The 56,745-nt window shown below is 65.1% G+C and carries 52 protein-coding genes, 1 pseudogene and 1 riboswitch (1 of these 54 only partly in view); of the genes and pseudogenes, 36 read left to right on the forward strand and 17 right to left on the reverse strand.

The genetic code is table 11. The annotated features are described in order from the left end of the window. Nucleotides 1–136: 136 nt before the first annotated feature. A riboswitch (FMN riboswitch) is annotated at nt 137–303 on the reverse strand. Nucleotides 304–472: 169 nt separating this feature from the next. Together NCR34_RS22410 and NCR34_RS22415 are read left to right on the forward strand one after the other, a co-directional pair. Continuing rightward, entirely contained in the window at nt 473–931 is a 459-nt protein-coding gene (locus tag NCR34_RS22410; protein ID WP_250501064.1) for a MarR family winged helix-turn-helix transcriptional regulator, read from the forward strand. Between the two features lie 33 nt (nt 932–964). Continuing rightward, complete coding sequence (locus NCR34_RS22415) at nt 965–1,897, forward strand: LysR family transcriptional regulator (RefSeq protein ID WP_248323579.1); 933 nt, start codon at nt 965–967, stop codon at nt 1,895–1,897. Between the two features lie 4 nt (nt 1,898–1,901). On the opposite strand, the gene NCR34_RS22420 is transcribed toward NCR34_RS22415, so the two are convergent. Further along, entirely contained in the window at nt 1,902–2,138 is a 237-nt protein-coding gene (locus NCR34_RS22420; RefSeq protein WP_248323578.1) for a tautomerase family protein, read from the reverse strand. 24 nt (nt 2,139–2,162) lie between these two features. Continuing rightward, on the reverse strand, nt 2,163–2,870 hold the full coding sequence (locus NCR34_RS22425) for an SDR family NAD(P)-dependent oxidoreductase (RefSeq protein WP_248323577.1): 708 nt from the start codon (nt 2,868–2,870) through the stop codon (nt 2,163–2,165). A 270-nt stretch (nt 2,871–3,140) separates the two neighbouring features. Here NCR34_RS22425 and NCR34_RS22430 point away from each other — a divergent pair, with 270 nt between their 5' ends. Then, nucleotides 3,141–3,557: an organic hydroperoxide resistance protein gene (locus tag NCR34_RS22430; protein ID WP_248323576.1), complete on the forward strand. Its 417-nt coding sequence runs from the start codon at nt 3,141–3,143 to the stop codon at nt 3,555–3,557. A gap of 22 nt (nt 3,558–3,579) precedes the next feature. Here the strand turns inward: NCR34_RS22430 and NCR34_RS22435 are convergent, their stop codons facing one another. Both NCR34_RS22435 and NCR34_RS22440 read right to left on the reverse strand, forming a co-directional pair. After that, a complete protein-coding gene (locus tag NCR34_RS22435; protein WP_248323575.1) occupies nt 3,580–4,062 on the reverse strand; it encodes a GNAT family N-acetyltransferase in 483 nt (160 codons plus the stop codon). A 65-nt stretch (nt 4,063–4,127) separates the two neighbouring features. Beyond that, nucleotides 4,128–5,033, reverse strand: coding sequence for a LysR family transcriptional regulator (locus NCR34_RS22440; protein ID WP_241270080.1), 906 nt, complete (start codon nt 5,031–5,033; stop codon nt 4,128–4,130). 164 nt (nt 5,034–5,197) lie between these two features. Between NCR34_RS22440 and NCR34_RS22445 the strand changes: the two genes are divergently transcribed. The 5 genes from NCR34_RS22445 to NCR34_RS22465 all read left to right on the forward strand — a co-directional run bounded on the left by NCR34_RS22445 (nt 5,198) and on the right by NCR34_RS22465 (nt 11,338). Continuing rightward, a complete protein-coding gene (locus NCR34_RS22445; RefSeq protein WP_250501065.1) occupies nt 5,198–6,772 on the forward strand; it encodes a UxaA family hydrolase in 1,575 nt (524 codons plus the stop codon). 57 nt (nt 6,773–6,829) lie between these two features. Then, nucleotides 6,830–7,753, forward strand: a complete 924-nt coding sequence (locus NCR34_RS22450; protein ID WP_248323573.1) for a dihydrodipicolinate synthase family protein — start codon at nt 6,830–6,832, stop codon at nt 7,751–7,753. Between the two features lie 67 nt (nt 7,754–7,820). Beyond that, a complete protein-coding gene (locus NCR34_RS22455; protein WP_248323572.1) occupies nt 7,821–9,125 on the forward strand; it encodes an MFS transporter in 1,305 nt (434 codons plus the stop codon). A 24-nt stretch (nt 9,126–9,149) separates the two neighbouring features. Beyond that, on the forward strand, nt 9,150–10,385 hold the full coding sequence (locus tag NCR34_RS22460; protein ID WP_250501066.1) for an alpha-hydroxy acid oxidase: 1,236 nt from the start codon (nt 9,150–9,152) through the stop codon (nt 10,383–10,385). Between the two features lie 26 nt (nt 10,386–10,411). Beyond that, nucleotides 10,412–11,338, forward strand: coding sequence for an NAD(P)-dependent oxidoreductase (locus NCR34_RS22465; RefSeq protein ID WP_250501067.1), 927 nt, complete (start codon nt 10,412–10,414; stop codon nt 11,336–11,338). Between the two features lie 15 nt (nt 11,339–11,353). Here NCR34_RS22465 and NCR34_RS22470 read toward each other — a convergent pair whose 3' ends face one another. Continuing rightward, entirely contained in the window at nt 11,354–12,289 is a 936-nt protein-coding gene (locus NCR34_RS22470) for a GGDEF domain-containing protein (protein ID WP_248323569.1), read from the reverse strand. A 158-nt stretch (nt 12,290–12,447) separates the two neighbouring features. Beyond that, the gene (locus NCR34_RS22475) at nt 12,448–12,828 is read right to left on the reverse strand and encodes a hypothetical protein (protein WP_248323568.1); all 381 of its coding nucleotides are present in this window, start codon (nt 12,826–12,828) and stop codon (nt 12,448–12,450) included. A gap of 299 nt (nt 12,829–13,127) precedes the next feature. Between NCR34_RS22475 and hpnI the strand changes: the two genes are divergently transcribed. From hpnI to NCR34_RS22500, 5 genes are read left to right on the forward strand one after another with little or no spacing between them, the layout of a single operon-like run. Continuing rightward, nucleotides 13,128–14,381: a bacteriohopanetetrol glucosamine biosynthesis glycosyltransferase HpnI gene (gene hpnI / locus NCR34_RS22480; protein ID WP_248323567.1), complete on the forward strand. Its 1,254-nt coding sequence runs from the start codon at nt 13,128–13,130 to the stop codon at nt 14,379–14,381. Nucleotides 14,382–14,400: 19 nt separating this feature from the next. Beyond that, entirely contained in the window at nt 14,401–15,825 is a 1,425-nt protein-coding gene (gene hpnJ, locus NCR34_RS22485) for a hopanoid biosynthesis associated radical SAM protein HpnJ (protein ID WP_248323566.1), read from the forward strand. Between the two features lie 4 nt (nt 15,826–15,829). After that, nucleotides 15,830–16,669, forward strand: coding sequence for a hopanoid biosynthesis-associated protein HpnK (hpnK, locus tag NCR34_RS22490; protein WP_248323565.1), 840 nt, complete (start codon nt 15,830–15,832; stop codon nt 16,667–16,669). Next, the gene (locus NCR34_RS22495) at nt 16,669–17,694 is read left to right on the forward strand and encodes a lysylphosphatidylglycerol synthase domain-containing protein (protein WP_248323564.1); all 1,026 of its coding nucleotides are present in this window, start codon (nt 16,669–16,671) and stop codon (nt 17,692–17,694) included. The genes hpnK and NCR34_RS22495 overlap by 1 nt, the downstream gene beginning before the upstream one ends. 51 nt (nt 17,695–17,745) lie before the next feature. Further along, nucleotides 17,746–18,510, forward strand: a complete 765-nt coding sequence (locus tag NCR34_RS22500; RefSeq protein ID WP_250501068.1) for a COG4705 family protein — start codon at nt 17,746–17,748, stop codon at nt 18,508–18,510. A 4-nt stretch (nt 18,511–18,514) separates the two neighbouring features. On the opposite strand, the gene NCR34_RS22505 is transcribed toward NCR34_RS22500, so the two are convergent. Both NCR34_RS22505 and NCR34_RS22510 read right to left on the reverse strand, forming a co-directional pair. Continuing rightward, entirely contained in the window at nt 18,515–19,954 is a 1,440-nt protein-coding gene (locus NCR34_RS22505; protein WP_248323562.1) for an aldehyde dehydrogenase family protein, read from the reverse strand. Between the two features lie 13 nt (nt 19,955–19,967). Beyond that, nucleotides 19,968–20,891, reverse strand: coding sequence for a LysR family transcriptional regulator (locus NCR34_RS22510; RefSeq protein ID WP_250501069.1), 924 nt, complete (start codon nt 20,889–20,891; stop codon nt 19,968–19,970). A gap of 291 nt (nt 20,892–21,182) precedes the next feature. Here NCR34_RS22510 and NCR34_RS22515 point away from each other — a divergent pair, with 291 nt between their 5' ends. From NCR34_RS22515 to NCR34_RS22560, 10 genes are all read left to right on the forward strand, one after another. Continuing rightward, nucleotides 21,183–22,676 (forward strand): UbiD family decarboxylase, encoded by a 1,494-nt coding sequence (locus NCR34_RS22515; RefSeq protein WP_250501070.1) that lies wholly within the window; start codon nt 21,183–21,185, stop codon nt 22,674–22,676. Then, nucleotides 22,669–23,283 carry a UbiX family flavin prenyltransferase gene (locus tag NCR34_RS22520; protein ID WP_206470480.1) on the forward strand — a complete coding sequence of 205 codons (615 nt, stop codon included), beginning with the start codon at nt 22,669–22,671 and terminating at the stop codon, nt 23,281–23,283. Before NCR34_RS22515 ends, NCR34_RS22520 begins: the two co-directional genes overlap by 8 nt. A 4-nt stretch (nt 23,284–23,287) precedes the next feature. Further along, a complete protein-coding gene (locus tag NCR34_RS22525) occupies nt 23,288–26,320 on the forward strand; it encodes a xanthine dehydrogenase family protein molybdopterin-binding subunit (protein ID WP_248323559.1) in 3,033 nt (1,010 codons plus the stop codon). Then, entirely contained in the window at nt 26,317–27,138 is an 822-nt protein-coding gene (locus tag NCR34_RS22530; RefSeq protein WP_250501071.1) for an FAD binding domain-containing protein, read from the forward strand. The genes NCR34_RS22525 and NCR34_RS22530 overlap by 4 nt, the downstream gene beginning before the upstream one ends. Continuing rightward, nucleotides 27,111–27,671, forward strand: a complete 561-nt coding sequence (locus tag NCR34_RS22535; protein WP_250501072.1) for a (2Fe-2S)-binding protein — start codon at nt 27,111–27,113, stop codon at nt 27,669–27,671. The genes NCR34_RS22530 and NCR34_RS22535 overlap by 28 nt, the downstream gene beginning before the upstream one ends. Continuing rightward, nucleotides 27,664–29,256: an AMP-binding protein gene (locus NCR34_RS22540; protein ID WP_250501073.1), complete on the forward strand. Its 1,593-nt coding sequence runs from the start codon at nt 27,664–27,666 to the stop codon at nt 29,254–29,256. Before NCR34_RS22535 ends, NCR34_RS22540 begins: the two co-directional genes overlap by 8 nt. Before the next feature lie 5 nt (nt 29,257–29,261). Next, on the forward strand, nt 29,262–30,068 hold the full coding sequence (locus tag NCR34_RS22545) for an enoyl-CoA hydratase/isomerase family protein (protein ID WP_175943563.1): 807 nt from the start codon (nt 29,262–29,264) through the stop codon (nt 30,066–30,068). Nucleotides 30,069–30,092: 24 nt separating this feature from the next. Continuing rightward, the gene (locus NCR34_RS22550; protein WP_248323555.1) at nt 30,093–31,832 is read left to right on the forward strand and encodes a GMC family oxidoreductase; all 1,740 of its coding nucleotides are present in this window, start codon (nt 30,093–30,095) and stop codon (nt 31,830–31,832) included. A gap of 97 nt (nt 31,833–31,929) precedes the next feature. After that, nucleotides 31,930–33,306 carry an MFS transporter gene (locus tag NCR34_RS22555; RefSeq protein WP_248323554.1) on the forward strand — a complete coding sequence of 459 codons (1,377 nt, stop codon included), beginning with the start codon at nt 31,930–31,932 and terminating at the stop codon, nt 33,304–33,306. 76 nt (nt 33,307–33,382) lie between these two features. Continuing rightward, nucleotides 33,383–34,081 carry a sterol desaturase family protein gene (locus NCR34_RS22560; RefSeq protein ID WP_250501074.1) on the forward strand — a complete coding sequence of 233 codons (699 nt, stop codon included), beginning with the start codon at nt 33,383–33,385 and terminating at the stop codon, nt 34,079–34,081. 6 nt (nt 34,082–34,087) lie between these two features. Here NCR34_RS22560 and NCR34_RS22565 read toward each other — a convergent pair whose 3' ends face one another. Then, the gene (locus tag NCR34_RS22565) at nt 34,088–35,005 is read right to left on the reverse strand and encodes a LysR family transcriptional regulator (RefSeq protein ID WP_248323552.1); all 918 of its coding nucleotides are present in this window, start codon (nt 35,003–35,005) and stop codon (nt 34,088–34,090) included. A gap of 152 nt (nt 35,006–35,157) precedes the next feature. Between NCR34_RS22565 and NCR34_RS22570 the strand changes: the two genes are divergently transcribed. Together NCR34_RS22570 and NCR34_RS22575 are read left to right on the forward strand one after the other, a co-directional pair. Then, on the forward strand, nt 35,158–36,336 hold the full coding sequence (locus tag NCR34_RS22570; RefSeq protein ID WP_248323551.1) for a GGDEF domain-containing protein: 1,179 nt from the start codon (nt 35,158–35,160) through the stop codon (nt 36,334–36,336). A 79-nt stretch (nt 36,337–36,415) separates the two neighbouring features. Further along, nucleotides 36,416–36,745 carry a GlpM family protein gene (locus tag NCR34_RS22575; protein WP_248323550.1) on the forward strand — a complete coding sequence of 110 codons (330 nt, stop codon included), beginning with the start codon at nt 36,416–36,418 and terminating at the stop codon, nt 36,743–36,745. A 52-nt stretch (nt 36,746–36,797) separates the two neighbouring features. On the opposite strand, the gene NCR34_RS22580 is transcribed toward NCR34_RS22575, so the two are convergent. The 3 genes from NCR34_RS22580 to NCR34_RS22590 all read right to left on the reverse strand — a co-directional run bounded on the left by NCR34_RS22580 (nt 36,798) and on the right by NCR34_RS22590 (nt 40,929). Then, on the reverse strand, nt 36,798–38,372 hold the full coding sequence (locus tag NCR34_RS22580; RefSeq protein WP_248323549.1) for a catalase: 1,575 nt from the start codon (nt 38,370–38,372) through the stop codon (nt 36,798–36,800). A gap of 210 nt (nt 38,373–38,582) precedes the next feature. Beyond that, nucleotides 38,583–39,656 (reverse strand): glycoside hydrolase family protein, encoded by a 1,074-nt coding sequence (locus tag NCR34_RS22585; protein WP_248323548.1) that lies wholly within the window; start codon nt 39,654–39,656, stop codon nt 38,583–38,585. Between the two features lie 361 nt (nt 39,657–40,017). Beyond that, on the reverse strand, nt 40,018–40,929 hold the full coding sequence (locus tag NCR34_RS22590; RefSeq protein WP_248323547.1) for a LysR family transcriptional regulator: 912 nt from the start codon (nt 40,927–40,929) through the stop codon (nt 40,018–40,020). 127 nt (nt 40,930–41,056) lie between these two features. Here NCR34_RS22590 and NCR34_RS22595 point away from each other — a divergent pair, with 127 nt between their 5' ends. From NCR34_RS22595 to NCR34_RS22610, 4 genes and pseudogenes are all read left to right on the forward strand, one after another. Further along, nucleotides 41,057–42,061 (forward strand): aldo/keto reductase, encoded by a 1,005-nt coding sequence (locus NCR34_RS22595; RefSeq protein ID WP_250501075.1) that lies wholly within the window; start codon nt 41,057–41,059, stop codon nt 42,059–42,061. 103 nt (nt 42,062–42,164) lie between these two features. After that, nucleotides 42,165–43,178 (forward strand): zinc-dependent alcohol dehydrogenase family protein, encoded by a 1,014-nt coding sequence (locus NCR34_RS22600; RefSeq protein ID WP_248323545.1) that lies wholly within the window; start codon nt 42,165–42,167, stop codon nt 43,176–43,178. 67 nt (nt 43,179–43,245) lie between these two features. Next, the gene (locus tag NCR34_RS22605) at nt 43,246–43,557 is read left to right on the forward strand and encodes a hypothetical protein (protein WP_250501076.1); all 312 of its coding nucleotides are present in this window, start codon (nt 43,246–43,248) and stop codon (nt 43,555–43,557) included. Nucleotides 43,558–43,938: 381 nt separating this feature from the next. Then, nucleotides 43,939–44,055: pseudogene (locus NCR34_RS22610) on the forward strand (substrate-binding domain-containing protein); the annotation flags it as partial. 199 nt (nt 44,056–44,254) lie between these two features. Here NCR34_RS22610 and NCR34_RS22615 read toward each other — a convergent pair. Further along, nucleotides 44,255–45,361: a sensor domain-containing diguanylate cyclase gene (locus tag NCR34_RS22615; protein ID WP_248323543.1), complete on the reverse strand. Its 1,107-nt coding sequence runs from the start codon at nt 45,359–45,361 to the stop codon at nt 44,255–44,257. Nucleotides 45,362–45,827: 466 nt separating this feature from the next. Here NCR34_RS22615 and NCR34_RS22620 point away from each other — a divergent pair, with 466 nt between their 5' ends. Beyond that, a complete protein-coding gene (locus tag NCR34_RS22620; RefSeq protein ID WP_248323542.1) occupies nt 45,828–47,504 on the forward strand; it encodes a phospholipase C in 1,677 nt (558 codons plus the stop codon). Nucleotides 47,505–47,634: 130 nt separating this feature from the next. After that, nucleotides 47,635–49,047, forward strand: coding sequence for a cytochrome-c peroxidase (locus NCR34_RS22625; RefSeq protein WP_248323541.1), 1,413 nt, complete (start codon nt 47,635–47,637; stop codon nt 49,045–49,047). A gap of 12 nt (nt 49,048–49,059) precedes the next feature. Here NCR34_RS22625 and NCR34_RS22630 read toward each other — a convergent pair whose 3' ends face one another. Next, a complete protein-coding gene (locus NCR34_RS22630) occupies nt 49,060–49,545 on the reverse strand; it encodes an SLATT domain-containing protein (protein WP_250501077.1) in 486 nt (161 codons plus the stop codon). A 233-nt stretch (nt 49,546–49,778) separates the two neighbouring features. Here NCR34_RS22630 and NCR34_RS22635 point away from each other — a divergent pair, with 233 nt between their 5' ends. Then, nucleotides 49,779–50,906: a YbdK family carboxylate-amine ligase gene (locus tag NCR34_RS22635; RefSeq protein ID WP_250501078.1), complete on the forward strand. Its 1,128-nt coding sequence runs from the start codon at nt 49,779–49,781 to the stop codon at nt 50,904–50,906. Between the two features lie 16 nt (nt 50,907–50,922). Here NCR34_RS22635 and NCR34_RS22640 read toward each other — a convergent pair whose 3' ends face one another. The 3 genes from NCR34_RS22640 to NCR34_RS22650 all read right to left on the reverse strand — a co-directional run bounded on the left by NCR34_RS22640 (nt 50,923) and on the right by NCR34_RS22650 (nt 53,146). After that, nucleotides 50,923–51,321 (reverse strand): RidA family protein, encoded by a 399-nt coding sequence (locus NCR34_RS22640; RefSeq protein ID WP_248323538.1) that lies wholly within the window; start codon nt 51,319–51,321, stop codon nt 50,923–50,925. A 17-nt stretch (nt 51,322–51,338) separates the two neighbouring features. Further along, on the reverse strand, nt 51,339–52,163 hold the full coding sequence (locus NCR34_RS22645; protein ID WP_248323537.1) for an isocitrate lyase/PEP mutase family protein: 825 nt from the start codon (nt 52,161–52,163) through the stop codon (nt 51,339–51,341). An 89-nt stretch (nt 52,164–52,252) separates the two neighbouring features. Then, nucleotides 52,253–53,146, reverse strand: coding sequence for a LysR family transcriptional regulator (locus NCR34_RS22650; RefSeq protein WP_250501079.1), 894 nt, complete (start codon nt 53,144–53,146; stop codon nt 52,253–52,255). Nucleotides 53,147–53,238: 92 nt separating this feature from the next. Between NCR34_RS22650 and NCR34_RS22655 the strand changes: the two genes are divergently transcribed. The 4 genes from NCR34_RS22655 to NCR34_RS22670 all read left to right on the forward strand — a co-directional run. Next, a complete protein-coding gene (locus tag NCR34_RS22655; protein ID WP_248323535.1) occupies nt 53,239–54,207 on the forward strand; it encodes an NAD(P)H-binding protein in 969 nt (322 codons plus the stop codon). Between the two features lie 90 nt (nt 54,208–54,297). Beyond that, nucleotides 54,298–54,699, forward strand: coding sequence for a hypothetical protein (locus tag NCR34_RS22660; RefSeq protein ID WP_250501080.1), 402 nt, complete (start codon nt 54,298–54,300; stop codon nt 54,697–54,699). Nucleotides 54,700–54,846: 147 nt separating this feature from the next. After that, complete coding sequence (locus tag NCR34_RS22665) at nt 54,847–55,542, forward strand: H-NS family nucleoid-associated regulatory protein (protein ID WP_250501081.1); 696 nt, start codon at nt 54,847–54,849, stop codon at nt 55,540–55,542. Between the two features lie 428 nt (nt 55,543–55,970). Further along, nucleotides 55,971–56,745 carry the beginning of a tannase/feruloyl esterase family alpha/beta hydrolase gene (locus NCR34_RS22670; protein ID WP_248323532.1) on the forward strand. It continues 968 nt past the right edge of the window, so the window shows 775 of its 1,743 coding nt (coding positions 1–775); the start codon lies at nt 55,971–55,973; its stop codon lies off the right edge, out of view.

The raw sequence follows: 56,745 nt of genomic DNA on the forward strand, positions 1-56,745 counted from the left end.
AACCCCCACCCCGACCCCACCGAGGCGCCCGCCGCGCCCGGCAACTCCCCCCCAAAAGGGTGGGGGGGGGGGGGGGGGGGGGGGGGGGGGGGGGGGGGCGCCCCCCCCCCCCCCCCCCCCCCCCCCCCCCCCACCGTCCTGTTCTCTTTCATCCGGACTATACCGTCGGCCCCGGAATCCAACCGGGTCTGCCGACATCGCCCAATTCCATCTTTCGATGATCCTGGCCGAGCGGCTCGCGGGCTACGTCCGCATGGGACGATTACCGCCGGTGGGGAATTGCACCCCGCCCCGAGAACGTGTCCTTCGTATGATCGAAGAACGCAGGTACGGTAACACGACGCGAAGCCGCTGCGCGGAATTCCCCGTCTCGTTCGAGGTTTAATGCAGGGTTAACGCGGGATTCGACGGAAGCGATTCCATCGCGCGCGATCTATAATGCCTGCATCGAAGTCTCGCTCCGGAGAGCATCATGAAATCGACGGAATCGTCGTCTTGCGCACCGTCGCTGTCGAACTTTCTGTGCTTTGCCGTGTACTCGGCGAATCTCGCGTTCGGCAAGGCGTACAAGCCCATTCTCGAAGAACTCGGCCTGACCTACACGCAGTACATCACCATCATCGCGCTGTGGGAAGAAGACGATCAGACCGTCGGCAGGCTCGGCGAGAACCTCTTTCTCGAATCCAACACACTGACGCCGATTCTGAAAAAGCTCGAAGCGATGGGCTACGTACAAAGACAGCGCGACCCCGCAGACGAGCGCCAGGTGCGCGTGAGTCTGACCAGGGAAGGCCGCCGGCTGCGGGAAAAGGGCGGCAAGATGGATCTCGTCGCAGCCACCGGTCTCAAGCCCGCCGAATTCGTGAAGGTCCAGAAGGCGATCGTCACGCTGCGCGAGAACCTCATCCGCTCAGTCAACGAAACGGCCTGACATAGCGCCGGCGCTAACCGGAAAAGAGCACGCATGCAACGAAGGTTCGACGACCTGCTGCTCGGCAGTATCGAGCTCTTCTGCCTCGCTGCCGAGCTAGAGAGCTTCACGCTCGCCGCGAATGCCGCGAGCGTGAATCCGGCCGCGGTGAGCCGGTCGGTCGCGCGGCTCGAAGAGCGCCTCGGCGTACGGCTTTTCGTGCGCACGACACGGCAGATCCGCCTGACCGATTCCGGCCGGCGTTACTACGAACGCTGTCGGCAAGCGCTCGGCGAACTGGTCGATGCCGAACGCGAAGTGACAGGGCAACAAACCACGCCCGCGGGCGTGCTGCGCATCAGCATGCCGACGCCGTACGGGCATTACCGCGTGTTGCCGCTGCTGCCTGCGTTTCGCGAGCGCTATCCGGACGTCAGCATCGAGACGCATCTGAGCAACCGCAACATCGAATTCGCGGACGACGGCTTCGATCTCGCGATACGCGGCCGCGCGCCGGACGATTCCTCGCTCATTGCCCGCAAGCTCGAAGACGCGGAGATGGTCGTCGTAGCGACGCCTGCGTATCTGAAGCGCAAGGGCGTGCCCGAGTCGCCCGGCGATCTTGCAGCGCACGAGTGCATTCAGTTCGAGCGGCCGAGCAGCGGGCGCAATATCGCCTGGACGTTTCGCGATGCATCGGGCGACACCGATATCGTCACGCGAGGCGCCTATGGCTCGTCGGGAGACGCGCTCGCGGGCGTCACGCTCGCGCGAGCGGGCGCGGGCCTCTTTCAGACGTACCGCTTCATCGTCGAAGAGGACCTGCGCGCGGGGCGCCTCGTCGAAGTGCTCTCCGGCTACCGCAGCACGCGTCCGTTCATCCTGCTGTATCCGCACGCGCGCCACCTGTCGTCGCGCGTCAGGGTGTTCGTCGACTTTCTCTTCGAACACCTGCCGCGCGCACGCGCCGATCGCGCGCCGAAGTAGAGCGTCATCCGGCCTTGTCCGCGAGCTTCTTGCGGTAGTCCTGCACCGGCAGTCCGCCCCAGCCCCAGTTTTCCAGCTCCACTTCCTCTATCACGACGAACGTCGCTTCGAGCGGCTTGTGCAGCACGTCGAGCAATAGCTGGCTTGCGCCCGCGATCAGCCGCGCCTTTTCTTCGGCGGTAATCGCATTCGCGCCGGGCTGCGTGCCTTCGCGCGTGACCTGAATGGTGACGATAGGCATATCAGACTCCTGTGAAATGACGACTCAATGCCCCGCGCTCTGGCCGCCATCGACGTGCAGGATCTCGCCCGTGACGAACGGGGCATCGTCGAGAAAGAGGATCGCATTGACCACGTCGCTCATCTCGCCCATGCGGCCCACCGGATGCAGCGCCGACAACGCGGCGTGCGTCTCTTCGGGGTGCATCGGCGATTTGATCACGCCCGGCGATACCGCGTTCACCCGCACGCCCGAACGAGCGTACTCGATGGCGAGCGATTTCGTCGCCGCGTTCAGGCCGCCTTTCGTGAGCGAAGCGAGCACCGAAGGCACGCCGCTGATCGGGTGATCGACGAGGCTCGTCGTCACCGTGACGATATGCCCGCTGCCCGCTTCCTGCATCTGCGCGATGACGCGCTGCGTGATGTGAAAGAAGCCGTCCACGTTCACGCGCTGGATCGCTGCGTAGTCTTCCGGCGTGTATTGCGTGAACGGCTTGGCGATAAAAATGCCCGCGTTGTTGACCAGCGTGTCGATGCGCCCGAATCGTTCGATGGCGGTCGCGACGATGCGCTCGGCCGTGCCGGCATCGGCGATATCGCCGGCAATGGTGACCAGATTTTCGTCGGCTGATTCGCCGATGGAACGCGAAGTCGCAATGACACGATGGCCGCGTTCGCGAAAAGCCTTCACGGTTTCGGCGCCGATGCCTTGCGACGCGCCTGTGACGATGACCACTTTGCCTGCATTCATGATGAGCCTCTGACGGTGTGAGTGTGTCGGCTGTCTTGCCGTTCGAATCGACGGATCCGATGGAGGCTCACTGTAGGCGCGCGCCGCCGCGCCGCGAACACCCACGGCGGACAAACACTATTGCGTATGGGGAACAAGAGGAACGAGAGGCGGCTATTGCCGGCTTAAGCAAAAGCAATTGACACCCCCGAACCGATCAAGCAGTATGGCGCAACCGATTAGATCGCATGCGATCTAAATAGCGGCCTTCCATTCATTGAGGAAAACATCATGTCCAAGATCGAAAAAGTGCTGTACACGGCAAAGACCCACACGTCCGGCGGGCGCGACGGCACGGCGCGCAGCTCCGACGGCCGCCTGGACATCGACTTGTCGTCGCCCGGCAGCGCGGGCAAGGGCACCAACCCGGAGCAACTCTTCGCGGCGGGCTGGTCGGCGTGTTTCATCGGCGCAATGGGGCTCGCGGCGCGCAAGCTGAAGATGACACTGCCGCCTGACTTGTCCGTGGACGCGGAAGTGGATCTCGGCATGACAGGCGACGCCTACTTGCTCGGCGCGCGCCTGAACGTGAGCCTGCCCGGCGTGCAACCCGACGTGGCGCGCGCGCTCGTCGATGCTGCTCACGAAACCTGCCCGTATTCGAAGGCGACGCGCGGCAACATCGAAGTAGAGATCAACCTCGTCTGAGCGAGGCGCGGCGGGTACCGCGCTAATCAGCTTTGACGCCGATGGTCTTCTCGAAGCAGCAGGCGTCGGGCTGATGAACGTAGATGCCGTAACGGCCAGTCGGCGTGAAGCCGTTACGCTGATAGAACTCAATGGCGCGCCGGTTGAACGAGCGCGTTTCGAGCAGCAGCGTGTGATAGCCGACCGCGGCCGCATCCGCTTCGAGCTGCGACAGAATCGCCTTGCCCACGCCGCGCGTATTCGGCCTGCTGTAAATGCGTTTGAGTTCGGCCACCCCGTAATCGAAGCGCCGGAACGCGCCGCATCCGAGCGCGAGACCCTGCGTGGTTCGCGCGACGACGAATGCGCCGCGCGCCGAACACGCATCTTCCGGGGAGAAGCGGCTCTGGCCGCCGTCGCCGGAAAACACGGCGAGCATGGCGCTCAGTTCGTCGAGCAGGGACTGCGCTTCCAGCGACCACGGGTCTTCACGTCGGACAAGAATGGCTGTCTCAAAGGGCGTCACGGCGGGGGCTCCTCGGCTTGTCTACAGTGGCCCGGACGAGTCGAGCAAACCCCGGTCCCGCCGTCTTATGAGGCGTTCGAAACGCGCGTTCGGCTGGTGAGCAGCGCGATGAAGCGTTCGGCCATCGGCGAGAGCACGCCGGTCTTGCGCGTCACGATGCCGTACGTCTGCGAAGGCGAGCGCAACGTCACCGGAAGAATGCGCAGCATCTTGTGCTGCGCGAAGAAGTTCGCGATATCGGTGGGCAGCACGGACACGAGGTCCTTGCTCTGATTGAGCAGCGCGACCGTGACGAACGTGGATGCGGTCGAGATCGTGTTGGCGGGCATGGCGACGCCCGCGAGGTCCATCTCGCGTTCCAGCAGTTCGCGCAATGGCATCTGGCTCGGGTACGTGACCCAGCGGCAATGCGCGAGATCGCGCATCTCCACGTGGCTGCGCGACTTCGTCGCATGCCGGTAGCCGACCACCACCGAGAGCGGCTCGTCGGCGAGCTTCCAGTAGCGGTATTTCGAAGGCTGTTCGCTGACCGCCGATCTGCCGATCACGAGATCGAGAACCCCTTCATCGAGTTGCAGCAGCATGCGCGCGCTCGTGTCCTCGACGATTTCCACCGACACATGCGGCTGGTCCGCGTGCAACGCATCGAGCGCGGGCACGACGACAGCCGGAATCGCGCCCATGATCGCGCCGATGGCAAGACGTCCGCCGCGCCCCGACTGAATCTCCGCGATGTCCTGACACAAGAGCGTCAAGTCCGTGGTCAGGAGCCGCGCGTATTGAATGACGCGATGCCCGTACTGATTCGGCAGCATGCCGCTCGCCGAGCGCTCGAAGAGGGGCGTGTCGAATAGCGCCTCCAGTTCATGCAACGCCTTGCTCGCCGCCGATTGCGTGACGGCCAGCACCGCCGCGGCCTTGTGCAGCGACTTGTGTTCGTCGAGCGCAATCAGCAATTGAAGCTGTTTCATTCTGAGTCTCGACAGCAGCATCTGGACCGTGTTCATCGGCGAGTCGCGGGGCAAGTAGGAGAAGTGATCGGGGGATGGAAACAATTCAATATACATGCCGCGTCCGGCAACCGTATAGTCGGTCTCGGAGACGACACTCGAGAAACCCGTCACGGGTTCACATCATGCAGAACGCAAGCCAGAACAGCACTGGCCCGCTCGACGAAGCCCGGCCACGATCCCCCGTTATTCGCCTGCACCGTGACGACGACGTCGTCATCGCGCGAGAGCAGCTCGTCGGCGGGGCGCGGCTCCCCGACGAAGACATCACCGTATCCGGACTGATTCCGCCGGGCCACAAGATGGCGACGCGCGCCATCGATGAAGGTGAAGCCGTGCGGCGCTACGGCCAGATCATCGGCTTCGCGAGCCGCGCCATTGCGCCGGGCGAGCACGTTCACACGCATAACGTGGCGATGGGCGAATTCGATCGCGACTACGCGTTCAGCGCAAGCGCCCGCGCCACGCAATACGCGAAGACGCCCGCCACGTTCGACGGCATCGTGCGTCCGGACGGCCGCGTGGCGACGCGCAATTACATCGGCATTCTGACCTCGGTCAACTGCTCGGCGACCGTCGCCCGCGCAATTGCCGATCACTTTCGCCGCGACACGAACCCCGCGAGCCTCGCAGCTTATCCGAACGTGGACGGCGTCGTCGCGTTGACACACGGCGCGGGCTGCGCGGTGGATCCCGAAGGCGAAGGGCTCGCCATGCTGCAGCGAACGCTCGGCGGCTATGCGACGCATGCGAACTTCGCGGGCGTCCTCGTGATCGGCCTCGGCTGCGAGACGAACCAGATTTCGCGCATTCTGGAAACGCAGGGCCTCACCGAAGCGCCGTTTCTCCAGACGTTCAGCATCCAGGAAACCGGCGGCACCGCGAAGACGGTCGCGCACGGCATCGAGGTGGTGAAGGGCATGCTCGCTTCCGCGAACCGCGTGGAGCGCCAGCCGGTGCCGGCATCGCACCTGATCGTCGGACTGCAATGCGGCGGCTCGGATGGCTATTCGGGCATCTCCGCGAATCCCGCGCTCGGCGCAGCGGTGGACTTGCTCGTGGCGCACGGCGGCACCGCGATTCTCTCCGAAACGCCCGAGATCTACGGCGCGGAGCATCTCCTCACGCGCCGCGCGATCAATCGCGAGGTCGGCGAAAAGCTCGTCGCGCGCATTCACTGGTGGGAAGACTATTGCGCGCGCAACCGCGCCGCGATGAACAACAATCCGTCGGCGGGCAACAAGGCCGGCGGCTTGACCACCGTGCTCGAAAAGTCGCTCGGCGGCATCGCGAAGGCGGGCAATACGAATCTCGTCGAAGTGTACGAGTACGCGCAGCGCGTAGATGCGAAGGGCCTCGTGTTCATGGATACGCCCGGCTACGACCCGATCTCCGCGACAGGGCAGGTGGCAGGCGGCGCGAACCTCATCTGCTTCACGACGGGACGCGGCTCGGCCTACGGCTGCGCGCCGTCGCCTTCGCTCAAGATCGCGACGAACGACGCGCTCTGGAACCGCCAGCAGGAAGACATGGACCTGAACTGCGGCCCGATTTTGAGCGGCGAGAAGAGCATCGAGGAAATGGGCGAAGCCCTCTTCAAGCTGATGCTCGACACGGCATCGGGCAAGCGCACCCGCAGCGAGATTCACGGCTACGGCCAGAACGAATTCGTGCCCTGGCAAATCGGCGCGATCACCTGAAGGCGCATGGAAGTCCGGTTATCCCGTACTCAACCCTTAACCATCGCATTCCTAACTATGAATAATACGACCTCATACCGCGGTGTCTTTCCCGTCGTTCCGACGATTTTCGACGAGGCGGGACAACTGGACCTCGAAGGCCAGAAGCGCTGCGTCGACTTCATGATCGATGCCGGTTCCAACGGCCTGTGCATTCTCGCGAACTTCTCCGAGCAATTCGCGTTGTCCGATGAAGAGCGCGACACGGTGATGCGCGTGGTGCTGGAGCACGTGGCCGGCCGCGTGCCGGTGATCGTCACGACGACGCACTTCAGCACCGACGTCTGCGCGCGCCGCAGCCGCGCCGCGCAGGATGCGGGCGCCGCGATGGTCATGATGATGCCGCCGTATCACGGCGCGACCATCCGCGTGACCGAGAAGGGCATCTACGAGTTCTTCGGCAAGGTGTCGGATGCGATCGGCATTCCGATCATGATTCAAGACGCGCCGGTGGCGGGCACGCCGCTCTCCGCGCCGTTTCTCGCACGCATGGCGCGTGAGATCGAGAACGTCGCGTACTTCAAGATCGAAACGGCGCAGGCTGCCTCGAAGCTGCGCGAGCTGATCGAACTCGGCGGCGACAGCGTCGTGGGTCCGTGGGACGGCGAAGAAGCCATCACGCTGATGCCCGACCTCGAAGCGGGCGCGACCGGCTCGATGACAGGCGGCGGCTATCCGGACGGCATCCGCAAGATCGTCGATGCCTACGTGAGCGGCGACAAGGAACAGGCAGCATTGCTCTATCAGCAGTGGCTTCCGCTCATCAACTACGAGAACCGCCAGTGCGGACTCGCGGCCTGCAAGATCCTGATGAAGGAAGGCGGCGTGATCGGCTCGGACGCGGTGCGTCACCCGTTTGCGTCTGTGCACCCGAAGACGCGCGAAGGCTTGCTCGAAGTCGCGCGCCGGCTCGATCCGCTGGTGCTGCGCTGGGGCCACTGAAGCACTCAAGCATGACGAGCGAGCGATTCCGCTCGCCTGAAATATAAGACTGGTTAGGAGACGGACAATGGATGTGTCGAGCAGTAGTCGTGTGCAAGCCGTGAAGATGACGAATGTGCGGTGGAAGATTTTCCTTCTGCTGCTGATGCTCGTGTCCATCAACTATATCGACCGTGCGGCGCTTTCGGTGGCGATGCCCGCCATCTCGCAGGAGTTCGACCTGACGCCGGAACGGCAGGGTCTCATCTTGAGCTCCTTTTTCTGGACCTATCTGTTCATGCAGGTTCCGTCGGGCATGCTGGCGGACCGCCTGAAGCCGCGCGCGCTGATCGCGGTCGCGACCGTCGGCTGGGGCTTCTTTCAGGCGCTCGGCGCGCTCAGTACCGGCTGGTTCCTGTTGTTGCTGACGCGCTTGGGCCTCGGCGTGACGGAAGCGCCGATCTATCCGGGCGGCGGCAAGCTGAATGCACTGTGGCTTACGCAGAACGAGAAGACGCGCGGCGCGGCGCTGCTGGATGGCGGCAGCGCGCTCGGTTCGGGCGTCGGCGCGATCGTCGTGGCAACACTGATGACGTTGCTCGGCTCGTGGCGCGCGGCGTTCGTGGTCGCGGGCGTCGGCACGATCCTGTGCGGCGTGTGGGCGTGGTGGTATATCCGCAATACGCCGCGCGAGCATCCGTCGATCAGCGAGGAAGAGGCCGCGTACATCGAACGCGCGCACGCCGAGGAAGACGCGAACGAGCCGAAGGTCGCGGCGGGCGGATCGCTGTTTCGCTTCTTCGCGTACCGGTCGGTGTGGGGCATGTGCCTGAGCCATACCTGCACCAACCTGATCTTCTTCGGGCTGATGACGTGGCTGCCGACGTACCTCTTCAAGGTCCACGGCTTCGATCTGAAGTCGCTGGGCGGCGCGACGTTCCTGATCTTCTTCTGCGGCTTCGTGGGCGAAGTGCTCGGCGGTCAGCTCGCCGACAAGTGGAAGGCGTCGGGCGCGAGTGCGAACGTCGTGTATCGCTCGATGATGATCATCGGCGCGGCGGCCGTCGCGTTGTCGATGCTCGGCGTCGCCTTCGTGAAGACACCGTTCCTCGTCGTGACCCTGCTGTGCGTCGCGCTCTTCTTCCTGCGCTGGAACGGCGGCTGCAACTGGGCGACGCCCGCGATGCTCGCGACGCGCGCGCGCACTGGCACGCTCAACGGCATCATGAACTTCGTCGGCAATATCGCGGGGATCTTCGTGCCGATCTTCATCGGCTATATCGTGCAGACGACGGGCTCGTATTTCCTCGCGTTGATGTTCTTCGTGGCGGTGGCCGTGTTCCAGGTGGTGTCGGTACTCAACATCAACTATCAACGCAAGCTGCCGGTATAAGCAGAAACGAGCAGGAGAGCAGTCGTGCAACGTCGTCTTTATACGGGTAACGATCCGCGCCGCGCGCACAGCATCGAGGAGCTTCGCGGCATGGCGCAGCGGCGCGTGCCCAACTTCTGTTTCGAGTACGTGGAAGGCGGCGCGGAAGAGGAAGCCACGCTGCTGCGCAATCGCTCGGTGTTCGCGGATATCGCTTTCAGGCCGCGCTCGCTCGTGGATGTGTCGAAGCGGGACATCGGCATCGATCTCTTCGGGCGGCGCAGCGCTGCGCCGTTCATGATCGGGCCGACGGGTTTCAGCGGTCTGCTCTCGCGCGAAGGCGATATCACGCTTGCAAGCGCGGCGGCTGCCGCAGGCATCCCGTTCATTCTCAGCAATGCCTCGACGGTGCCGCTCGAACGCGTGGTGGCGAGCGCTGGCGGGCGCGCGTGGATGCAGGTCTACATGTATCGCACGCGGGACTTCGTCGCGAAGCTCGCCGAACGCGCGAAGCAAGCGCAAGTCGAGGCGCTCGTCGTCACCACCGACAGCGCGATCTATGGCAAGCGTGAATGGGACTTGCGCAACTACGCGCGTCCGCTGAAGCTCGATCTGCGCAATACGCTCGACGTGCTCGCGCATCCGCGCTGGATGATGGATGTGCTCTGGCCCGGCGGCATGCCGAAGTTCGCGAATCTCGGCGATCTGCTGCCGCCCGGACAAGACAGCGTGCGCGGCGCGGCCTCGGCGCTCGCGAAGGAACTCGATCCTTCGCTGTCGTGGAACGATATCCGCTGGCTGCGTGATCGCTGGCCGGGACGCCTCATCATCAAGGGGCTCATTCATCCGGAAGACGCGGCGCGCGCCGTGTCCGTGGGCGCGGACGGCATCGTGCTATCGAATCACGGCGGGCGGCAACTCGACGGATCGGTGGCGGCGCTGGAAGTGCTGCCCGAAGTCGTCGCCGAAGTGAACGGGCGTCTCGCCGTGATGCTCGATGGCGGCTTCCGGCGCGGCTCCGACATCGTGAAGGCGATGGCGCTCGGCGCGGATGCGGTACTCCTCGGTCGCGCGACGACGTGGGGTCTCGCGGCGGGCGGTCGCGCGGGCGTGGACCGCGCCATCGAGATATTGAAGACGGAAGTGGATCGCGTTATCGGTCTACTGGGTTGCAAAAGCATGGCCGAACTGGACACGCGCTATCTGCAATGGACCCGGCGCAACGCAGAGCCGATACAGGCACGCGCGCCGCAACCGATGCAGGAAGCTGTCACCCTCTAAGCGTAACGTCAAAGGACACGAACAACATGAGCCTGAACGAAACGGCATCTGCCGCGCGCATCGAACGCGTCGGCATGATCGGATTGGGACTGATGGGCAGCGCCATCGCCTCGCAGGTCATGAAGAAGGGATTCAAGCTCTCGGTGGTGGGGCACCGCAGCCGTCAGGCGCTCGAAGAACTGGTCGCGCAAGGCGCGACCGAACTCGGCAGCGCCGCCGAACTCGCGCGCAACGTCGATGTGGTGATCGTATGCGTCACGGGCACGCCGCATGTGCGCGATGCCGTGTTTCGCGAAGACGGCCTGCTCGCGGGCGCGCACGACGGTTTGATCGTGATCGACAGCACGACGGCCGATGCGGATTTCGCCGCCGAGGCGGCCAGCGCATTCGCCGAGAAGGGCGCGGCGTTCCTCGATGCGCCCGTGAACCGCACGCCGAAGGAAGCGCGCGAGGGCCGGCTCAACGTGCTGGTAGGCGGCGATGCAGCGGTGCTGGAACGCGTGCGGCCGCTCATGGCTGCGTACGGGGAGACGGTGCATCATCTGGGCGCGCACGGATCGGGCTATCGCGCGAAGCTCATTCACAACTTCATTGCGCAGGCGAACGGCGCGATTCTCGCTGAAGCGTTCGGCACGGCCGCGAAAGCGCAGTTGAACCTGCATGAATTCGCGGCGGTGTGCCGTCTGAGCGGCGCGCATAGCAAGACTTTCGACCGCATCGTGCCGTATCTGCTCGAAGGCGACGACAGCGGACAACAGTTCGCAATCCGAAATGCCGCGAAAGACATGCGCTCGTATAGCCAGCTTGCGGCCTCGTATTCATCGACCGCGATACTCGCCGAAGCCGTGCGCCAGATCTACGTGCTCGGCATCAACCTCGGCCACGGCGACGAATACGTGCCGCACATGTTCGACGTCGTTGCCGAGTTGAACGGCAAGAAACAAAACGGCTGACAGATTGCGGCGGGCTTACTCGCCGAAGCCGCTTTCGGCCAGCAGGTCCGCCATGCTGCGATGAAGCGCCGGATCGAACTGCGTCTGCCGCACGTTAAAGCCGATCGCGTAACCACGATGCACGCGCGCTTCCCGTTGACGCAGCGTGTGGCGCAGCCGTTCGATCAAGTCGTCGGTGTCCTCGGCGCTCGTGTCGGTGAGCAGCACGGCGAACTCGTCGCCGCTCAGTCGCGCGATCACGTCGCTCTCGGCGAGCACATCGCGCAGCACGTCGGAGAAGGTCTGTAACGCGCGGTCTCCTTCGGCGTGCCCGTAGGTATCGTTGATCTCGCGAAACCCGTCCAGGTCGATCAGAAGCAGCGTGGCCTCGCGCGCGAGCCGCTTGCAAACGTTCAGCGTATGTTGCGCGAGCGTCTCGAAGCCGCGTTGGTTGGACAGCAGCGTGAGTTCGTCGATGGTCGCGAGTTGCAGCGCGGCCATTTCCTGTTCCGCCATGCGGCCGAGGTCGCGCAAGAGCCGGCGGTCTTCCTCGCCGAACGCGCGCGGCTGCTGGTCGATGAGACACAGCGTGCCGAGCTTCGCGCCATTGGGCAGGCTGAGCGGATAGCCCGCATAAAAGCGGATGAACGGCGGGCCGACGACGAGCGGATTGTCGTCGAAGCGCGCGTCGGCGCGGGCATCGGGCACGATCAACACGTCGCTGCCGCCGATGGCATGTGCGCAGAACGAAACATCACGCGGTGTTTGACGCGTCTTGAGGCCGGTGCATGACTTGAACCACTGGCGATTTTCGTCGACGAGACTCACCAGCGCGATGGGCACGTCGAACAGGCGTTTGGCGAGCCGCGTCAGGCGGTCGAAGCGCTCTTCGGGCGCGGTATCGAGGATATTCAGTGCGCGCAGGGCGGCGATGCGCTCGCTTTCGTTCGCAGGCTTGATAGGGACAAGCATCGGTGTCGGCAACGACTTGCGGATGCCCGGGCGGGCGGGAGAACTTCAGATTATTCTACCCGCTGACGGCTTCTATCGAGACCCCGACAAAACGAACATGCGTTACGCCAGCGCGGCGCGAACCGCGCTGGCCTGATGCATGGAAGCGAACGCGCGTCTTACCATCCGCCGCGCGATCCGCCGCCGCCCGGCGAAGGCGTGTTCTGCGGACTCGTCACGCCGGAGGACATGTTGCGCGTCGCGCCCGGCGGCTGCATGCCGCCCCTGCCCGGCGCTGCGTTCATGGTGCCGTCATTCGCGCCGCCGATGCCGCCGCCGCGCGTCATGCCGGCGCCGTCGCTCGGCCCCGATGTGTTCGCGCCGGTCGCGCCGGACAGTCCGTTGACGCCGTTCGTCCCCGTGCCCGCGCCGCTCGTTCCGCCCACGGCCCCGCCCGCCGCGCCGCCGATCATGCCACCACCCGCGCCGGCCGCGCTGGCGACATTCACGCCGCCTGTCAGTGCGATCAGAAGCGCAGTCACTGCAAGTCTCGATTTCATTTCGAATCTCCCACTGGATGCATACGGGAGCATTGCGCGCAAGCGTCGTGCCGCGATCAGGCACGCGAACGGCTGACTCATTATTGCCTGATATCGGTCACACGCAGCCGCTGTTACTTAAGCATTGCATAAGCTTGAGCCACGCACTATATCCCGCTGAGTCCGCCGATTTCGCTCAGACGAAAGGCATCCCGTGAAGCCGCTCAGGCGGTGCCGAGTTCAACCACGCCTACCGGTCATTCAATGGTCACTGCCGCCATGCGACGATCCGTACTTCACTCAATGCGGCCGAGACACGCATGACAGCGCATCTCATTCCCGTATGGATGTGGCTGGTCATTGGCCTGTGTGTCGCGGCGACCTGTCATGCGGCGCTCGCTGCGCTTCTGCACGGCGGCCGGCGCACCGCAGTGGCGTTGCAAAGCGACGATCCCACGAGCGCCGATTGCACGAGCGCCGATCACGTCGCGCCGGTCAGCATCCTGAAGCCGCTATGCGGCGCGGAGCCCCGTCTCTACGCGAACCTTCAAACGTTTTGCGCGCAGACTCATCCCTCATATCAACTCCTGTTCGGCGTCGCGCACGCGTCGGATGCCGCGGCGAGTGTCGTGCGGCGGCTCGCGCGGGCTTACCCCGAGCGCGACATCGAACTCGTCATCGACGCAACGCCGCATGGCAGCAACCGCAAGGTCGCGAATCTCATCAATCTGTCGCGACACGCGAAGCATGATGTGATCGTGATCGCGGACAGCGATATCGCGGTGCAACCGGACTACCTGATGCGCGTGACCGCGCCGCTTGCCGACCCGGGCGTGGGCGTCGTCACGTGCCTTTATCGGGCGCGCTGCGTCGGCGGCATGTGGGCGAGACTCGGCGGCCTCTTCATCGACGAATGGTTCGCGCCGTCCGTGTATGTCGCGAACGCGCTCGGCTACGGGCGCTTCGGCTTCGGCGCGACGCTCGCGCTGACACGCGAGACGCTTCAGAAGATAGGCGGCCTCGAAGCCTTGCGCGACTGCCTCGCCGACGATTTCTGGCTCGCCGAGCGGGCGCGCGTCATCGGCTTGCGCACGGTGCTGTCCGATGTCGTCGTCACGACCGATGTCATCGAGGACGATTTCGCTTCATTGTGGCGGCGCGAGACGCGCTGGCTACGCACCATCCGTTCGATCAATCCCTTGGGTTTCGCTTTCTTGTGCATTACGTTTGCATCGCCGTGGCTTCTGGCGAGCGCGATTCTCGGCTTTTCTTTCGACACGAGCGGCACGGACCTCGCACAATCCACTGCTGATGCTATCGTCGATATCAGCACGTCGCTCGGTATCAGCGCGCGCCTCTTGCTGCACTCGCGCAGCGCGCGGTCGTGGGGCGCGTTCTGGCGCGACCTGCCGCTCATTCCACTGCGCGACGCGCTGATGTGGCTCGCCTGGTTCGCTGCGCTGTTCGGTTCGAGCGTGATGTGGCGCGGCGTGCGCGTGCCGCTCGATGCGTCGGCCGCGAAGCGCGATGCGTACGAAACCAGCTCGTCCGACAGCCCATACGACCCGTCATGAATTCACAGGACTTCGCATCATGAAGCAGACGCTCTTTCTTCAGGCCCCGTCCTTCGACGGCTTCGACGGCGGCGCGGGATCGCGCTACCAGGCCAAGCGCGAGATACGCTCGTTCTGGTATCCGACGTGGCTTGCTCAGCCCGCCGCCCTCGTGCCGCAAAGCCGCGTGCTCGACGCGCCCGCCGACGGCCTGTCCGTCGAGGAAACGCTCGCGATCGCCGCGCAATACGACCTCGTCATCATCCATACGAGCACGCCGTCCTTTCCGACCGATGCGCTCTTCGCCGAGCATCTGAAAGAACGCAAGCCGTCGGTGCTGATCGGCATGGTCGGCGCGAAGGTGGCGGTCGATCCGCATAATTCGCTGACCGCGAGCGAAGCGATCGACTTCGTATGCCGCGAGGAATTCGACTACACCTGCAAGGAAGTCGCCGAGGGCCTGCCGTTCGCGTCGATCAAGGGGCTGTCGTGGCGCAACGAGGACGGCTCGATCGAGCATAACGAAGCGCGCCCGATCCTCGAAAACATGGACGAGCTGCCGTTCGTCGCGCCCGTCTACAAACGCGATCTGAACATCAAGAACTACTTCATCGGCTATCTGAACTATCCGTATGTGTCCATCTATACGGGGCGCGGGTGCCGTTCGCGCTGCACGTTCTGCCTGTGGCCGCAGACGGTGGGCGGGCATCGCTATCGCGTGCGTTCGGTCGAGAACGTACTCGAAGAAGTGAAGTGGATTCGCGACAACATGCCGGAAGTAAAGGAGATCATGTTCGACGACGACACGTTCACCGATTTCAAGCCGCGCGTGGAAGAGATTGCCCGCGGTCTGGGCAAGCTCGGCGTGACGTGGTCGTGCAACGCGAAGGCCAACGTCCCGTATTCGACGTTGAAGATCATGAAGGAAAACGGCCTGCGGCTCTTGCTCGTGGGCTATGAATCCGGCGACGACCAGATTCTGCTCAACATCAAGAAGGGCTTGCGAACCGACATCGCGCGGCGCTTCGCGGACGATTGCCGCAAGCTCGGCATCAAGGTGCACGGCACGTTCATTCTCGGCTTGCCGGGCGAAACGAAAGAGACAATCGAGAAAACGATTCGGTATGCGAAGGAGATCAATCCGCATACGATCCAGGTTTCGCTCGCCGCGCCTTATCCGGGCACGACGCTCTATCAGCAGGCTGTCGATAACGGCTGGCTCGCCGAAAACAAGGTCATCAATCTCGTCAGCAAGGAAGGCGTGCAGCTTGCGGCGATCGGCTATCCGCACCTGTCGCGCGAGGACATCTATCACGAGCTCGAACGCTTCTACAAGCGGTTCTATTTCCGCCCGTCGAAGATCTGGGAGATCGTGCGCGAAATGCTGACGAGCTGGGACATGATGAAGCGCCGCTTGCGCGAAGGGGTGGAATTCTTCCGCTTCTTGCGGGCGCACGAGGCGTGAGCGCATGCGAGCGTTGATCGTCACCGCCGACGACTTCGGCCTGCACGAGCGCGTCAACGAGGCGGTGATCCGCGCGCATCGCGAAGGCGTCCTCGCGTGCGCGAGCCTGATGGTCGCGGCACCCGCCGCGCGCGACGCCGTCGAGCGCGCGCGGCAGTGTCCGTCGCTTCGCGTGGGACTGCATGTGGTGCTGGCCGATGGACTCTCGACGCTCGGCGCGTCGCGGATTCCCGCGTTGACCGACGAAAGCGGATGGATGCGCGATGCGCCGCTGAAAGACGGCCTTCGCTATGCGTTGCTTCCCCATGTGCGCCGTCAGCTTGCCGAGGAAATCCGCGCGCAGTTCGACGCGTTTCGCGCGACCGGGCTGGCGCTCGACCACGTGAACACGCACAAGCATCTGCATGTGCATCCCGTGGTGCTTTCGCTGATACTCTCGATCGGCCGCGAATACGGCATGCGCGCGATGCGCCTGCCATCGGAGGCGAGCGCCCCGTTGTGGCTCAAGCCGTGGATGGCGCTGACGCGCCGGCGTCTCGCGCGCGCGGGAATCGCGCATAACGACTACGTGGTCGGCATGGCGCAGACGGGGCGCCTGGACGAAGCCGCGTGGCTCGCCGCGCTCGCCGGCATCGACGCGAACGATGGGCGAGTCGGCGAGATCTACTGTCATCCTGCGGTGGCGGGCGATACGCCGATCACGGCTTCGATGCGCGACTACCGGCACGCCGACGAACTCGACGCGCTTCTGTCGCCGCGCGTGAGCCAGGCGCTCGCGGCGGCGCGTGCGCGCGGCGTCGCGCTTGGCGGCTTCTCCGACGTATTCGGCGCGGGGCGCGCGTGATGTCGCTACGCAAGGCCGCCGCCACGGCGTGGCCGGGCGTGCTCGCGCTCATCTTGGCAACCGTGATCGTCTACACGCTGCGCGAGAGCATTGGTCACGCGAGCCAGCGGATCATGCACGCATGGCTGCCGTTGCTTCTGCTCGTGCTGTATCGCGCGTTGCCGCTCGCGCTCGATGCGCTCGGCTGGTGGATTCTGCTTGCGCGCGCCGTGCCGTACCGCTTCGTATGGTGGATTGCGACGGTACGCGATGGCGTGAGCCGCCTGCTGCCGGTCGCGAGCGTGGGCGGCGAAGTGGTCGGCGTGCGGCTCGCCTGCTGGAAGCTGCGCGATTCGTCGGCGGTCATCGCGTCGGTGATCGTCGAAGTGCTCGCCACGTTAGGCATGCAGGCGATATTCGCGATTTTCGGCATTGCGGCGCTTGCGCATTCGGTCGCGTTGCATCGCGCGTTGTGGCCGCTGGCAGCGGCGAGCGCGGCGACGCTCGCGGCGCTCGCCGCATGCGCCTGGTGGCTGCGCCGCGGCGCGCCGTTCGATGTGCTGATGGCGCTTGCGCGGCGCGTGCTCGGCCACAGTCCGCTGTTGCGCGCGGGCCATTCGCGACGGCTCGATGCCGCCCTGCGCGCGCTCGCGCAACGTCCGCGCGCGTGGCTCGCCGCGCTCGCGTGGCAACTCGCGGGGCAGGCCGCGGGCGCGCTCGAGAATTTCTTCGCGCTCTGGGCGATGGGCGTGCCCGTGACGCTCTCCGATGCCGTCGCCATCGAAGCCGTTGCGCAAATTGCGCGGCATGTGGCCTTTTTCGTGCCGCTCGGCGTCGGCGTGCAGGATGCCGCCATCGTGCTGACGAGCCAGCTCGCCGGCATCGGCACCGAGGCGGCGCTGTCGCTCGCGCTCGTCAAGCGCATGCGCGAAGTGCTGTCGGGCGGGCTCGCGCTCGCATCGTGGCTCGTCGCCGAGCGCGTGCGCCGCGCGCACGGCACGACGAAAAGCGCCGCGCGCGAGGATCGCGCGAACTTGTCGGCGTAACGCCGAGTCGCTCCAATAATACTGCAACACATGAAACAGGAAGGTGTCCTAATGAAAAGTGAATCCAAAGTTCCACACATCACGCTCTTCTTCTGGATCGTGAAGATTGCCGCGACGACACTCGGCGAAACGGGCGGCGATTGGGTGTCCATGTCGCTCAATCTCGGCTATCTGATCGGCTCGGCGATCTTCGCGTTGTTGTTCGTCGGGTTCGTGACGGCGCAGGTGAAGGCGCGCGGCTTTCACCCGATTCTCTACTGGGCCACCATCGTCGCGACGACGACGCTCGGCACCACGCTCGCCGACTTCGCCGACCGTTCGCTCGGCCTCGGCTATCCGGGCGGCGTGGCGATCGTCTCCGCATGCCTGGTGTTGAGCCTCGCGGTGTGGTATCGCGTGGAAGGCAGCGTGTCGGTGGACACCGTGAACACGCCGCGCGTCGAATGGTTCTATTGGGTGACGATCCTCTTTTCGCAAACGCTCGGCACGGCCCTCGGTGACTGGATCGCAGGTGACGACCGCGGCGGCCTCGCGCTCGGGTACGAAGGCGGCGCGCTCCTGTTCGGCGGACTGCTCGCGTGCGTCGCGGCGCTGTACTTCTGGACCGCGCTGTCCCGCACGCTGTTGTTCTGGGCGGCGTTCGTCCTGACGCGGCCGCTCGGCGCGACGCTCGGCGACTTCTTCGACAAACCAGTCGCGCAGGGCGGTCTCGCGATGAGCCGCCTGTGGGCGTCGTTGATTCTGCTGGCGTTCATGGCCGTCTGCGTCGCATGGATGACGAAGGCGCAGGCGCGCGAACGCCGATCGCTTTCGTAGCGTGTCAGCGCAACGGAGCAATGCCTTCCGCGACACCGGACGGCATGCAGATATGCTTGATCTCGGTGAAGTCGGCGAGCGCGTCGTAGCCATGCAGACGCCCGAGGCCGCTTTGCCGGTAGCCGCCGGTTTCCGCTTCCGCGAAGAGCTTGTTGTGGTCGTTGATCCAGACCGTGCCGTTGCGCAGTGCACGCGCCATGCGAAAGGCGCGCGGGCCGTCTTGCGTCCACACGCTCGCTGACAGGCCGAAGACCGTGTCATTGGCCTTCGCGAGCGCTTCCTGCTCGCTCTCGAACACTTCCAGCGTGACGAACGGCCCGAAGATCTCGTCCTGGCAGAAGAACGCCTTCGGGTCGCCGTGCTCGACGAGCGTCGGCGAAAGAAACGCGTGACCGGAGCGTGCGCCGCGCAACAGCACGCGATCCGCCACGTCGCATGCGCGTTCGATGGTGCGGTCCACCGAATCGCGCGTGGGCGCATCGATGAGCGCGCCGATATCCGTCGCCGGATCGATGCCGGGCCCCACGTTCAGCGCGGCGAGCGCGCCCGCGAGATGCTCGCGCATGTCGGCCGCGCGCGACGCATGCACCAGCACGCGACGCGCGGCCGTGCATTGCTGACCGGAGATGATGGTTGCGGCGCGCGCGAGACGCGGCGCGATCGCGGCGATGTCGGCATCGTCGAACACCAGGCAGCACGACTTGCCGCCGAGTTCGAGCGAGAGCTTCTTCATACTGTCCGCCGCTGCGGCCATGATCTTCTTGCCCGTCGCGGTCGATCCCGTGAAGCTCACCACGTCCACGCCGTGCGAATCCGCGAGCCGCTGACTGGCGGCGTGCGCCTGTTCGTTCACGAGATTGACAGCGCCCTTGGGCAACGCGGTGTGCTCGAAGCAGCGTAGCATCGCGGCCGTGACGAGCGACGTCTGCGAGGCCGGCTTCACGACCGCCGTGCAGCCTGCCGCGAGCGCGGGCGCGAGCGAGCGCACGAGCAGCACGGCCGGCGCGTTCCACGGCACGATGATCGCCGCGACGCCAGCGGCTTCGCGCAGCATCGTGGAGAGGGTGCCCGGTTCCGGTTCGAGCACGTGACCCGCGATATGCCGCGCGAGCCCCGCGTAATAGCGCACCTCTGATATAGCGCCCGCGATCTCGCCGCGCGATTGCGCAATCGGCTTGCCGTTCTCGCGCGTGAGCAGCGTCGCGAGCGAATCGCGCTGCTGTTCGAGCGCCGTGGCCCACGCGAGCAGCACGTCCTGGCGCAAGCGCGCGTCCTGCGCCCACGTCGTGCGGTCGAACACATGGCGCGCGGCGGCGATGGCGGCGTCCGCTTCGTGCGCGCCGCCGTCGGCGTATTGGCCGATGGCTTCGCCCGTCGCGGGGTCGATGCTGTCGAGCGTGGGCGTGCCGGTCCATTCGCCGCCGATCCAGTGCAATGCGTTCATCGTGTTCGTTCCTTCATTCGGTTAGTGTATCGGACACCGAAGTATTCAATGCTTGGTGCAGTTCGTCGCCGATGATCGCGATCAACGCCTCGGCTGCCGCGCTCAACGGCCGGCGCGGATGACTCACGCACACGATATGGCGCACGATGCGCGGCGCGAGAATCGGGCACGCGCGCAAGGTGCCGTGCCGCGCGGCGCGTTCCACCACGATGCGCGGAAGAATCGTCGCAAAGCGCGTGTGCTCGACGAGCTTGAGAATAGTGGAGAGCACGTCGATCTCAAAGCGCGGCGCGAGCAGCACGTCTTCATGTTGCGCGGCGCTGTCGAGCACGCCGCGCAGACCGTGGCGCTTGGTCGGCAGCACGAGTTCGAGTTCGGGCAACTGCGCCAGTTCGATCGCGTGCGGCAAGTCGGGGCCGTGCACGGCGCTCGTCGCGAGCACCATCTCTTCGTCCAGCAGCGGGCGCGAATCGAGCGAAAGACGCGCGCGCGGCTTGTTGATGATCGCCGCATCCAGTTGGCCGCCCGCCACCCAGTCGATGAACGTCGCGCTGTAGCCATCGGCGACGGTCACTTCGACATCCGGATAACGCGCATGAAAACGCGAGAGCGAGTCGGCGAGCACGCTCTCCGTGACCGACGCGATCAGGCCGATGCCCACGTGCCCCGTCACGACTTCATCGCGCTGCACGAGTTGCTGCCGCGCGTGCGCGAGGTCGCGCATGATCGGTAGAAAGAGGCGATACATGAGCCGTCCCGCCGCGGTCGGCGCCATGCCGTGCGCGCCACGTTCGAAGAGTTGCTGATGCAGTTCGTCTTCGAGCTTGGCGATCTGCATGCTCAACGCGGGCTGCACGATGTTGAGCCGTTTAGCCGCGCGCGTGACCGATCCGTCTTCGAAGAGCGCGATGAAGTACTGGATTTGCTTGAGGTCCATCTGATCCCATCCTCATCAGCAACGCTAATAGGCCTGCGTCGAGTTATCACTATGCGTCAAACGCGGCCTGAGTGCATCGCGCGAAGCAGCGCCCGACTGGGCGGCGTGTGAAAGGCATCTATTGATACGTAACTGTAAGAACGCTGTCATCGGGGCTAACACCGATATAAGACCCGATGATCCGGCGCATCAGAAAACAGTATTAGAACTTATGGAGTGATCTCGCTACGCTTCAACCATGCGCTTGCTGCGGCATTTCCAGTCAACGGCAGGCAACGGATGGAGACACCAATGAACTCACGCGATGCCGCAACGAACGGCATTTCCAAATTTGCATGGGGCCGCCAGGGCGCCGATGCGGGCTCGCTCTCGCTGCGCGACTGGCTCGCGCATCTCGCGAAGACTGGACGTGTCGCGACCATCGACAAGCCCGTCGCGCTCGAACATGAACTCGCGGCCATCGCCAAGCGGCTCGACGGCACGCAGGCGGCCTTCTTCACGCGTCCGGGCGGACATTCAGTGCCGGTCGTGAGCGGCTTCATGGCGAAGCGCGCATGGATCGCCGAAGCGATGGGCGTCGAAGAAGCCGGACTGCTCGCGCGATTTTCCGCTGCGGCCGCGGCGCCGCTCGCGTCGAAAGTGATCGAGCGTGACGACGCGCCGTGCCAGCAAGTGGTGCATACGAACGGCATCGACTTGCACGCGCTCTTGCCGATTCCCACGCACAGCGAGCACGACAACGGCCCCTACATCACGGCGGGTCTCGTGATCGCGCGCAATCCGCGCACGGGCGTGCAGAACGTCTCCATCAACCGCATTCAGGTGCACGGCCGCGACCGCATGGCGATTCTGCTGCTGCCGCGCCATCTGTACGCATTCCAGCGCGCCGCCGAAGAAGCGGGCGATGCGCTCGACGTGGCGGTCGCCATCGGCGTCGATCCGCTGACGATGCTCGCGTCGCAAGCCATCACGCCGATCGATCACGACGAGCTCGAGATCGCGGGCGCGCTGCACGGCGCGCCGCTGCCGGTCGTGTCGTGCGTGACGAACGGCGTGCATGTGCCGGCGTTCGCGGAGATCATCATCGAAGGGCGCATTCTGCCGAACGTGCGCGAGCCGGAAGGCCCGTTCGGCGAGTTTCCGAAGTACTACAGCGCAAAGGAATCGCGCGAAGTCATCGAAGTGACGGCGGTCACGCATCGGCGCGACCCGATTTTTCATACGATCGTGCCGGCCGAGATGGAGCATCTGCTGCTCGGCGCGATTCCGCGCGAAGCCACGCTGCTCGCGCATCTTCAGCGCAGCCATCCTTCCGTTAGGGACGTGCATCTTTCCGTAGGCGGCGTGTGCCGTTATCACCTGTGGGTGCAGTTCGACAAGAAGCGCGAAGGCGAGGCGAAGAATGTGATTCTCTGCGCGTTCGGCGCGCACTACGACATCAAGCAGGTCGTCGTCGTGGATACGGATGTGGACGTGCACGATCCCGCCGAAATCGAATGGGCGATCGCCACGCGCTTTCAGGCCGACCGCGATCTCGTGGTGGTAGCGGGCGCGCAAGGCTCGCCGCTCGATCCTTCGACGACGGTCGGCCTGCCTGAAGACGCACCCGCGCATCTGCAAGGCGTGAGCGCGAAGATGGGTCTCGACGCCACGCGCCCGGTCGTCTATCCGGCGCACGTCTTCACGCGCGTGCGGATTCCGGGGCAAGACACGGTCGATCTTGATGCGCTCGTCGCAAATGACAACAGCGCGCTCGACGCCTACCTCGCGCGCGATCATGGCTGAGCGAAAGAAGCGCATCGTCGTCGGCATCTCGGGCGCGAGCGGCGCGGTGATCGGCGTGCGTCTCATCGCCGCGCTTCGCCGGCTCGGCACGCACGAGACGCATCTGATCGTCTCGGCATCGGGCGCGGTGACGGCGGCGCAGGAACTCGGCCTCACGCGCGCCGACCTCGATTCGCTCGCTGATGTCGTGCATAACGTGCGCGATATCGGCGCGGCGGTGGCGAGCGGTTCGTTTCTGAGCGACGGCATGGTGATTGCGCCGTGTTCGATGAAGACGCTTGCCGCGGTTGCGAACGGCTTCGCCGACAACCTGCTGACGCGCGCCGCCGACGTCATGCTCAAAGAGCGCCGCCGCCTCGTGCTGGTCGCGCGCGAGACGCCGCTCAACCTCGCGCATCTGCGCAACATGACGCTCGCAACCGAAATGGGCGCCATCGTGATGCCGCCCGTGCCCGCGTTCTACGCGCATCCGAAGACCATCGACGATGTGGTCGATCACACGGTCGGGCGCATTCTGGATTTGTTCGGCATCGAGCACGGCGAGATCGCGCGCCGCTGGAGCGGTCTTGCCGATGAATTCGGCAGCCGCGCCGAGAGCAAGGAGTGACGACATGAACCAGCGCGATACAGGCTTCGCGGATATCAACGCACGCGTCGCTGAGAACGTTGCCGCCGCGCCCGAACGCCACGTCGGCCGTCCGATGCCGCGTTTCGAAGACCCCGCGATTCTGACGGGCCGTGGCCGCTACGGCGACGACCTCGCCGTGAAGCCGGGCACGCTGCAAGCCGCCATTCTGCGCTCGCCGCATGCACATGCGGACATCGTGTCCATCGACACCAAAGCCGCGTCGAAACTGCATGGCGTGCGCGCCATTCTCACGCGCGACGACTTGCGTCCGTGGTCGCGTCCGTTCGTGGTCGGCGTGAAGTCGCCGATGGAGCAGTGGGCGCTCGCGATGGATCGCGTGCGCTACGTCGGCGAGCCGGTCGCGGTCGTGATGGCGGAATCGCGCGCCATTGCCGAAGATGCGATGGACCTCATCAAGGTCGAGTACGCGTTGCGCGATCCGGTCACGTCCATCGAACAAGCAGTGCAAGAGGATTCGCCGGTGCTGCACGAACGCGTCGGCACCAACGTGATCAGCGACCGCCATTTCAGCTATGGCGACCCGCAATCCGCGTTCGAGCGCGCGCCGCATCGCGTGAAACTCGTCGCGCACTATCCGCGCAATACGTGCGCGCCGATCGAATGCGGCGTCGTGATTGCCGAATACCTGTCGGGCGACGAAGGCTACGACGTCACGTCGAACTTCATGGGGCCGTTCTCGCTGCACGCCGTGATGGCGATGGCCCTCAACGTTCCCGCGAACCGCTTGCGCCACAAGGCCCCGCGCGATTCAGGCGGCAGCTTCGGCGTGAAGCAGGCGGTGTTTCCGTATGTCGTCTTGATGTGCCTCGCCTCGCGCAAGGCCGGCGCGCCAGTGAAATGGGTCGAGGACCGGCTCGAACACCTGAGCGCCGCGACGTCCGCGACCGCGCGACTGTCGACCCTCGAAGCCGCCGTGGAAAGCGACGGCCGCATTCTCGCGCTCTCGTACGATCAACTGGAAGACGTGGGCGGCTACGTGCGCGCGCCGGAGCCCGCGACCTTCTACCGGATGCACGGCTGTCTGACCGGCGCGTATGCGATTCCGAACCTCGCCGTGCGCAACCGCGTGGTGCTGACCAACAAGACGCCGACCGGCCTCGTGCGCGGCTTCGGCGGACCGCAGGTGTATTTCGCGCTGGAGCGGCTGATTCAGCGCATCGCCATCGAACTGAAGCTCGATGTGCTCGACGTGTACCGCCGCAACTTCGTTCCCGCCGATGCGTTTCCGTATCGCGCGGCGGCAGGCGCGCTGCTCGATTCGGGCAACTATCAGGAGGCGCTGCGCCTTTCGAACGTGCAGGGCGGCTACGAAGAACTCGTCGCTCGGCGCGACGCGGCTCGCAAGGAAGGGCGTCTCTACGGCATCGGCTTTGCCGCGATCGTCGAGCCGTCCGTGTCGAACATGGGCTATATCACGACCGTCATGCCGCCCGACGCGCGCAAGAAGGCCGGCCCGAAGAACGGCGCGATAGCCAGCGCGACCGTGAGCGTGGACCTGCTGGGCGGCGTCGTCGTCACGATCGCGTCGACGCCTGCGGGACAGGGCCACATGACGGTGTGCGCGCAAGTGGTCGCGGATGTGCTCGGGCTGGACCCGAAGGACATCGTCGTGAACGTGGAATTCGACACGCACAAGGACGCGTGGTCCGTCGCGGCGGGCAACTATTCGAGCCGCTTCGCAGGCGCGGTCGCTGGCACGGTGCATCTCGCCGCGACGCGCGTGCGCGACAAGCTCTCGCGCATTCTCGCGAAGCAGTTCGGCTGCGCAGTGGATGACGTTCGGTTCGAGCGCGCGCGCATCTTCCCGAAAGATGCCGAAGACCGCGCGCTGCCGTTCGCGCGCGCGGCGAGCAATGCGCCGCACTGGGCGCCCGCGCTCCTGCCCGAGGGCGAGGAGCCGGGTCTGCGCGAGACGGTGTTCTGGTCGCCGCCGCACATGGACGCGCCTGATGAAGAGGACCGCATCAACACGTCGGCGGCGTACGGCTTCGCGTTCGACATGTGCGCCGTCGAGGTGGACCGCGCGACGGGACGCGTGCGTATCGACCGCTACGTGACCGCGCACGACGCCGGCACGCTTCTGAATCCCGCGCTCGCGGACGGCCAGATTCGCGGCGCGTTCGCGCAAGGACTCGGCGCGGCGCTGATGGAAGAGTTCCGCTACGGCGCGGACGGCAGCTTCCAGTCGGGCACGCTCGCCGACTATCTGATGCCGACGACCTGCGAAGTGCCCGATCCGGTGATCGTGCATCTGGAAACGCCGTCGCCGTTCACGCCGCTCGGCGCGAAAGGGCTCGGCGAAGGCAACAACATGAGCACGCCGCCGTGCATCGCGAATGCGGTGGCGGATGCGCTCGGCGTCGACGACATTCGCCTGCCGCTCACGCCGCAAAAGGTGATGGCGCTGATCGGCATCGACGATCCGGAACCGTCGCGCCCCGAGTACCGCGAAGCGGCCGCGACGAAGCCCGCGACGCCGGGCGGCGGCAAGGCATTGACGGCGCAAGGCACGGTCGATTTGCCCGCGACGCCCGAAGCGGTGTTCGCCGTGCTGCTCGATCCGAAGGCGCTCGCCAACGTCATCCCCGGCTGTCACGCGCTGGAGGAGACCGCACCGAACCAGTATCGCGCGGACGTGACCGTGGGCGTCGGCATGATCAAGGCGCGTTTCGAAGCGCGCATCGGCTTGTCGGAGATCGACGCGCCGCGCCGCCTGCGTCTCGCGGGCGCGGGCATCTCGCCGCTCGGCAGCGCGCGCGGCAACGGTCTCGTCGAACTGACGCCGAACGGTAGCGGCACGCGCCTCACATACGACTATGAAGCGCAGGTTTCGGGCAAGGTTGCGGCGGTCGGCGGACGCATGCTCGAAGGCGCGGCGAAGGTGGTGCTCAGGCAATTGTTCGAATCGCTCGGCCGGCAGGCGGCGGGCAAGCCGGTGGCGCAGCGCGAATCATGGATCGCGCGGCTCCTCGGCCGTTTCAGGAGGCATGCATGAAACCCGCGCCGTTCGATTATCTGCGCGCGATGACGACGCAACACGCGCTCGACGCGCTCGCGCAACACGGCGAAGACGCCCGCGTGCTGGCGGGCGGGCAGTCGCTGATGACGGTGCTCAACATGCGGCTCGCGCAGCCGCGCGTGCTCGTCGATATCTCGCGCACCGCCGAGCTGGACGCCGTGCGCGTCGACGACAAAACGGGGCATCTCGTCGTGAGCGCGGCGGCGACGCAAGGCAGCGTCGAGTGGCGCCGCTCGTTGCGCGACGAAGTGCCGTTGCTCGCGATGGCGTTTCCAAACATCTCGCATTTTCAGATCCGCAATCGCGGGACGGTGTGCGGTTCCATCGCGCATGCCGATCCGAGCGCGGAATTGCCGCTCGTGCTGAGCGCGCTCGGCGGCGACGTCATGCTGCGCTCGAAGAAGAAACGCCGCACGCTCGCCGCGCAGGACTTCTTCCAGGGAATGCTCATGACGGCGCGCGAGCCCGACGAACTGGTGGAAGCCGTGCGCTTTCCGTTGAGAGAGCCCGGCGAGCGCCATGCGTTTGCCGAGTTCTCGGCGCGGCACGGCGATTTCGCGGTGGTCGCGTGCGCGGCGGTCGTGACCGACGACGCGATCCGCATTGCGGTAGGTGGCGTCGCGGACCGGCCGGTTGCCGAGACCTGGCCCCGTCTGACAGGCGACGACCTGCGCGGCGCATTGAACGACCTGAGCTGGAAACTGAACGCGCAGGACGACGCGCACATCAGCGCGAAGTATCGCCGGAATCTGGTCCGGCAATTGGGATGGCGCGTGATCGAGGAGGCGAAGTGAGCAACACGGCGGACAACATCATGCGGCACGGCGAGCAGCAGCGCATCACGCTGACGCTCAACGGCCGCGAACGCAGCGGCTATTGCGAGCCGCGCGAACTGCTGTCGGATTTCATCCGGCACGAACTCGGCGCGACGGGCACGCACGTCGGCTGCGAGCATGGCGTCTGCGGCGCATGCACGGTGCATGTCGACGGCATCGCGGCACGGTCGTGCCTGATGCTCGCGGTGCAGGCGGACGGACGGCGCATCGATACCGTCGAAGGTCTCGCGCCGGAGCAGACGCTCGGCGACTTGCAGCAGGCGTTTCAGCGTCATCACGCGCTGCAGTGCGGCTTCTGCACGGCGGGCATTCTGATGTCGTGCGCGGATTATCTGCAACGCGTGCCGGACCCCACGGAAGAACAGGTGCGCGAGATGCTCTCGGGCCACATCTGCCGCTGCACGGGCTATACGCCGATCGTCGCGGCCGTGCTCGATGTCGCCGCGCGCCGTCAGGGAAAAGCAAACACGAAGGAGACCGAACATGCTTGATCTCGGCCGCACTTTCCTGCAAAGCGTCGAGCGCAGCCCGAACGCGCTCGCGCTCGTCGACGGCGACCTGGAACTCACCTACGCGGCGTGGCATCGCGTGATCCTGAATGTCGCCGATGGCCTGCGCGCGCTCGGCGTGCGACGCGGCGACCGGCTGCTCGTCGTGCTGCAAAACCGCTGGGAAATGGCGACGCTGCATTGGGCGGGGCAGTTCGCGGGCATCGTGATCGTGCCGCTCAACTGGCGCGCGAAGCCGGAGGAAGTCGAATACTGCGTGACGGATGCGGGCGTGAAGGCGATCGTCTACGAACCCGTTTCCGCCGATGCCGTGATGCAGAGCGCGTCGGCGCAGAACCTGCCGCGCATCGGGCTCGATGACGTATCCGGCGGCACGCTGACGTTCGACGCGCTGACCGCCGAGCACACGCCGGAATGCGCGGGCGACTGCACAGCCGGGCGCATCGACGACAGCGCACACGCCACCGCCGACGACATCTCGCTGATCCTGTACACGTCCGGCACCACCGGCAAGCCGAAGGGCGTGCCGCGCCGCCACCGCCACGAACGCGCGGGCGCGCTCGCGCACGTTGCGCAGAACCTGTACCGGCGCGGCGAACGCACGCTTGGCGTGATGCCGCTCTATCACACGATGGGCGTGCGCTCGCTGCTCGCGATGGCGCTCGTCGATGGCGTGTTCGTCTGCGTGCGCCGCTGGAACGCGAAGCTCGCGCTGGAATCCATCGCGCAGCATCGGCTGACGTGCCTTTATCTCGTGCCGACGCTCTATCACGATCTGCTCGCCGACAGCGGTTTCGCGAGCACGGATACGTCGTCGGTCAGAAAGCTCGGCTTCGCGGGCGCGCCGATGAACGACGGGCTGCTCAAGCGCCTCTCGGCCGCGTTCGAGCCGGAGCTGTTCGTCAATCACTACGGCTCGTCCGAGGTCTACACGTTCAGCATCGATCAGGACGCGACCAAGAAGCCGGGCAGCGCGGGGCGCGCGGGCATCAACACGCGGCTGCGCGTGGTGAAGCTCGACGCCGTCTCGCCCGACCAGACGGCGGCCGTCGGGGAGGAAGGGCAGATCATCGCGGACCTGCTCGGCGACGAAGCATTCGAAGGCTACTGGAATCGCCCGGACGCGAACGCGAAGTCTCTGCGCGACGGCTGGTACTTCACCGGCGACACCGGCTATTTCGACGCCGACGGCGATCTCTACGTGACCGGCCGCGTGGACGACATGATCATCAGCGGCGGCGAGAACATTTCGCCGGTGGATATCGAGTCGGTGCTGTCGCTGCATCCGGCCGTCGATGAAGTCGCGGTCGCGGGCGTGAAGGACGAGCGCTGGGGCCAGCGCGTGGTCGCGTTCATCAAGCGCCGCGAATATGTCGATGCCGAAGGGCTCGACGACTGGTGCCGCCAGTCCGACCTCCTCAACTTCAAGCGCCCGCGCGACTACGTGTTCGTCGATGACATTCCGAAGTCGCCGGTCGGCAAGATCCTGCGCCGCAAGCTCTCGGCGGGCGAGTACGTGCCCGACACTGCGCCGGCCGCACAACATACAGAAACCACGAAGGAGTAATTCGAATGACTGACCTGAATCATCGCGGCCAGACGCTGCTGCAAGAGCTCGACGGCTTCTCGGTCGAGATCGACGCCGAACGCGAACGTGCCGACATCATCCTGCACCGTCCGCCGTTCAACGTCATTTCGATGCACGCCCGCGACCAGTTGCGCGCCGCATTCGAAGCACTCGACGACGACGAGCGCGTGCGCGTGATCGTCGTGCGCGCGAACGGCGAGCACTTTTCGAGCGGCGGCGACATCAAGGGCTTTCTCGAAGCATCGCCGGAACACGTATCGAAGCTCGCATGGAACATCGCGGCGCCCGCGCGCTGCTCGAAGCCGGTGATCGCGGCCAATCGCGGCTTCTGCTTCGGCGTGGGCTTCGAGTTGTCGCTCGCGTGCGATTTCCGCATCGTCACCGACACGACCTTCTACGCGCTGCCCGAACAGAAGCTCGGCCAGATTCCGGGCTCGGGCGGCTCGGCGCGCTTGCAGGCGATGGTCGGCATCGGCCGGACCAAGGACATCGTGATGCGCTCGCGCCGCATTCCCGGCAAGCAGGCGTACGAGTGGGGCATCGCGGTGGACTGCGTGCCGAACGCCGAGCTCGAAGCCGCGACGGACGCGCTCGTCGACGAACTGCGCGCGTTCTCGCCGCTCGCCCAGCGCACCGCGAAGAAGCTGCTGAACGATTCGGAAGACGCGCCGCTTTCCATCGCGATCGAACTGGAAGGGCATTGCTATAGCCGCCTGCGCTCGTCGGACGACTTCCGCGAAGGCGTCGAAGCGTTCCACGGCAAGCGCAAGCCGGTGTTTCGCGGCTCCTGACCCACGCAGAGAGAGGAAGACGACATGGAACGCTTCGATTACGTGATCGTGGGCGGCGGTTCGGCAGGATGCGTGCTCGCGCATCGGCTGTCGGCGTTGCCGTCGCTGCGCGTCGCGCTGATCGAGGCGGGCGCGGACACGCCACCGGGCGCGGTTCCCGAGGCCATCCTCGACAGCTATCCGATGCCGGTGTTCTGCGGCGACACGTACATCTGGCCGGACCTGAAGGCGAAAGCCACGAAGCAGGCCGCGCCGCGCGTGTACGAGCAGGGCCGCGTGATGGGCGGCGGGTCGAGCATCAACGTGCAGTCGGCCAATCGCGGCTTGCCGCGTGATTACGACGACTGGGCCGCGACAGGCGCCGAGGGCTGGGCGTGGCGCGACGTGCTGCCGTACTTCCGCAAGCTGGAGCGCGACCTCGACTTTCCCGGCGGCGAACTGCACGGCGGCGACGGCCCGGTGCCGATCCGCCGCATCATGCCGAAGGACTGGCCGGCGTTCTGTCATGCGTTCGGCAAGGGCTTGCGCGCGCAGGGCGTCGCCGAGTTGCACGATCAGAACGGCGAGTTCGGCGACGGCTTCTTTCCCGGCGCGTTCTCGAACGAGGACGATAAGCGCGTGTCCACGGCCATCGCCTATCTGGACGACGCCACGCGCAAGCGCCCCAATCTCTCGGTGTATTCGAAGCTGCGCGTCGAGCGCATCGTGATGGAAGGCGCGACGGCGCGCGGCGTGATCGCGGTGGCCGAGAACGGGGAGCGCCTGCGTTTCGATGCGGGCGAAGTGGTCGTGAGCGCGGGCGCGCTGCAATCGCCGGCGCTGTTGATGCGCGCCGGCATTGGCGATGCGGGCGAACTTTCGGCGCTGGGCATCGCGTGCGCGGTGGATCTGCCGGGCGTCGGACGCAATCTGCAGGATCATCCGTCGCTCACGTTCTGTCATTTTCTCGAGCCGCGCTTTCGCATGCCGCTCGCGCGACGCCGCGCCAGCATGATGGCCGCGCGTCTCAGTTCGGGCGTCGCGGGCTGCGACGAGTCGGACCTGTATCTGTCGAGCGCGACGCGCGCCGCATGGCATGCGCTCGGCAACCGGCTCGGGCTGTTCTTTCTGTGGTGCAACCGGCCGTATTCGCGTGGCCGCGTGCAGCTCGTTTCCGCCGATGCCGCCGCCGCGCCGCGCGTCGATCTCAATCTGCTGGACGACGAACGCGATCTAGCGCGGCTCGCCGTGGGCGTGCGGATGCTGGCGCGCATCGTGGAAGCGTCGGGTCTGAGCCGCGATGCACGCGACTTCTTCCCGGCGGCGTTTTCGCCGCGCGTGAAGGCGTTGAGCCGAGTCGGCGAGGGCAACGCGCTGCTCACGTCCGCGCTCGGGCTGCTGCTGGACACGCCCGCGCCCGTGCGCCGGATGTTGATCGAACGCTTCTTCACGCGCGGCCTGAAGATGAACGCGCTTTTGGCCGACGACCGCGCGCTCGCGGACTTCATCCGCGCGAACGTGTTCGGCGTATGGCACGCGAGCGGCACCTGCCGCATGGGCGGCGCAAACGACCGCGATGCCGTCACCGACGGCCAAGGCCGCGTGCATGGCGCGCGAGGCTTGCGCGTGGTGGATGCGTCGCTGATGCCGAAGCTGCCATCGGCCAATACGAACATACCGACCATCATGATCGCCGAGAAGATCGCCGACGCGATGGTCGCGGCGCGGCGCGAACGCGCGGAACTCGACGTCTCGGGGTCACCGCCGCTCGCCGCCGCCCACTAACGATTTTTTTCAACCTCGACAAGAGCACGCAATAAGAAACGTGCCTGCGAAACCGGGGCGATCGAAAGACGGCCCGGTGACAAACTAGGAGATACACATGTCCGTAGCTGCACAAGACGGGGCCGCCGCGCTTCCGGTGAATCAGCGGCAGATCATGGGCGCGGTGCTGGCCTCGTGCATGGGCTGGGCGCTCGATCTGTTCGACCTCTTCGTGTTGTTATACGTCGCGCCGGTGGTCGGGCGTCTCTTCTTCCCGTCCGAACACGCGATGCTGTCGCTCGCGGCGGTGTATGCGTCGTTCGCGGTGACGCTGCTCATGCGTCCGCTCGGCTCCGCGCTCTTCGGCTCGTACGCGGACCGCCACGGCCGCAAGGGCGCGATGATCTTCGCGGTGGTCGGCGTCGGCATCTCGACGGCGGCGTTCGGCGTGCTGCCGACCGTCGCGCAGGCGGGCCTCGTCGCGCCGATCCTGTTCCTGCTGCTGCGTCTCGTGCAGGGCGTGTTCGTCGGCGGCGTCGTGGCATCGACGCATACCATCGGCACCGAATCGGTCGCGCCGAAGTATCGCGGCGCGGTGTCGGGCCTGATCGGCGGCGGCGGCGCGGGCCTCGGCGCGTTGCTCGCCTCCCTCACGTATCTGGCGATGTCGTCCATCTTTCCGGGCGAACTCTTCGATGCGTGGGGCTGGCGCTGCATGTTCTTCACCGGCATCGTGAGTTCGGTGCTCGGCCTCTTCGTCTTCAACAGCCTCGAAGAATCGCCGCTCTGGAAGAAGCTCGCGGCGGAGAAAGCGGCCAAGGCCGCTGCGCAGATCAAGACCGCGCCGGTCGAAGTCGTGCGCTCGCCCATCCGCACGCTGTTTTCGCGCGAGTATCGCGGGGTGCTGTTCGTGAACCTGCTGCTCACCATCGGCGGCGGCAGCGGCTATTACCTCACCTCAGGCTATCTGCCGACGTTCCTCAAGGTCGTGAGCCATGCGCCGAACGGCGCGGCCGCCGCGATCCTGATGATCTGCAGCGTCGCGGTGGTGATCGCATCGATCGCGGCGGGGCATCTCTCGACGTTCATCGGACGCAAGAGCGCGTTCGTGTGGATCGGCCTCATCCGGCTGGTCGCGCTACCGGGGCTTTTCCTGTTGTTGCCGACGGCGCAGAGCATCACGATGATCGGCGTCTACGCGGTGCTGCTCTCCGCACTCGGCAGCGCGGGATATGCGCCGATTCTGATCTTCCTGAACGAGCGCTTCCCGACCGCGATCCGCGCGACCGGCACCGGTCTCTCGTGGAACATCGGCTTCGCCATCGGCGGGATGATGCCGACCTTCGTTTCGCTCGTCGCGAAAGACGCAAGCCAGTTGCCGTCGACGCTCGCGATCTTTGTCGGCGCCATCAGCATCATCTTCCTCGTCGGCGCGTTCGTCGTGCCGGAAACGCTCGGCAAGCTGGACAACAGCGCGGCGCGCAATCCGTCCTGAAGTCCTGAAGCATGTCCTTGCGGGCGCGCGACGCACGCGCCCGCATCCTCTAATAGAAACACTGGAGACGCTCATCATGAAATATGACGAGGACGTTCGCGCGCGCTCGTACAAGTTCCGCGACGAATACGTGGATGCGACGCCGAAGTGGTATCGCGGAGAGATGCATCTGGGTTTCACGCTCGTCTTCACGACGGCGGTGATCGTGTATTGCGCCATGCAGCTTCACGCGCCGACGTTCGCCGAATGGCTCGCGGTCGTGCCGCTCTTTCTGTTCGGCAACTGGGCGGAATGGGCCGCGCACCGTTATGTGCTGCATCGGCCGACGAAGTACTTCAGCATGGTCTACAAGCGCCACTGCGCGGTGCATCACCGCTTCTTCACGCATGTGACGCTGGAGTACAAAGGCCACAAGCACTGGCGCGCGCTGCTGTTTCCGCCGTTCGCGCCGGTCGCGTTCGTGCTCGCGGCCGCGCCGCTCGCGTTGCTGATCGGCTTCGTGTTCACGCGCAACGCAGGCTATATCGCGCTTCTGACGATGGCGGCGTACTACCTGATGTACGAAGGCTTGCACACGCTCTCGCATGTCACGGACAGTCCGTTTCTCGACCGCGTGCCGTTCGTCAACACGGTGCGCCGGCTGCACGTGACGCATCACGATCCCGAGCAGATGGCGACGCAGAACTTCAATCTCACCTTCCCGATCTGCGACACGCTGTTCGGCACGCGCAGCGATGCGCCGCGCACGGTGCCAACGACTGCGCGCCGCGGCTGATTCGCATCATGCGGAAGGAGCCGGCGCGCCCGTGGTCACACGCCGGATCTCCTCGGTGATGATGGCGATGAGCGCCTGCGCCGCCGGCCCAATGGGCCGCTTCGGATGCGTGACCTGAATGATGTGGCGCACGATGGGCGGCTTGTCGATCGTGCGCACGCGCAGCCGTCCTTCGTCCACTTTCGACTGCACGACGACGCGCGGCAGGATGGTCGCGACGCTGCTTTGCTCGACGAACTGAACGATCGTGCTGAGAAGGTCGATTTCGAACTTCGGCTTGATGACGATGTCAGCCGCCATGAGCGCGGCGTCGAGCGCCCCTCGCAGGCCGTTGCGCCGCGTGGGCAGCACGAGTTCGATGTCGGACTGCGCGACGAGGTCGATCGTCTCCGGCAGATCCGGCCCGTGCGCCGCGCTCGTCACGAGCACCATTTCTTCCACGAGTAGCGGCTCGACATCCAACGCGAGGCGGCCGCGCGGCTTGTTGATGATCGCGGCATCGAGCCGGCCGGATTCCACGGCGTCGATGAGTTGCGCGCTGAAGCCGTCCGCCACCGATACTTCCACTTGCGGAAAGAGGGCGTCGAAGCGCGCGAGCGATTCGGGCAAGACGCTCTGCGCCTCCGACGACACCATGCCGAGCGACACGCGCCCCGTCACGATGACATCGCGCCGGCTCAGCTGCTCGCGCGCATGGCCGATGTCGCGCATGATCGGCGTGTAGAGCCGGTACATGAGGCGCGCGGCTTCGGTCGGCGCCATGCCGTGCGGCCCGCGTTCGAAAAGCGTTTGCCGCAGCTCGGCTTCGAGCTTCGCGATCTGCATGCTCAACGCGGGCTGTGCGATATTGAGGCGCTTGGCCGCCCGCGTGACGGTGCCTTCTTCGAATAGCGCGATGAAGTACTGGATCTGCTTCAGTTCCATGTGACAGGCGTGCGCAGCCGTGCGGCGAAACGGACATGGTACCGCCGGGCGGCGCTTCGCGGTTCAACGCGCCCTTCAGCATTCGATGCGTCGAGCCGTTAACTCCCTCGTATGGAATCGTCATTTCCAGCAGATATCAGGCAAGCGAGCGCATGCGTGTCGACCTCATCACCTTCTATGTCCTAGTCGTCGGAACGCTTCTCGTCAGTTGCGGGATGACGTTCTGGGAACATCGCACGAACCCCGGGCGCAGCAGGGAACTCAAGATCCTCGCGGCGGGATACGGCGCGCTCGCCATCGGCTGCGGGGCGGCGTCGTTCCGGCACGCGGTGCCGGGCGTGCTCGGCTCGGCGTTGAGCAACCTCGTTATCGAGGCGGGCTATCTGTTGATCCTGCGCGGCGTCGCGGCGTTGAACGGGCGGCGTTATCGGGCGTTCTCCATCGGCCTGCTCGCCGTGCAGGCGCTCGCGTGGGCGATCGGCGGCGTGCGCTGGCAGGAGACCGTGTGGAGTTATGCGAGCGCGCTGCCCATCGCCGCCGCGGCCGCGATGACCTCGCGCGAATTGCTGCGGAGCGACCGCATGCACTGGGGACCGGCGCGGCGCATCGCCGTGATCGTGTGCGGCGTGCATGCGCTCCTCTACGCCGCGCGCGCGTGCGTTCTTCCGTGGATGGCGGCGCTCGGCACGCCGCTTTTGATGCTGATCGCCAAGATCACGATGTACGAGGGCATCCTCTATTCCGTCCTCTTGCCGATGACGCTGCTGCGGCTCGTCCGCGATGAAGCTCACGCACAGCTTTTGCGGCAATCGCAGACCGATTATCTGACCGGGCTCGGCAATCGCCGCTCGTTCTTCGAAGACGGCGCGCGCGCGGCCGCCGGGCGCGACGTGTCGGTGCTCGCCATCGACCTCGACCACTTCAAAACCATCAATGACCGATACGGCCATCAGGCCGGCGACGAAGTGCTGAAGACGTTCGCGCTCGTCGCGCGAAGCGTGCTGGGACCGGAAGCGGTTCTCGCGCGCATCGGCGGCGAAGAGTTCGCGGCGGTGCTGGCCGGGCCGCACGGCGATCGGGCGAAAGAGCTCGCGGAGGACGTCGTCAGACGCTTCGCCGCGGCGACCTCTCGCGGCGCGAACGGCGCGGAGTTGCGGGCGACGGTGAGCATCGGCCTCGCGCGGTCCGGCACGCCCGAGAGCGCGCTCGCCGATGTGCTCGGCGCGGCGGACCGGGCCTTGTATGCGGCCAAGGCGGGCGGCGGGAATCGGGTGGAAGTGGGGCGGCTCGCGCAGTGGGGCGAGGCGCGGTGTGATGAGGGGGTGGTTTGAGCCGAAGGTGGTGGAGCGCCCACGCCCGTCCCACTCTCCCTATAATCCCCGCTTCGCACCTGCATCAAACGGAAATTCGATGGACGTATTGTGGAAGGGTCTGCTCGGCGGTCTCGTCACCGCGCTGATCGCGATGGCATCCAAACGGGGCAACGTGCTTCCCGGCATTCTGCCTCTTGCGCCCACCTTCGCGATCATGGCGCTCCTCGTGGTCGGCGCAAAGGGCGATGCGGGCGGTTTCAGGACCACGTGCCTCTCCGGCGCGCGCACCATTCCCGCCTACCTCGTGTTTCTGGGAACATGCTACGTGCTCGTGCATTTCGTGGACTACCGGCTCGCGATTCTCGGCGGACTCGCCGCATGGCTGATCGCGGCGCTGACCATCTTTCTCGCGCCGCGATTCTTCTAGCCACGCGCACGGCTCGGAGCGCTTGCATCATGCGCCCCGAACCGTTCGTCGATCAACGCGCCGCTTCGGCTTCCGGCTCGTTGGTCGTGTAGGCCGGCGTTTCGCGGCCTTCGCCGGGAAGCGGCTTGCCTTCCAGCGGCGGCAGCTTCTTGGCTTCTTCGAGGTCGATGCCCGCGCCCTGCGCGACGCGCGTTCCGTAGTCCGGATCGCAATGCCAGAAGTGCCACGCCATGCGCAGCGCGATCGGCTTCGGGCACGCCTTCATGTCTTCGACGAGGTTCGCGATCAGGTCATCGCGCTCCCAATCCTCGAACGTGCGATACCGCTCGCCGGCCTGCTTGTAGTCGTCCTGCGTGCGCGACGTCTGATAGCGTCCGAGATGCCCTTGGACCCACTGGTGGTAGTCGTGCTCCTTCTTCGGCGCTTCTTTCAGGCCACCCATCATGCTCGGCTCATAGTTGACGTGCGGATTCTCGCCCGCCTGATCGACGTAGTACGCCATCTGCCCGTCGCGCTGATTCGTGCGCGCGCCGTTTTTCGGCGCATTGACCGGCAGTTGCAGATAGTTCGGGCCGACGCGATACCGCTGCGTATCCGAATACGAGAGCGTGCGTCCTTGCAGCATCTTGTCGTCGGAGAAGTCGATGCCGTCCACCAGCACGCCGGTGCCGAACGCGGACTGCTCCGTTTCGGCGAACACGTTCTTCGGGTTCCGGTCGAGCACGAGACGTCCCACCGGCAGCAGCGGAAACTTGTCCTCGGGCCAACGTTTCGTGTCGTCGAGCGGATCGAAGTCGAGCTCGGGATGCTCGTCGTCCGACATGATCTGCACGCACATTTCCCACTCGGGATACTCGCCGCGTTCGATCGCGTCGTACAGGTCGCGCGTGGCATGGCCCACGTCCTTCGCCTGAATCTCGGACGCCTGCTGCGAGGTCAGATTCCTGACGCCCGCTTTCGGCTCGAACGAGAACTTGACGAGCACCGCTTCGCCCTGATCGTTCACGAGCTTGTACGTGTTGACGCTGGAACCCTGCATGTGGCGGTAGTCGGCGGGAATGCCCCACGGACTCTTGACCCACGTCACCATGTGCAGCGATTCCGGATGATGCGCGATGAAATCGTAGAAGCGCCACGGTTCCTGCCGGTTCGAGACAGGATCGGGCTTGAACGCGTGGATCATGTCGGGGAACTTGATCGCATCGCGGATGAAGAAAATCTTGAGGTTATTACCGACGAGGTCCCAGTTGCCGTCTTCCGTATAGAACTTGATGGCAAAGCCGCGCGGATCGCGTGCCGTCTCGGGCGACTCCTTGCCGCCGATCACCGTGGAAAAGCGCAGGAAAACGGGCGTCTTGACGCCGGTTTGCGTCAGGACCTTGGCGCGTGTGTACTTGGATGCCGGTTCATTGCCGATCTTGCCGTACGGCTCGAAATAGCCGTGAGCCGCGGTGCCGCGCGCATGCACGACGCGCTCGGGAATGCGTTCGCGATCGAAGTGAGTAATCTTTTCGATGAACGGATAATTTTCCAGCGTCGCCGGGCCGCGTTCGCCGACGGTGCGCAGGCTCTGATTGTCGGGAACAGGATGTCCCTGTCGCGTGGTGAGAAATGCCTTGTCGCTCATAGCGCGCTCCTTGCTCTGTGCCAGAGTCACAGGTGAGTGGTCGAGCCGGCGGCATCGTCCTTGTCCGCCGGTTCGTCTCGTCGTAGCAACGCGCATACCGGTCGACAATACAATGGACGACGACGCGCTTCATTCGCGAAGCGCGTCGTCGTCCAGTATTCGTCGATGTCTGAGCGGGCAGATCGTTATGTCGATCTGCCCGCGTACCGCTTACTTCGGGTTTGCCGCCACGAAGTTCTTGAACGCGCTGTAGGCCGCCTTGGTGGTCTTGCCGTCGTTCTTCAAGAGACCGTAGTTGCCTTCGCCGCCTGCGGGGTCGTCGTACAGCTGATACGCCTGGATCGACTGGATGTTGTACTTGGAAGCGATCGAAACGAACTGCGCCATCATCTTGTTGCCCACGAGGTACGCCGCGATCTGGTCATCCGTGCCGAGCCACGGCCGCACGCCGAACTCGTTGATCCAGATCGGCTTGCCGAACTGTTGCAGCGTCGCGAGGATGTCGTGACAGCCCGTGCCGCCGCAAGCATGCGTGATGTCGCCCTGATCCGAATACCAGTGCCACGCGGTGATGTCCCACGTCACCTTCGGATAGCCCGACGTGCCGTCCGGCTGCGTGCCGTTCCAGAGCATCTGGTCGAAGCCGTAGTGCATCCACGCGCCGCCGCCGATGATGATCTTGCCGTTCGTATCCACCGACTTGATGCCCGCGATCATGCCGCGCACGATGCCGCGCGCAATCTGGAACTTGGCGTTGACGAACTGCTGCGGATACACGCCGTCCACATTGCCGGTCAGAAGGCTGCTGTCGAGCTCGTTGCTCACTTCGTAGTACGGGTACTTATACGCCGTTGCCGTTTGCTTGCCGAGCGTGAAGCCCGCGTTGTAGGCATCGGTTTCGTTCGTGAAGCTGCTCACGCCGATGAGCAACACCGGATAAACCGTGACGCCTGCCGCTGCTGCCGTCTTCGCGATGCCGGCGAGCTTGGTCGCCGAACCGAGGTTGTACACCTCGTTGCGGTAAAGCGTGGCGCCGAGGTCTTTCACCTGTTGAAGCTGAAGCGTGGGCGTCGAAATGTCGTACGCGCCGCCTTCGTTATTGTGGCCGTTGATGCCGTAGAAAATGCTGCCCGGCACGGTCGAGGCCTTCGCGGTTGCGGCTGCATCGAAGGCGGAGTCGGCGGCGCTGCCACCGCCGCAAGCGGCAAGCAGCAATCCCGTGGTCATTGCGGCGGCGATGGCCGCCTTGCGCGCGAAGAGGCGTCGAGTGGTGGTCTGGGTCATGACTTTTTGTTGGTTAGTATGGTAAGTACTACTGATAGACAAGCGTGCATCGTTAAGAAGAGGCGTGCTGTCCGGAGCGCCGTTTCAGGGGCGGGTCGGCAACGGGCCATGCGTCCCGCGTATCCCTGCGGGCGGGCAAAGCTGCATTAACTTCGATTCAACTGCCGAGCGCGTTCGCTTCCGTGGCGTTCACCATTCGGAAGTGCAAGAGTGCAAACGTTTGCAGTTGAATCGCTTTAGGAAGGACTTACCGAGTTTGTAACCAGGTGTTGCTCTTCTTGCTTGTTTAACGACCCGCCCCAGACCGACTTTAGCTTTTGTCTAAAGAATCTACTGCACGTTTTTTGGCGTGCGGTAGAAGTTACTTTTCGACTCGCGACGCGTTCTCGGCCCGAAGAAAATCGACGAACGCGCGCAGCGGCCCCGGCATATGAGCACGGCTCGGGTAGTAGAGCGACGGCCCCGGAAAGCTCTGCCACCACGGCTTGAGCACGGGAACCAGCGTGCCGCGCTCGATCTCCGCGCGGACGAACTCTTCGAAGGTATAGGTCAAGCCGAGTCCGGCGAGGGCGGCGCTGCGGCTCAGTTCGATCGACGTGGTGGCAAGCGGCCCGCGCGGCGTGATGCGCACCGTCTTGCCGCCGCGCTTGAATTCCCACGACGCGAGCACGCCGCTCTCGAAGCGATGCCCGATGCACGCGTGGTTCACCAGTTCGCGCGGATGCTTCGGCTCACCATGCGCTTCGAGATAGGCCGGCGCGGCGGCCGCGACGAAGCGTTGCGTGCGCGGTCCGATCGGCACCGCGATCATGTCGCGCTCGATGCTTTCGTCGTAGCGGATGCCTGCGTCGAAGCCCGCGGCGAGCACGTCGATGAAGTTGTCGGTTGCGCTGACTTCGAGCGAGATGCCCGGATGCGCGGCAAGAAAGCGCGGAATGATGGACGGAAGAATTTCCCGCGAGGCGATGGTCGGCACATTGAGACGCAGCGTGCCGGTGGGACTGTCGCGAAAGACGTTGACGGCGTCGAGCGCGCCGGCGATCTCCGCGAACGCGGGCGTGAGCCGCTCGATCAGACGCTGCCCGGCTTCCGTCGGCGTCACGCTGCGCGTGGTGCGATTAAGGAGCCGCACGCCGAGCCGCGCTTCGAGACGGCGAATGGCGTCGCTCAGAGACGAAGCGGACACGCCGCGCAAGAGCGCCGCCTGACGGAAGCCGCGCGAGCGCGCCACCGCGAGATACGCATGCAGGTCCGACAGATCCGGTTCGCTCATTGTTCGCCTCGGCGCACAGCCCATTCGCATTGAGGCGGATTATCGCACGCGGGGTTTGCTCGGATAATGCATCGCAAGCCCGGGTTCGCGGGCTCCATCGTCTGACTATCTCGTTCGGAGAACCCACATGAAAGTGCGTCAACTCGGCAAGACGGGACCGCAATCGTCCGCCATCGGTCTCGGCTGCATGGGCATGTCCGGCATGTACGGCCCGTCCGACCGCGCGGAAAGCGTCGCGACGATTCACGCCGCGCTCGAAGCCGGCGTCACGCTGCTCGATACCGGCGACTTCTACGGCATGGGCCACAACGAATTGCTGATCGCCGAGGCGCTGAAGAGCGCGCCGCCGTCGCGCCGCGATTCGGCGATCATCAGCGTGAAGTTCGGCGGCATGCGTGACCCGGCGGGCAACTGGACCGACTACGACGCGCGGCCCAATGCGGTGAAGAACTTTCTCGCCTACACGTTGCAGCGCCTGCAAGTGGACCATATCGACATTTACCGCCCCGCGCGGCTCGATCCCAAGGTGCCGATAGAAGACACCGTGGGCGCGATCGCGGACATGATCCAGGCGGGCTACGTGCGCCACGTCGGACTGTCCGAAGTGGGCGCGGCGACCATCCGCAAGGCAGCGGCCGTGCATCCGGTGTGCGATCTGCAAATCGAATACTCGCTGATTTCGCGCGGCATCGAGGACGCGATCCTGCCGGCGTGCCGGGAACTCGGCATCGGCATGACGGCGTACGGCGTGCTGTCGCGCGGCCTCCTCAGCGGCCACTGGACGAAGGCATCGGCGCAAGGGGGCGACTGGCGCGCGCACAGCCCGCGGTTTCAGGACGGCAACGTCGAGCGCAACCTCGCGCTCGTCGATGCGCTCGCGCAGATCGCGCAGAAGAAGAGCGTGAGCGTGGCGCAGATCGCGATTGCGTGGGTGCTCGCGCAGGGCGAGGACATCGTGCCGGTCATCGGCGCGCGCACGCGGGAGCGGCTCGACGAATCGCTGGGCGCGCTGGATGTCTCGCTGAACGCGGACGATATCGCCGCCATCGAGGCCGCGGTGCCAAAGGGCGCCGCCGCCGGAGACCGCTATGCGGCCGTGCAGATGGCGCATCTCGATAGCGAGAAAGGCTGACCGCGCGCGCAAGACGGAGCGGGTCCACGAGTTGCGGCGTGAGTCGCGTGCGCTTTTCAGCGCGCGACCGATTCACTGCCGCAGCGCGGCCAAGGAGATTCTGATGAAGGCATTCGTCGTCCGCGCGCCGGGCGGACTGGACAAGCTCGAGATTCGCGACATCGCCGACCCGGGCGAGCCGGGGCCGGGACAGATCCGCGTTGCGATACACGCGACATCGCTCAACTTTCACGATCTGCTCGTGGTGAGCGGCAAGAGCCCGACCGCCGATGGCCGCGTGCCGATGGCGGACGGCGCGGGCGTCGTCGAGGCGCTCGGCGAGGGCGTGACCGAGTTCGCCGTCGGCGACGCTGTGGTGTCGTGCTTCTTCCCGCAATGGCTAGACGGCGCGGCGCAAGCCGAGGTGGGCAACTTCGCGGGCACGCCGGGCGACGGCATCGACGGCATGGCGGCGATGCACGTGGTGCGCGCGGCGACCGCTTTCACCCACGCGCCGCGCGGCTGGGCTCACGCCGAAGCCGCGACCATCACGACAGCGGGGCTCACCGCGTGGCGCGCGCTCGTGGTGGACGGCGCGCTGAAGGCGGGCGATACCGTGCTCGCGCTCGGCACCGGCGGCGTGTCGATTGCGGCGTTGCAGATCGGCAAGATGATGGGCGCGCGAGTCATCGTCACGTCGTCGTCCGACGAGAAGCTGGAGCGCGTGAAGGCGCTCGGCGCGGACGAGGTCGTCAACTACCGCAAACACGAGAAGTGGGCGGCGCAGGTGCTTGAGCTGACCGGCGGACGAGGCGTCGATCACGTGATCGAAGTAGGCGGGCCCGGCACGCTCGCGCAGTCCATCGAGGCGGTGCGCGTGGGCGGGCATATCTCGTTGATCGGCGTGTTGACGGGGCGCGAAGGCATCGTGCCGACGTCGCTCCTGATGGCGCGGCAGGCGCGCTTGCAGGGGCTGATCGTCGGCAGCCGGCGGCAACAGCAGGAGTATGTGCGCGCGCTGGAACAGAGCGGCGTGCGGCCCGTCATCGACAAGACTTTCGACTTCGATGCGCTCGCGGATGCGTTCCGCTATCAGCAAAGCGCGGCGCATCTTGGGAAGATTTGCGTAGAGTGGTAAGCGCTGCGATGCCGCGCGTGGCATGCGCATTGCACGGATGCTGGTCGAATAATCGAAGGAGAATGCAATGACTGGCAAGTACACAGCGGCATTGGGTCTGGTGCTCACCACTGCGGTAATCGCCGCGACGTCCGCCTCGGCGAACGACGCGGGCGGCTCCGCCCTGCTGCTCGCGCAGGCGACGCCGGGCAATCAGCAGCGCAACGAAGGGCTCGGCGTGCGCGGCGGGCAGTCGGGACAGAGCGGGCAAGGCGCGAGTCCGCAGGGCGGCCAGGGCGGCGCGACCCAGACCGGCACGCCGCCGGCGGAACTGAAGCGCGATGAGACTGCGCGGCAGCATGGGAAGGCGGGCGGGGCGTCGGGGGCGAGTGGCAAGTAGGGCGTGGCGGCGGCGCGGGTTGGTCGAACAAGCATGAATAGTCGATGCCGGGGTTCGCGCGTGTCGCCTTCGAGCCGACGCCTCGACGTTGCAGAATGTCCGCCGCGCAAGGCGCTGCATGCAGCCCGTTGCCGGAGTCGCGTCGCTCGATATGAGTTCGATGACCATCGTCCTCTATCCGATGCTCGACTCGCTGCGAGCAAGCGCGCTATGCACAACTCGCAGCTCCACTCGTTTGACCCATCGAATTGAACGCGACCGGCGCCGTGGCCAATCGCGCGTCGCGTTATGCCGGGACGTATCGAAGGATGGCGAGCCGCATTCCGTCGAACTGATCCGCCGATACGCCCGCGATGTTCGATAGTCGCCGTTCGCGACCCCGGCATTCCGGTCGGCGCGAGGCATCCGGACGAAGCGCGGGCGCTGCTCCGGTTCCTCGCATCGCCCGCCGCGCAGCCGACCGTACGCAAGACCGGGCTCGATTCGGTCGCGCAATGAAGCTTGGTCGATACGGGCGCGGTTTCGTAGAGCGTTGCAAATTGCAAGGAGTTGCGCTCGCCGTGCGTGGTCTATGCTGCCCAGTTTCCAATGCGGGGACGGCGGCGCTACGGACCACAAAAAATGCCTTCGTAGCCCGACGCAATGAAGCGCGTTGCTGACCGCGACGCGCGTCGTCTCACGAATATCAGCCGTCGATCTACCCGTACACCTCCGCCTCAGCCAATCCTTCCTCGAACACGACCCACCGGTTCCTTCCCCCGTGCTTGGCCGCATACATCGCCGCGTCGGCCTTGTTCAGAAGCGGCTGTGCTTCATTGCCGTCTTCGGGACACGTGCTGATGCCCACGCTCAGACGCGGACCGACCGTGTCGCTGCCGAGCCGCACCGGCGCGTTCACCGCGTCGATGAGCCGCGCGGCCAGCGACGTCACCACTTCCAGCGCGGGCAGCGTCGACACCATCACGAATTCGTCGCCGCCGTATCGCCCGATCTGCTCCGTGACGCCCGCCGTCGTCATGAGCCGCGCCGCGACCGTGGCCAGCAATTCGTCGCCGTGATGATGGCCGAGCGAATCGTTCACCACCTTGAACTCGTCGAGATCGATGAACAGCACGCTCACGCGCGTACCGTCCGCGCGCGCCCGCGCGAGCGTGTCGTCCAGACGCCGCGCGAGCGTCGCCCGGTTCAGTAGGCCGGTGAGCACGTCGCGTTCGTTCAGATGCTTGAGCGCGCGGGAGCGCTCAGCGAGCTTGATCGCCGTGCGGTGCGTGACGATGCCGAGCGACAACGGATAGACGATCAGCATCGGCGCACTCGCGATGGTGCTCGCCGACACGCTGCCCCAGTCGAATCCGACGCCAAATACGAGCGCGCCGAGGGCGAATCCCGCGAGACAAAAGAGCGAGCCGCGCGCGAGCAGGCGCGCGCCGCCCGCCGCCACGTTGTTCATCATGAACATCAAGAGGACGAGCGTGGACGGCAGCCACGCGAACTTCATCGCGACGACGATCATCGCGCCCGCGAGGTTGTCCACGTAGATATTGCGTCGCTCGCTGCGGTCCGGGTAGGCGCCGCTGCGCGCGATCAGAAACGCGACGTGCGGCCAGCCGAAGCAATACGCCAGCACGAATAGCCGCGCGCCGGCCGATGCATGCTGCATCCACAGCACCGTCTGAACGAGGACGAAGCCCATCGCGAGGCCGATGCAGCGCAGCCAATACGACCGCCGCGCAAAGCCGGCGCCGCGCCGATGCGTCGTCGGGCGTTCGTCCGACGCGAGATCGGATGCATCAACGAAGGTCATGACAGCGGCCCCCGGTCGATGCAAAGCTTGCGCGATGCGCGAAACCACTTCCGCACCCGAGCATGCCCGGCGCATCGCCGCCACGGGCGACGAAGCGGCGAGTGATCGATAGAAGGTGACGAAGCATGGGCCTGAAGGATGGACGAGCGAACGAGCCGGCCGCGCGGCAAACGCGAGGCGATAGCTGGTTTACGTCGCGCGGATGCGATGCTTTAGCGGGACGAACGGCGCATTTACCCGCAGAACGCCGCGTACCTTTTGTCGAGGCGCGGCAGCGTAACGCTTTCGAAAGTCCGTCGCGACGAATCGTCAACTCAGAGTAAGTCCGCCGCAAGCGCGCTGTCTTAATGAGGCCATCAGCGGATGCTTAAATCCGTCGCGCGTGCACAGCGCGCGCTCTCGCTTTCGCGGCGCCTGAAAGCGCGAACGAACGAACCACTATCAAAACGACACCGGAGTCCCCTTCATGTTTCGTCGAGCCCTCATGGTTGGCGCATCGGCCGCCGCCGCAATCGGCATGTACGCCTGCGGCAGCGACCATAACGACACCCCGCAAAGCGCGCAGAACAAGCTCGCCACGGCGACGCCGATCAAGCATCTCGTCGTGATCTTCAACGAGAACGTCTCGTTCGATCACTACTTCGCGACCTACCCGAACGCCACGAATCCGGCCGGCGAACCGGCCTTCACGGCGGCGGCGGGCACCCCGCCAGTCAACGGCCTGAGCGGCACGCTGCTCACCGCCAACCCGAACTTCACGAATACGCAGAACGGCGCGGCGGCGGCCAATCCGTTTCGCCTCGACCGCACGCACGCGGCCACCGCCGACCAGAATCACGCGTACACCGCCGAGCAGCAGGCCTATAACAACGGCGCGGCCGACCTGTTCCCGAAGTACACGGGTAAGGGTTCGAGCGGCGGCGCGGGTTCGTTCGGCACGGCCGGTCAGGTGATGGGCTACTTCGACGGCAATACGGTCACCGCGCTCTGGAACTACGCGCAGAAATTCGCGATGAGCGACAACGCCTACACCGACACCTACGGCCCGTCGACGCCGGGCGCGCTCGAAGTGGTGTCCGGCCAGAACAACGGCATGCAGATCGTCAAGGCGAGCAAGCCCGTGTTCAACATGACGACGGCCTCCGGTTCGTACTATGTCGCGGACGGTCAGGGCGGCTACTCGATGATCAACGACGTCGATCCCGGCTACGACGTCTGCTCGAGCACGACCGACCAGGCGATGATGACCTCGAAGAACATCGGCGATCTGCTCAACGCGAAGAACATCACGTGGGGCGGCTTCATGGGCGGCTTCAACCTCGCGACCGTGAACGGCAACGGCACGACGGGCTGCAAGCGCAGCACGGTGTCGCCGGTGGTCGGACAGGCGACGGCCGACTATATCCCGCATCACAACTGGTTCCAGTACTACGCGTCGACGGCCAATCCGCAGCACTTGCGCCCGAGCTCGACGGCGGCCATCGGGTCGTCCGTGGAAGCGGACGGCAAGACGCCGGAGCCCGCGAACCATCAGTACGACAGCGACGACTTCTTCGCGGCGGTGAAGGCGGGCAACTATCCGTCGGTGAGCTTCGTGAAGGCGCCCGCGTTCCAGGACGGCCACGCCGGCTACTCGGACCCGCTCGACGAACAGGCGTTCACGGCGAAGGTCGTGAACTTCCTGCAGCAGCAGCCGGACTGGAACAGCACCGCCGTGATCGTCGCATGGGACGACTCGGACGGCTGGTACGACCACGCGTACGCCACGCCGACCGCGTCTTCGTTCGACGCGCAGGCCGACCAGCTGAACGGCGCGGGCAAGTGCGGCTCGGGCGCGGCGCCGATCGGCGTGAACGGCGGCGCCGTGAACGGCCGCTGCGGTCCGGGCACGCGCATTCCGTTCCTCGTGATCTCGCCGTGGGCGAAGGTGAACTACGTCGATCACACGCCGATCAGCCAGGCGTCCGTGGTGCGCTTCATCGAAGACAACTGGCTCGGCTCGGCGCGTCTGGGCGGCGGCTCATTCGATGCGACCGCCGGCAGCATCATGGGCATGTTCGACTTCAGCGGCAAGGGGAACAACGCGAAGCTCTTCGTCGATCCGAACCTCGGCTCGCCGGTGGCTTCCGTGCCGGCCATCTAAGCACGCCACACACGCACAGGCACACGCGCACGCGCTGCGCGTCCGTGCGTGCGCGTGTCATCACGTTTTCTGTTGTCGCCGCTTGCCGGCGACAACGCGTTTTCATCGAAGCTCTCGTATTCATCAGTCCATGTCCACTACCGTCGATCCGGCTCTCGGCCAGTCCAGTGATCAACCGAACCGGAAGCGCCGCGCGCTTCGTGTGGCCGCTGCGCTCACCGTCGCGGCGGGCGCGTTCGGCGCGTATGCCGTCGTCGCGCCGTCGCGCATGCCCGCGGTAATCGGCGATATCGTCGAGAATCTGACCGGCGCGAACGCGCACCCCGTCGTCTTGCAACGTCCGCCCGCAGTGCAACTGAGCGCCGTCGCCCAACTCGGCAAGCGCATCTTCTTCGACCGCAGTCTTTCGGCGTCGGGCCAGCAGTCGTGCGCCTCGTGCCACGATCCGGCGCACGCATTCGGCCCGCCGAACGACCTCGCCGTGCAACAGGGCGGGCCGCATCTGACGCTGCCGGGCTACCGGCCGCCGCCGTCACTCATGTATCTGTATCGCCAGCCGGCATTCAGCATCGGTCCCGATCAGGGCGATGCCGACGAAGCGCCGGATCTCGCGAAACTCGCCGCGCAGGCGAGCGGCACGGCCCGCGCGCAGAAAAGCGCGGGCGTGGCGCCCACCGCCCCGGCGATGGTGCCGCAAGGCGGCCTCTTCTGGGACGGCCGCGCGGACACGTTGCAGGCGCAAGCGAGCGGGCCGATGGTCAACCCGGTCGAAATGGCGAACGCGAGCCTCGCGCAAGTCGCGGACAAGCTCGCGCATACGTCGTACAAGGGGGACTTCGAGAAGCTCTTCGGGCCGCGCATTTTCGATAGCGGCGATCTGGCGGTATCGGAGGCCATGTTCGCCGTGGCCCGCTATCAGGTGGAGGAGCAGGCGTTTCATCCGTACACGAGCAAATACGACTACTGGCTCGAAGGCAAGGCGCGGCTGACGCAGGCGGAATTGCACGGACTGCGCCTCTTCAACGATCCCGACAAGGCGAATTGCGCGGGCTGTCATGTGTCTAAGCCGAGCCCCGACGGTCTGCCGCCGATGTTCACCGACTTCCAGTACGAATCGCTAGGCGTGCCGCGCAATAAGGCGCTCGCGATCAATCGCGATCCGACGTTCTACGACATGGGCGTGTGCGGGCCGTTCCGCGAAGACCTGCGCGAACAGACGCAGTATTGCGGCATGTTCCTCACGCCCACGCTGCGCAACGTCGCGACGCGGCACGCGTTCTTTCATAACGGCATCTATCGTTCACTGGACGACGTGATGGCGTTCTATAACGAGCGCAATACCGCGCCGCAGAAGTTCTACCCGAAGAACGCCAAAGGCGAGGTGCGTAAATACGACGACCTGCCGCCGCAATTTCACGCGAACGTGGACGACAAGGACGCGCCGTTCGATCGCAAGCCCGGCGATACGCCCGCTATGACGCAAGAGGATATTCACGATATCGTCGCGTTTCTGCACACGCTCAACGATGGGTATGGGCCTTGAACAGCGCGGTCGCTAAGGCGTTCGCATGACACGCCGCGGCACGTGCGGCGCGTTTTGCGCGATATCGTCGAGCTCGTCGCGCACGACGTCGATGCTGAACATCGCTTCTTCGCGCGCGCCGTCGACGTGAATGGTCTCGAGTCGTCGGCGCACCGCGCCATAGCGCGCGCCGGCTTTGCGATGCAACTCCGCGCGTTCGCTATAGCGCAGAAATGTCTGCAATGAGGCGAGCACCGCAGCGCTCATGCTCGTGAGTCCGACGACCACGCGTAATCCCGGCGACACGGCCAGCGTCACCAGCGACACGAACGCCGATGTGCCCGTGAGCGCGGTGATGGCGATGACCGCGAGCCCCAATTGTCGCGCGCAGGCACTCAGGCGGTCGGCCATCGCGTAGTGACGTATTTGCGCTTCGCGGGCGCGTCTTATCCAGGTGAGAACGAGCGTTTCCGGGTCGTGCGGCGGGTCGTAGGGCGCGTGCTTAGTAGTAGTGGGCATGTTCAGAAAGCATTGAAATCTTGATAGTGAATATGCCTGCTGAATAAGACACACCATGTCTCGGACAAAGAGGCTGGCACGGCAACGCCTTTCTTATCGAAACTCTTTGCGCATTACGATCGATCGTTCGATTTCACTTCGAACGGGACGCATGCCGTCTCCTCGTCAAGTCTTGCTCGTCGCGTAGAATGAACTCGCCGCTTCGTCTCGTCTCCCGCGAAACAGGACACTCCATGCTCCAGCCATTTGCATCGTCAGAGCCGTTTACGATCGGAGTCGAACTGGAAGTTCAGGTCGTGAATACGCACGACTACAACCTGACGAAGGCGACGACAGAACTTCTGAATCGCGTAAGAGAAGAGCGTTTCGAGGGCGCGATTAATCCAGAGACAACCGAAGGCATGATCGAGTTGTCGACGGGCATCTGCAAGAACTTCGATCAGGCAAGAAGCGAATTGCAGGTGCTTCGCGATACGCTCGTTCGGGCAGGCGACTTTCTCAATGTCGGCGTGTGCGGCGGAGGAACCAATTTCTTCCAGAACTGGTACGACCAGCGTTCCGACGGACGCGAGCGCTCCGAATATTTGATGGGGCTTTATGGCGCGCTCTATCAGCAATTCACGATTTTCGGCCAGCACGTGCATGTCGGCTGCGCGGACCCGGACTCGGCACTCGTTCTGTTGCACTCGCTTTCGCGTTACGTGCCGCATTTCATTGCGCTCGCCGCGTCTTCTCCATTCGTGCAAGGCAGCGACACGCAGTTTCAATGCGCCCGCCTGAATTCCGTCGCGCCGTTTCCGTTGTCGGGGCAAGCGCCGTTCGTGACGAAATGGAGTGAGTTCGAAGCGTACTTCGAGCGCATGACGCACACGGGTCTCGTCAAAAGCCTGAAAGACTTCTATTGGGACATTCGTCCGAGTCCGGGATACGGGACCATCGAAGTGCGCGTGATGGATACGCCGCTGCGCGTCGAATGGGCCGCGGCCATTGCCGCGTATATTCAGTCGCTCGCGCGCTATCTGCTGACCGATTTGCCTCTGCGCCTGACCGAGCGCGACTATGAAGTCTATCGGGCGAACCGGTTCATGGCGTGCCGCTTCGGACTGGATGGCGTATGCGTGAATCCGGAGACATTAAATCGCCGCCCGATTCGCGAAGACATTCTCGCCACGCTCGACGCCATCGCGCCGCACGCCCACGCGCTCGCCGCTGATGAAGCGCTCGATGCGATCAGGCGCACCGTGACGCAGGGGATGACCGATGCGATGTGGCTGCGCCGCATCTACGGCGCGCACGATTCGCTGCACGAAGTCGTGCGCCAGCAGTGCCGCGTATGGCGCGGCGCGCAGACGCCGGAATGATGCGGCTCTTGCTGACTTACTGTGACACCGCCGCGACGCAGTCGATCTCGATGTCGAAGCGTCCCGGCCACGCGGGTACATTCACGAAGATGCGCGCCGGCGGCGCATGCCCGAAGAAGCGCGCATAGATTTCGTTCACGACGGAAAACATCTCCACCGACGTGCAGTAGACATTGCACTTCAAGACCTGATCTAGCGACGATCCCGCCGTCTCCACGCATAGCTTCAATTGCTCCAGCACGCCTTGCGTCTGCTGCTCGATGGGCGCGTCGAGCACGTCGCCGGTCTCGGGATCGAAGGGCGGAAGACCGGAGACATACACGGTGTCGCGATGACGCGTGACAACCGATGCCGGCGCCTTCCTTCGTTCGAGCCAACTGGAAAGCGGTTCCACGCGAATGATTTCACGAGCCATCACACGCTCCTTCGAAGTCATGCGTTGCCTGAAAACAGCGCGTTGAGTTGGGCGCCGGATGCCGCGCCTTCGAAACCGTCGAAGCGTCCGTCGGCAAGCGTCGCGGCCGCGCGCATGAAACCGCCCCACGCGGCCCGCGCCAGCGCGCCGCCGACGCTCACGCGCCGCACGCCGAGCGCGGCGAGGTCGCTCAGCGTGAAGGCCGACGGTCCGCCGATGAGCACGTTGACGGGTTTGGGCGCGACGGTGGCGACCACGGCCTCGATCTGCTCGCGAGTGTGAATGCCGGGCGCGTAAAGGCAGTCGGCGCCCGCTGCCGCGTAGGCCGCGAGGCGCGCGAGCGTGTCGTTCAGATCGGGCGTTCCGGCAAAGAAGTTCTCCGCGCGGCCGATCAAGAGCGTGTCGCCGCCGTTCGCATCGATGGCGCGCCGCGCCGCTTGCAGGCGCGCGACGGCGACGTCGAGCGGAAAGAGCGGCGCGGACGCGTCGCCGGTGGAATCTTCGATCGACAAGCCGGCCACGCCGGTCGCGACCGCCAGCTCGACGCTTGCGGCAACCTCGGCGGGCGTCGCGCCGAAGCCGTTCTCGAAGTCGGCGTTCACGGGCAGATCAGTGGCGTCCACCATCGCGCGCAAATGCGCGAGGACGAGATCGCGCGTGACGTGGTTGTCGGCGTGTCCGGTGGACCAGGCAAAGCCGGAGCTCGTCGTCGCGAGCGCCTGAAAGCCGAGGCTCGCGAGATAACGCGCGCTGCCCGCGTCCCAAGGGTTCGGCAATATGAAGCAACCCGACTCATGCAATGCGCGAAAGGCCGCGCGTTTCTCTGCGACGCTGCGTGACATGACGTTCTCCGATGGTTGATGCCAACTCTCGACGATTGTCTCACCCGCCCGCGCCGAGTCGTTTCACGCGCGCCTGAAGCATCGCTGCATCACCGCACATAGTCCAGAAGCCCTTGCACGAGCGCATCGAAGGTCGCGCGGCACGGCGGCGATGCGCGCAGGTCCTCGTGCATGGTCACCCACGTTTCCAGTTGCAGCGCGACCAGCTTGGGCAGCACGCGGACGAGCGCCGCGTCGCGGCGGGCGAGCGGCACCTGACACACGCCGATGCCCGCGCCCGCGCGGATCAGCGCGAATTGCGCGACATCGCTGTCGGTGCGTAGCGAAAGCGCGCCGCGCGAGTAGCCGGGAAATGCCTTGCTCGCCTCGCGGACAAAGGCCGTCCATTGATCGTAGCCGATGATCGCGTGTTTCCACAGCGCCGCCGCGTTCCGGGGCGTGCCGTGCATCGCGAGATAGTCGCGATGCGCATGCAGCCCGAGTTCGATGCTGCCGATACGTCGCGCGACGAGTTGCGTCTGCTTCGGCCGCACCATGCGCACGGCGATATCGGCTTCGCGCCTGAGCAGGTCCTGCACGCGATTGGACAGCACCAGTTCCACGACCAGCTGTGGATGCCTTTGCCGCAGCGCCGCGATGATGGGCGGCAGCACTTCGACGCCGACCACTTCGCTCGCCGATACGCGCACCACGCCTCGCACGTCGCCGCCATTGCCGTGACCACTGGCCGCGCGTTCCAGCGATAGAGCCGTGCTCTGCATTGCCTCCGCATGAGCGCGCAGGGTGAGCGCGACGTCCGTCGGCTGCAAGCCGGTTTGCGAACGCGTGAAGAGGCTCACGTTCAACGCCCGTTCGAGCGCCTCGATGTGACGGCCAGCGGTCGGTTGCGTGATGCCCAATGCGCGCGCCGCCGCCGACAGCGATCCTTCCTGAAGCACCGCCAATAGCGTGCGATAGAGTTCCCAGCCTATGTTGTCCGCCATGCAAATTTGTATATCCGCTCTACGTGGTTCAGCAATTCTATTGCAGGCGTGTCTCGCGCAGAATCATCCAATCGACATAACAGGAGCGTGGAATGACTCGGGAAACGGCTTTGGTGCTGGGCGCAACCGGCGGCATCGGCGGCGAGGTTGCGCGGCAGTTGCGCGATGCAGGCTGGCATGTGCGCGGCCTGCGGCGTTCCGCTGCGGCGAGCGAGCAGACGGACGGCATCGAATGGATGCACGGCGATGCGATGAATCGCGCGGACGTGACGCGCGCGGCGAAGGGAGCGACGGTCATCGTGCATGCGGTGAATCCGCCCGGCTACCGGCGCTGGGCCGACCTCGTGCTGCCGATGCTCGACAACACGATCGCGGCAGCGAAGACGGAACGCGCGACGATCGTGCTGCCGGGCACGGTGTACAACTTCGGACCGGACGCGTTTCCCGTTATCGCCGAAGATGCGCCGCAGCATCCGGTCACGAAGAAAGGCGCGATTCGCGTCGAGATGGAAGCGCGGCTCGAACGTGCAAGCCGCGACGGCGTGCAGACATTGATTGTGCGCGCGGGCGATTTCTTCGGCGGGCCGAAAGCGGGCAACAACTGGTTCTCGCAAGGGCTCGTCAAGCCGGGGCAGCGGGTCGAAAAAATCGTCTATCCGGGGATGGCCGGTGTCGGACATGCATGGTCGTATCTGCCGGACGTGGCGCGCACCATGGTCGAATTGCTCGCGCGCCGCGATAGACTGGATCGTTTCGCGCGCTTTCATATGGGCGGCCACTGGGACGAGGACGGCACGCAATTCGCCGCAGCCATTCAACGCGTGGTCGCGCGACACACCGGGCGAGCGCCTGCGATCGGCGCCTTTCCGTGGTGGCTGCTGACGCTTGCATCGCCCTTCAACGTGACTTTCCGCGAGATGCGCGAAATGCGTTATTTGTGGCGAACGCCGGTGCGCATGATCAACACACGGCTGCTCGATGTGCTCGGTCATGAGCCGCATACGCCGCTCGACGATGCAATCGAAGCGACGCTTCTGGGTCTGGGCTGCGTTGAGTCTTGAACGAGAGGCGTAACCAGACAGGGATTGCGCATAGCCGCTCGTCGTCGTAACGTGAGTCATCCGGCGTCGCGATTGCCGAGGGCAACGATCATGTCAACCGAGTGGAAGCGTCGCGTCCGATTGTTCGTGCAGCGCTTCTGGCAGCCGACGAGTGCATGCATGACCTGCATGCCGGGTAGCTGGAGCAATGTCATGAGTCTGGCGCACTGGACTATCGCATTCAAAACTGGTCTTCTGACCGGACTGCTCGCGGTGCTCCTCACTTTCACGCCGGCGATGAAACTCTATGGAAACCGATCCGGCAATGCATTGCTGGTGGGCTTGCTGACTGCGTTAGGCGATGCGTATTCACACGCAAGTCATTACTCCAATCCGTACGTCGAACATATTCTGACGGGCGTGGTATCGGGAATCTTCGCGCTCATCGCTTCATTTCTATTCGAGGACCGCGCTCGCCGCATTCGTAAGATTTGGGCGCGTATCTTCGGATAGCGTGCATTTCGCGGCTTCTTGCGCGCCAAAAATTCGTCAAATTGCGTTTGATTCGATCGATGTCGGCCATTGTGTCACGCGATGAATGTGTTTCGCGGGCAACGCATATGGCATAGTGCGGGCATTGCAATCGAAAAGGGGAGTCCTATGGCAACGCTCAAAGACATTCAGACGAAGATAGCCAAGCTACAGGCGCAAGCCGAAGCAATAGCGAAGAAAGAGTCGGCGGGTGTCATCGCCCGAATTCATTCGTTGATGGACGAATATGGTTTGACTGTCGACGACTTGCGCGCGCACGGGGCCGGCAAGAACATCGACGCGAAACGCGACGCGAGCACCGGGTCGCAGAAAGGCGGCGCGTCGACTGCGAAATATCGCGATCCGAAGACCGGCGCGACGTGGAGCGGTCACGGCCGCGCGCCCGGCTGGATTGCCAATGCGAAGAACCGCAACAGGTTCCTCATCGACGCTGGCGCGAGCACGGGTTCATCCGCCGATGCGAAAGCGGCCAAGCCGCTCGGCAATTATGTACGCGGCCCGCAGCCGCCGAAGTATCGCGATCCGAAGACGGGCGCGGAATGGAGTGGCCGAGGCAAGGCGCCGGCGTGGCTCGCCTCCGCTAAAGACAGGACCAAGTTTCTGATCGATGCGACAGGGGCGAACGGCGCGCCGGCGAAAAAGACGGCAACCAAGAAGACGGCCACGAAGAAAGTCGCAAAGAAAGCGCAGGCCGCGACCAGGAAAACGGCGACGAAGAAGGCTGCAAAGAAGGCTTCCGTCAAGCGCGCTTCGGTATCCGAGCCTGCGCAAAATGGCAGCGCGAACGCAGCCGAGGCCAGTTAAGTCACGCGAGCGCCGGGTCGTCATGTCAATGACTCCGGCGCTTCTTCGAGCACGGCAAAGAAGCGTGCTACTCGCTCGCCTTGCATGGCGAGCGATCAATCATCGGCCCAATTCACCAACTCATGCGAAACGAAGGCACGCATGCGGGCTACTCTCTCCTGCCAAATCAAAGCGAACACGAGCCGATGAGCCGCTCATCGACGAGGTAAAGCCTACCTTCGCAACTCACTCTTATTCCTGCTGGCGCAGTAAGTCTTATTGAATTGATTGCCATCCCACGCGTTGGTACACGCCCCGCTTGACTTCCATCGCGCCGCCGTCAACGATTCTTATGCGGACGCAAAAAAGCGCACCGCACGACGCGGCACCAGAACGCCGTTCACGAGAGCCGTTCACGAGAGCGATCCAATTGCCAGGAGGAAGGAGACATGCCCGAAGCATTCTGCAGGCCTCGCACTATTCGATACGTCAACAAGGCAGCGGTGGCGGCTGCACCGTTTGCCGCGCTGGCGCTTGCCGCGTGTCATGGCGGAAACGACGATAACAATAACGGCACGCCGCCGACCGCTGCGCTCAGTTGTGCGCAACTCGCGGGAATGAGCGTGCCTGCAAACGCGATCGGTTTGCCGACGACGGGCGCGACCGTCGCCGCCGCCGCGGTCGTGCCCGCTTCGGGAACGGGCGTCTCGGCGACGCCCGAGTATTGCCTCGTGAGCGGATCGATTGCGCCCGTCGATCAGACCGCGCCGAAGATCAACTTCCAGGTTGCGATGCCGACGCAGTGGAACAGCAAGGCGATGATGTTCGGTGGCGGCGGCTATGACGGCACGATACCCGCCGTGACGGGCAACGTCCCGGCCGGCCCGACGACACAGCCCGCGCCGCTTGCTCGCGGCTATGCGGTGTTCGCGAGCGATTCGGGCCATCAGGCGGGCGCGCTCGGCAGCCGCGACGGTTCGTTCGGCACTAACGACGAAGCCGTCGCGAACTTCTCCGGCGATGCGCTCAAGAAAACGCGCGATGCGGCGGTCTATCTGATCGGCAAGCGTTATGCGGTGGACAAGCCCAAGCGCGCCTACTTCGCAGGCGGCTCGTCCGGCGGACGCGAGGCGTTGGCCGTCGTGCAGCGTTGGCCGCAGGACTGGGACGGCTCCATCGTGCTGTATCCGGCATGGAATGCCGCGTCGCTGGACCTTCAGTTCG

Source organism: Caballeronia sp. GAWG1-5s-s (assembly GCF_023631445.1).
Lineage (GTDB): Bacteria > Pseudomonadota > Gammaproteobacteria > Burkholderiales > Burkholderiaceae > Caballeronia.

Coding starts and splice junctions, on each gene's coding strand:
- NCR34_RS22410 (WP_250501064.1), top strand. CDS start 473: ATGAAATCGACGGAATCGTCGTCTTGCGCACCGTCGCTGTCGAACTTT.
- NCR34_RS22415 (WP_248323579.1), top strand. CDS start 965: ATGCAACGAAGGTTCGACGACCTGCTGCTCGGCAGTATCGAGCTCTTC.
- NCR34_RS22420 (WP_248323578.1), bottom strand. CDS start 2,138: ATGCCTATCGTCACCATTCAGGTCACGCGCGAAGGCACGCAGCCCGGC.
- NCR34_RS22425 (WP_248323577.1), bottom strand. CDS start 2,870: ATGAATGCAGGCAAAGTGGTCATCGTCACAGGCGCGTCGCAAGGCATC.
- NCR34_RS22430 (WP_248323576.1), top strand. CDS start 3,141: ATGTCCAAGATCGAAAAAGTGCTGTACACGGCAAAGACCCACACGTCC.
- NCR34_RS22440 (WP_241270080.1), bottom strand. CDS start 5,033: ATGAAACAGCTTCAATTGCTGATTGCGCTCGACGAACACAAGTCGCTG.
- NCR34_RS22445 (WP_250501065.1), top strand. CDS start 5,198: ATGCAGAACGCAAGCCAGAACAGCACTGGCCCGCTCGACGAAGCCCGG.
- NCR34_RS22450 (WP_248323573.1), top strand. CDS start 6,830: ATGAATAATACGACCTCATACCGCGGTGTCTTTCCCGTCGTTCCGACG.
- NCR34_RS22455 (WP_248323572.1), top strand. CDS start 7,821: ATGGATGTGTCGAGCAGTAGTCGTGTGCAAGCCGTGAAGATGACGAAT.
- NCR34_RS22465 (WP_250501067.1), top strand. CDS start 10,412: ATGAGCCTGAACGAAACGGCATCTGCCGCGCGCATCGAACGCGTCGGC.
- NCR34_RS22470 (WP_248323569.1), bottom strand. CDS start 12,289: ATGCTTGTCCCTATCAAGCCTGCGAACGAAAGCGAGCGCATCGCCGCC.
- NCR34_RS22475 (WP_248323568.1), bottom strand. CDS start 12,828: ATGAAATCGAGACTTGCAGTGACTGCGCTTCTGATCGCACTGACAGGC.
- hpnI (WP_248323567.1), top strand. CDS start 13,128: ATGACAGCGCATCTCATTCCCGTATGGATGTGGCTGGTCATTGGCCTG.
- hpnJ (WP_248323566.1), top strand. CDS start 14,401: ATGAAGCAGACGCTCTTTCTTCAGGCCCCGTCCTTCGACGGCTTCGAC.
- hpnK (WP_248323565.1), top strand. CDS start 15,830: ATGCGAGCGTTGATCGTCACCGCCGACGACTTCGGCCTGCACGAGCGC.
- NCR34_RS22495 (WP_248323564.1), top strand. CDS start 16,669: ATGTCGCTACGCAAGGCCGCCGCCACGGCGTGGCCGGGCGTGCTCGCG.
- NCR34_RS22500 (WP_250501068.1), top strand. CDS start 17,746: ATGAAAAGTGAATCCAAAGTTCCACACATCACGCTCTTCTTCTGGATC.
- NCR34_RS22505 (WP_248323562.1), bottom strand. CDS start 19,954: ATGAACGCATTGCACTGGATCGGCGGCGAATGGACCGGCACGCCCACG.
- NCR34_RS22510 (WP_250501069.1), bottom strand. CDS start 20,891: ATGGACCTCAAGCAAATCCAGTACTTCATCGCGCTCTTCGAAGACGGA.
- NCR34_RS22515 (WP_250501070.1), top strand. CDS start 21,183: ATGAACTCACGCGATGCCGCAACGAACGGCATTTCCAAATTTGCATGG.
- NCR34_RS22520 (WP_206470480.1), top strand. CDS start 22,669: ATGGCTGAGCGAAAGAAGCGCATCGTCGTCGGCATCTCGGGCGCGAGC.
- NCR34_RS22525 (WP_248323559.1), top strand. CDS start 23,288: ATGAACCAGCGCGATACAGGCTTCGCGGATATCAACGCACGCGTCGCT.
- NCR34_RS22530 (WP_250501071.1), top strand. CDS start 26,317: ATGAAACCCGCGCCGTTCGATTATCTGCGCGCGATGACGACGCAACAC.
- NCR34_RS22535 (WP_250501072.1), top strand. CDS start 27,111: ATGGCGCGTGATCGAGGAGGCGAAGTGAGCAACACGGCGGACAACATC.
- NCR34_RS22540 (WP_250501073.1), top strand. CDS start 27,664: ATGCTTGATCTCGGCCGCACTTTCCTGCAAAGCGTCGAGCGCAGCCCG.
- NCR34_RS22545 (WP_175943563.1), top strand. CDS start 29,262: ATGACTGACCTGAATCATCGCGGCCAGACGCTGCTGCAAGAGCTCGAC.
- NCR34_RS22550 (WP_248323555.1), top strand. CDS start 30,093: ATGGAACGCTTCGATTACGTGATCGTGGGCGGCGGTTCGGCAGGATGC.
- NCR34_RS22555 (WP_248323554.1), top strand. CDS start 31,930: ATGTCCGTAGCTGCACAAGACGGGGCCGCCGCGCTTCCGGTGAATCAG.
- NCR34_RS22560 (WP_250501074.1), top strand. CDS start 33,383: ATGAAATATGACGAGGACGTTCGCGCGCGCTCGTACAAGTTCCGCGAC.
- NCR34_RS22565 (WP_248323552.1), bottom strand. CDS start 35,005: ATGGAACTGAAGCAGATCCAGTACTTCATCGCGCTATTCGAAGAAGGC.
- NCR34_RS22570 (WP_248323551.1), top strand. CDS start 35,158: ATGCGTGTCGACCTCATCACCTTCTATGTCCTAGTCGTCGGAACGCTT.
- NCR34_RS22575 (WP_248323550.1), top strand. CDS start 36,416: ATGGACGTATTGTGGAAGGGTCTGCTCGGCGGTCTCGTCACCGCGCTG.
- NCR34_RS22580 (WP_248323549.1), bottom strand. CDS start 38,372: ATGAGCGACAAGGCATTTCTCACCACGCGACAGGGACATCCTGTTCCC.
- NCR34_RS22585 (WP_248323548.1), bottom strand. CDS start 39,656: ATGACCCAGACCACCACTCGACGCCTCTTCGCGCGCAAGGCGGCCATC.
- NCR34_RS22590 (WP_248323547.1), bottom strand. CDS start 40,929: ATGAGCGAACCGGATCTGTCGGACCTGCATGCGTATCTCGCGGTGGCG.
- NCR34_RS22595 (WP_250501075.1), top strand. CDS start 41,057: ATGAAAGTGCGTCAACTCGGCAAGACGGGACCGCAATCGTCCGCCATC.
- NCR34_RS22600 (WP_248323545.1), top strand. CDS start 42,165: ATGAAGGCATTCGTCGTCCGCGCGCCGGGCGGACTGGACAAGCTCGAG.
- NCR34_RS22605 (WP_250501076.1), top strand. CDS start 43,246: ATGACTGGCAAGTACACAGCGGCATTGGGTCTGGTGCTCACCACTGCG.
- NCR34_RS22615 (WP_248323543.1), bottom strand. CDS start 45,361: ATGACCTTCGTTGATGCATCCGATCTCGCGTCGGACGAACGCCCGACG.
- NCR34_RS22620 (WP_248323542.1), top strand. CDS start 45,828: ATGTTTCGTCGAGCCCTCATGGTTGGCGCATCGGCCGCCGCCGCAATC.
- NCR34_RS22625 (WP_248323541.1), top strand. CDS start 47,635: ATGTCCACTACCGTCGATCCGGCTCTCGGCCAGTCCAGTGATCAACCG.
- NCR34_RS22630 (WP_250501077.1), bottom strand. CDS start 49,545: ATGCCCACTACTACTAAGCACGCGCCCTACGACCCGCCGCACGACCCG.
- NCR34_RS22635 (WP_250501078.1), top strand. CDS start 49,779: ATGCTCCAGCCATTTGCATCGTCAGAGCCGTTTACGATCGGAGTCGAA.
- NCR34_RS22640 (WP_248323538.1), bottom strand. CDS start 51,321: ATGGCTCGTGAAATCATTCGCGTGGAACCGCTTTCCAGTTGGCTCGAA.
- NCR34_RS22645 (WP_248323537.1), bottom strand. CDS start 52,163: ATGTCACGCAGCGTCGCAGAGAAACGCGCGGCCTTTCGCGCATTGCAT.
- NCR34_RS22650 (WP_250501079.1), bottom strand. CDS start 53,146: ATGGCGGACAACATAGGCTGGGAACTCTATCGCACGCTATTGGCGGTG.
- NCR34_RS22655 (WP_248323535.1), top strand. CDS start 53,239: ATGACTCGGGAAACGGCTTTGGTGCTGGGCGCAACCGGCGGCATCGGC.
- NCR34_RS22660 (WP_250501080.1), top strand. CDS start 54,298: ATGTCAACCGAGTGGAAGCGTCGCGTCCGATTGTTCGTGCAGCGCTTC.
- NCR34_RS22665 (WP_250501081.1), top strand. CDS start 54,847: ATGGCAACGCTCAAAGACATTCAGACGAAGATAGCCAAGCTACAGGCG.